54 protein-coding genes are annotated in these 55078 nt (G+C 66.6%); 30 read left to right on the top strand and 24 right to left on the bottom strand.

Annotated elements, in window-relative coordinates; all coding sequences use genetic code 11:
• The 7 genes from AAG816_RS20780 to AAG816_RS20750 form a co-directional block, all read right to left on the bottom strand.
• Positions 1-149: GTP-binding protein (locus AAG816_RS20780; RefSeq protein WP_341990852.1), on the bottom strand; the 149-nt coding region annotated here is incomplete at its 3' end.
• 59 nt (positions 150-208) lie between these two features.
• Positions 209-2284, bottom strand: coding sequence for an elongation factor G (gene fusA / locus AAG816_RS20775; protein ID WP_341991590.1), 2076 nt, complete (start codon positions 2282-2284; stop codon positions 209-211).
• An 18-nt stretch (positions 2285-2302) separates the two neighbouring features.
• Positions 2303-2773 carry a 30S ribosomal protein S7 gene (gene rpsG, locus AAG816_RS20770; RefSeq protein WP_341991589.1) on the bottom strand — a complete coding sequence of 157 codons (471 nt, stop codon included), beginning with the start codon at positions 2771-2773 and terminating at the stop codon, positions 2303-2305.
• 17 nt (positions 2774-2790) lie between these two features.
• Positions 2791-3162, bottom strand: coding sequence for a 30S ribosomal protein S12 (gene rpsL / locus AAG816_RS20765; protein ID WP_012171083.1), 372 nt, complete (start codon positions 3160-3162; stop codon positions 2791-2793).
• A 464-nt stretch (positions 3163-3626) separates the two neighbouring features.
• Positions 3627-4262 (bottom strand): hypothetical protein, encoded by a 636-nt coding sequence (locus AAG816_RS20760; protein ID WP_341991588.1) that lies wholly within the window; start codon positions 4260-4262, stop codon positions 3627-3629.
• Positions 4263-5069, bottom strand: a complete 807-nt coding sequence (locus AAG816_RS20755) for a TPM domain-containing protein (RefSeq protein ID WP_341991587.1) — start codon at positions 5067-5069, stop codon at positions 4263-4265.
• Positions 5070-5128: 59 nt separating this feature from the next.
• The gene (locus AAG816_RS20750) at positions 5129-5710 is read right to left on the bottom strand and encodes a LemA family protein (RefSeq protein ID WP_341991594.1); all 582 of its coding nucleotides are present in this window, start codon (positions 5708-5710) and stop codon (positions 5129-5131) included.
• Positions 5711-5914: 204 nt separating this feature from the next.
• Between AAG816_RS20750 and AAG816_RS20745 the strand changes: the two genes are divergently transcribed.
• Both AAG816_RS20745 and AAG816_RS20740 read left to right on the top strand, forming a co-directional pair.
• Positions 5915-6628, top strand: coding sequence for a class I SAM-dependent methyltransferase (locus AAG816_RS20745; RefSeq protein ID WP_341991593.1), 714 nt, complete (start codon positions 5915-5917; stop codon positions 6626-6628).
• 136 nt (positions 6629-6764) lie between these two features.
• Positions 6765-7094, top strand: coding sequence for a GlpM family protein (locus AAG816_RS20740; RefSeq protein WP_341991586.1), 330 nt, complete (start codon positions 6765-6767; stop codon positions 7092-7094).
• Positions 7095-7104: 10 nt separating this feature from the next.
• On the opposite strand, the gene AAG816_RS20735 is transcribed toward AAG816_RS20740, so the two are convergent.
• Both AAG816_RS20735 and fumC read right to left on the bottom strand, forming a co-directional pair.
• Positions 7105-7731: a ParB-like protein gene (locus AAG816_RS20735; RefSeq protein ID WP_341991585.1), complete on the bottom strand. Its 627-nt coding sequence runs from the start codon at positions 7729-7731 to the stop codon at positions 7105-7107.
• A gap of 165 nt (positions 7732-7896) precedes the next feature.
• A complete protein-coding gene (gene fumC / locus AAG816_RS20730; RefSeq protein ID WP_341991584.1) occupies positions 7897-9288 on the bottom strand; it encodes a class II fumarate hydratase in 1392 nt (463 codons plus the stop codon).
• A gap of 253 nt (positions 9289-9541) precedes the next feature.
• On the opposite strand from fumC, the gene AAG816_RS20725 reads away from it, so the two are divergent.
• The 6 genes from AAG816_RS20725 to AAG816_RS20700 all read left to right on the top strand — a co-directional run bounded on the left by AAG816_RS20725 (position 9542) and on the right by AAG816_RS20700 (position 14213).
• On the top strand, positions 9542-9742 hold the full coding sequence (locus AAG816_RS20725) for a DUF4169 family protein (RefSeq protein ID WP_341991583.1): 201 nt from the start codon (positions 9542-9544) through the stop codon (positions 9740-9742).
• Positions 9739-10017 (top strand): ribbon-helix-helix domain-containing protein, encoded by a 279-nt coding sequence (locus AAG816_RS20720; protein WP_341991582.1) that lies wholly within the window; start codon positions 9739-9741, stop codon positions 10015-10017. Before AAG816_RS20725 ends, AAG816_RS20720 begins: the two co-directional genes overlap by 4 nt.
• A gap of 198 nt (positions 10018-10215) precedes the next feature.
• Entirely contained in the window at positions 10216-11346 is a 1131-nt protein-coding gene (hflK, locus tag AAG816_RS20715) for an FtsH protease activity modulator HflK (protein WP_341991581.1), read from the top strand.
• The gene (hflC, locus tag AAG816_RS20710) at positions 11343-12275 is read left to right on the top strand and encodes a protease modulator HflC (RefSeq protein ID WP_341991580.1); all 933 of its coding nucleotides are present in this window, start codon (positions 11343-11345) and stop codon (positions 12273-12275) included. Before hflK ends, hflC begins: the two co-directional genes overlap by 4 nt.
• Before the next feature lie 13 nt (positions 12276-12288).
• The gene (locus AAG816_RS20705) at positions 12289-12474 is read left to right on the top strand and encodes a DUF2065 domain-containing protein (protein ID WP_341991579.1); all 186 of its coding nucleotides are present in this window, start codon (positions 12289-12291) and stop codon (positions 12472-12474) included.
• Between the two features lie 263 nt (positions 12475-12737).
• Positions 12738-14213, top strand: a complete 1476-nt coding sequence (locus AAG816_RS20700; protein WP_341991578.1) for a DegQ family serine endoprotease — start codon at positions 12738-12740, stop codon at positions 14211-14213.
• A gap of 134 nt (positions 14214-14347) precedes the next feature.
• On the opposite strand, the gene serB is transcribed toward AAG816_RS20700, so the two are convergent.
• A complete protein-coding gene (serB, locus tag AAG816_RS20695) occupies positions 14348-15247 on the bottom strand; it encodes a phosphoserine phosphatase SerB (protein ID WP_341991577.1) in 900 nt (299 codons plus the stop codon).
• Here serB and miaA point away from each other — a divergent pair.
• The gene (gene miaA, locus AAG816_RS20690; protein ID WP_341991592.1) at positions 15239-16183 is read left to right on the top strand and encodes a tRNA (adenosine(37)-N6)-dimethylallyltransferase MiaA; all 945 of its coding nucleotides are present in this window, start codon (positions 15239-15241) and stop codon (positions 16181-16183) included. The two genes, serB and miaA, sit on opposite strands and share 9 nt — an antisense overlap.
• Positions 16184-16207: 24 nt before the next feature.
• On the opposite strand, the gene AAG816_RS20685 is transcribed toward miaA, so the two are convergent.
• Positions 16208-17065, bottom strand: a complete 858-nt coding sequence (locus AAG816_RS20685) for a ferric reductase-like transmembrane domain-containing protein (protein WP_341991576.1) — start codon at positions 17063-17065, stop codon at positions 16208-16210.
• A 108-nt stretch (positions 17066-17173) separates the two neighbouring features.
• Positions 17174-17968 (bottom strand): thymidylate synthase, encoded by a 795-nt coding sequence (locus AAG816_RS20680; RefSeq protein ID WP_341991575.1) that lies wholly within the window; start codon positions 17966-17968, stop codon positions 17174-17176.
• Between the two features lie 248 nt (positions 17969-18216).
• On the opposite strand from AAG816_RS20680, the gene AAG816_RS20675 reads away from it, so the two are divergent.
• On the top strand, positions 18217-18525 hold the full coding sequence (locus tag AAG816_RS20675) for a cupin domain-containing protein (RefSeq protein WP_341991574.1): 309 nt from the start codon (positions 18217-18219) through the stop codon (positions 18523-18525).
• Here the strand turns inward: AAG816_RS20675 and AAG816_RS20670 are convergent.
• From AAG816_RS20670 to AAG816_RS20650, 5 genes are all read right to left on the bottom strand, one after another.
• Complete coding sequence (locus tag AAG816_RS20670; RefSeq protein ID WP_341991573.1) at positions 18522-19832, bottom strand: ABC transporter permease; 1311 nt, start codon at positions 19830-19832, stop codon at positions 18522-18524. The genes AAG816_RS20675 and AAG816_RS20670 overlap by 4 nt on opposite strands.
• A gap of 45 nt (positions 19833-19877) precedes the next feature.
• A complete protein-coding gene (locus AAG816_RS20665) occupies positions 19878-20561 on the bottom strand; it encodes an ATP-binding cassette domain-containing protein (RefSeq protein WP_341991572.1) in 684 nt (227 codons plus the stop codon).
• Position 20562: 1 nt separating this feature from the next.
• The gene (locus AAG816_RS20660) at positions 20563-21027 is read right to left on the bottom strand and encodes a hypothetical protein (RefSeq protein ID WP_341991571.1); all 465 of its coding nucleotides are present in this window, start codon (positions 21025-21027) and stop codon (positions 20563-20565) included.
• 121 nt (positions 21028-21148) lie between these two features.
• Positions 21149-22891, bottom strand: coding sequence for an alkaline phosphatase (locus AAG816_RS20655; protein ID WP_341991570.1), 1743 nt, complete (start codon positions 22889-22891; stop codon positions 21149-21151).
• Between the two features lie 134 nt (positions 22892-23025).
• Positions 23026-23400, bottom strand: coding sequence for a DUF427 domain-containing protein (locus AAG816_RS20650; RefSeq protein ID WP_341991569.1), 375 nt, complete (start codon positions 23398-23400; stop codon positions 23026-23028).
• A gap of 212 nt (positions 23401-23612) precedes the next feature.
• Here AAG816_RS20650 and AAG816_RS20645 point away from each other — a divergent pair, with 212 nt between their 5' ends.
• The 10 genes from AAG816_RS20645 to AAG816_RS20600 all read left to right on the top strand — a co-directional run bounded on the left by AAG816_RS20645 (position 23613) and on the right by AAG816_RS20600 (position 35044).
• Positions 23613-24575, top strand: coding sequence for a LysR family transcriptional regulator (locus AAG816_RS20645; RefSeq protein ID WP_341991568.1), 963 nt, complete (start codon positions 23613-23615; stop codon positions 24573-24575).
• Between the two features lie 118 nt (positions 24576-24693).
• The gene (locus AAG816_RS20640; protein WP_341991567.1) at positions 24694-25500 is read left to right on the top strand and encodes a carbon-nitrogen hydrolase family protein; all 807 of its coding nucleotides are present in this window, start codon (positions 24694-24696) and stop codon (positions 25498-25500) included.
• A 14-nt stretch (positions 25501-25514) separates the two neighbouring features.
• On the top strand, positions 25515-26183 hold the full coding sequence (locus tag AAG816_RS20635; RefSeq protein WP_341991566.1) for an RraA family protein: 669 nt from the start codon (positions 25515-25517) through the stop codon (positions 26181-26183).
• A 49-nt stretch (positions 26184-26232) separates the two neighbouring features.
• Positions 26233-27279 carry an ABC transporter substrate-binding protein gene (locus tag AAG816_RS20630; RefSeq protein ID WP_341991565.1) on the top strand — a complete coding sequence of 349 codons (1047 nt, stop codon included), beginning with the start codon at positions 26233-26235 and terminating at the stop codon, positions 27277-27279.
• An 11-nt stretch (positions 27280-27290) separates the two neighbouring features.
• Positions 27291-28388: an ABC transporter ATP-binding protein gene (locus AAG816_RS20625; RefSeq protein WP_341991564.1), complete on the top strand. Its 1098-nt coding sequence runs from the start codon at positions 27291-27293 to the stop codon at positions 28386-28388.
• A 50-nt stretch (positions 28389-28438) separates the two neighbouring features.
• A complete protein-coding gene (locus AAG816_RS20620; RefSeq protein ID WP_341991591.1) occupies positions 28439-29275 on the top strand; it encodes an ABC transporter permease in 837 nt (278 codons plus the stop codon).
• Between the two features lie 10 nt (positions 29276-29285).
• Entirely contained in the window at positions 29286-30080 is a 795-nt protein-coding gene (locus AAG816_RS20615) for an ABC transporter permease (protein WP_341991563.1), read from the top strand.
• A gap of 188 nt (positions 30081-30268) precedes the next feature.
• Positions 30269-32317 (top strand): hydantoinase/oxoprolinase family protein, encoded by a 2049-nt coding sequence (locus AAG816_RS20610; RefSeq protein ID WP_341991562.1) that lies wholly within the window; start codon positions 30269-30271, stop codon positions 32315-32317.
• 10 nt (positions 32318-32327) lie between these two features.
• Complete coding sequence (locus AAG816_RS20605) at positions 32328-34022, top strand: hydantoinase B/oxoprolinase family protein (RefSeq protein WP_341991561.1); 1695 nt, start codon at positions 32328-32330, stop codon at positions 34020-34022.
• Positions 34019-35044 (top strand): Ldh family oxidoreductase, encoded by a 1026-nt coding sequence (locus AAG816_RS20600; RefSeq protein ID WP_341991560.1) that lies wholly within the window; start codon positions 34019-34021, stop codon positions 35042-35044. The genes AAG816_RS20605 and AAG816_RS20600 overlap by 4 nt, the downstream gene beginning before the upstream one ends.
• Positions 35045-35092: 48 nt before the next feature.
• On the opposite strand, the gene AAG816_RS20595 is transcribed toward AAG816_RS20600, so the two are convergent.
• Positions 35093-35794, bottom strand: coding sequence for an SDR family oxidoreductase (locus AAG816_RS20595; RefSeq protein WP_341991559.1), 702 nt, complete (start codon positions 35792-35794; stop codon positions 35093-35095).
• A gap of 178 nt (positions 35795-35972) precedes the next feature.
• Between AAG816_RS20595 and AAG816_RS20590 the strand changes: the two genes are divergently transcribed.
• Together AAG816_RS20590 and AAG816_RS20585 are read left to right on the top strand one after the other, a co-directional pair.
• Positions 35973-36437, top strand: coding sequence for a carboxymuconolactone decarboxylase family protein (locus AAG816_RS20590; protein ID WP_341991558.1), 465 nt, complete (start codon positions 35973-35975; stop codon positions 36435-36437).
• Complete coding sequence (locus AAG816_RS20585) at positions 36415-37329, top strand: sigma-70 family RNA polymerase sigma factor (RefSeq protein ID WP_341991557.1); 915 nt, start codon at positions 36415-36417, stop codon at positions 37327-37329. Before AAG816_RS20590 ends, AAG816_RS20585 begins: the two co-directional genes overlap by 23 nt.
• A 54-nt stretch (positions 37330-37383) precedes the next feature.
• Here the strand turns inward: AAG816_RS20585 and AAG816_RS20580 are convergent, their stop codons facing one another.
• A complete protein-coding gene (locus tag AAG816_RS20580; protein WP_341991556.1) occupies positions 37384-37728 on the bottom strand; it encodes a RidA family protein in 345 nt (114 codons plus the stop codon).
• Between the two features lie 286 nt (positions 37729-38014).
• Here AAG816_RS20580 and AAG816_RS20575 point away from each other — a divergent pair, with 286 nt between their 5' ends.
• The 6 genes from AAG816_RS20575 to AAG816_RS20550 all read left to right on the top strand — a co-directional run bounded on the left by AAG816_RS20575 (position 38015) and on the right by AAG816_RS20550 (position 47294).
• Positions 38015-38803 carry an SDR family oxidoreductase gene (locus AAG816_RS20575; protein ID WP_341991555.1) on the top strand — a complete coding sequence of 263 codons (789 nt, stop codon included), beginning with the start codon at positions 38015-38017 and terminating at the stop codon, positions 38801-38803.
• Between the two features lie 290 nt (positions 38804-39093).
• Positions 39094-40203 carry a hypothetical protein gene (locus AAG816_RS20570; RefSeq protein WP_341991554.1) on the top strand — a complete coding sequence of 370 codons (1110 nt, stop codon included), beginning with the start codon at positions 39094-39096 and terminating at the stop codon, positions 40201-40203.
• 101 nt (positions 40204-40304) lie between these two features.
• Positions 40305-41147 (top strand): FAD binding domain-containing protein, encoded by an 843-nt coding sequence (locus AAG816_RS20565; RefSeq protein ID WP_341991553.1) that lies wholly within the window; start codon positions 40305-40307, stop codon positions 41145-41147.
• On the top strand, positions 41144-43843 hold the full coding sequence (locus AAG816_RS20560) for a molybdopterin-dependent oxidoreductase (RefSeq protein WP_341991552.1): 2700 nt from the start codon (positions 41144-41146) through the stop codon (positions 43841-43843). Before AAG816_RS20565 ends, AAG816_RS20560 begins: the two co-directional genes overlap by 4 nt.
• On the top strand, positions 43840-44799 hold the full coding sequence (locus AAG816_RS20555) for an antibiotic biosynthesis monooxygenase (RefSeq protein WP_341991551.1): 960 nt from the start codon (positions 43840-43842) through the stop codon (positions 44797-44799). The genes AAG816_RS20560 and AAG816_RS20555 overlap by 4 nt, the downstream gene beginning before the upstream one ends.
• A gap of 353 nt (positions 44800-45152) precedes the next feature.
• A complete protein-coding gene (locus tag AAG816_RS20550) occupies positions 45153-47294 on the top strand; it encodes a methyl-accepting chemotaxis protein (protein ID WP_341991550.1) in 2142 nt (713 codons plus the stop codon).
• Positions 47295-47469: 175 nt separating this feature from the next.
• Here AAG816_RS20550 and AAG816_RS20545 read toward each other — a convergent pair whose 3' ends face one another.
• A complete protein-coding gene (locus AAG816_RS20545; protein ID WP_341991549.1) occupies positions 47470-49425 on the bottom strand; it encodes a methyl-accepting chemotaxis protein in 1956 nt (651 codons plus the stop codon).
• Positions 49426-49966: 541 nt separating this feature from the next.
• On the opposite strand from AAG816_RS20545, the gene hydA reads away from it, so the two are divergent.
• Positions 49967-51397 carry a dihydropyrimidinase gene (gene hydA / locus AAG816_RS20540; RefSeq protein ID WP_341991548.1) on the top strand — a complete coding sequence of 477 codons (1431 nt, stop codon included), beginning with the start codon at positions 49967-49969 and terminating at the stop codon, positions 51395-51397.
• Positions 51394-52071 carry a GntR family transcriptional regulator gene (locus tag AAG816_RS20535; RefSeq protein WP_341991547.1) on the top strand — a complete coding sequence of 226 codons (678 nt, stop codon included), beginning with the start codon at positions 51394-51396 and terminating at the stop codon, positions 52069-52071. The genes hydA and AAG816_RS20535 overlap by 4 nt, the downstream gene beginning before the upstream one ends.
• 9 nt (positions 52072-52080) lie before the next feature.
• On the opposite strand, the gene AAG816_RS20530 is transcribed toward AAG816_RS20535, so the two are convergent.
• The 4 genes from AAG816_RS20530 to AAG816_RS20515 form a co-directional block, all read right to left on the bottom strand.
• Positions 52081-52956, bottom strand: coding sequence for a DMT family transporter (locus AAG816_RS20530; RefSeq protein ID WP_341991546.1), 876 nt, complete (start codon positions 52954-52956; stop codon positions 52081-52083).
• A gap of 2 nt (positions 52957-52958) precedes the next feature.
• Positions 52959-53696, bottom strand: coding sequence for an amino acid ABC transporter ATP-binding protein (locus AAG816_RS20525; protein WP_341991545.1), 738 nt, complete (start codon positions 53694-53696; stop codon positions 52959-52961).
• Positions 53668-54363 (bottom strand): amino acid ABC transporter permease, encoded by a 696-nt coding sequence (locus AAG816_RS20520; RefSeq protein WP_341991544.1) that lies wholly within the window; start codon positions 54361-54363, stop codon positions 53668-53670. Before AAG816_RS20520 ends, AAG816_RS20525 begins: the two co-directional genes overlap by 29 nt.
• A partial coding sequence (locus AAG816_RS20515; RefSeq protein WP_341991543.1) for an amino acid ABC transporter permease occupies positions 54363-55078 on the bottom strand: 716 nt, incomplete at its 5' end. The genes AAG816_RS20520 and AAG816_RS20515, both read right to left, overlap by 1 nt.

Below are 55078 nucleotides of genomic sequence, written 5' to 3'. Positions count from 1 at the left end.
ATCTGGTCGTACGCGGTGAACGTCGCGCCGCCGGCTTCCGCCAGAACCTTGGTGATCGCTGCCGTCAACGACGTCTTGCCGTGGTCGACGTGGCCGATCGTCCCGATGTTGCAGTGCGGCTTGTTACGTTCAAACTTAGCTTTGGCCATGGGACTCTCCGTTGGGTCTCTCTGGCGAAGATTTCTTGGCGACTAGTTCTGGCGAAGGATCAGGCGTATTTCGCCTGAACCTCCTGAGCGACGTTCGACGGCACCTGCTCGTAGTGGTCGAACTGCATGGTGAAGGTCGCGCGGCCCTGGCTGAAGGAGCGCAGGGTGTTCACGTAACCGAACATGTTGGCGAGCGGCACCATGGCGTTCACGACATTGGCGTTGCCGCGCATGTCCTGGCCCTGGATCTGACCGCGCCGGGAATTCAGATCGCCGATGACCGAACCGGTATAATCTTCCGGGGTCACCACTTCGACCTTCATGATCGGCTCGAGCAGCACCGCGCCGCCCTTCTGCAGGGCCTCACGGAAACCGGCGCGAGAGGCGATTTCGAACGCCAGGGCGGACGAATCCACTTCGTGGTAGGCGCCGTCGGTGAGCTGGACCTTCACGTCCACCACCGGGAAGCCCGCCAGAACACCGGCGCCGAGCACGCTTTCGAGGCCCTTCGAGACGCCCGGGATATATTCCTTGGGCACCGCGCCGCCGACGATCACGCTTTCGAACGAGAAGCCCTTGCCGACTTCGTTCGGCTCCACCGTGAACTTCACCCGCGCGAACTGGCCGGTACCACCGGTCTGCTTCTTGTGGGTGTAGTCGATGTCCACCTTCTTGGTGATGGTCTCGCGATAGGCCACCTGGGGGGCGCCGATATTGGCATCCACCTTGTAGGTCCGGCGCAGGATATCGACCTTGATGTCGAGGTGCAGTTCGCCCATCCCCTTGAGGATGGTCTGGCCGCTCTCGAAGTCGGTGGACACGCGGAAGGAGGGATCCTCAGCCGCCAGCTTGGCGAGAGCGATACCGAGCTTTTCCTGGTCCGCTTTGGACTTGGGCTCGATGGCGATCTCGATCACCGGCTCGGGGAATTCCATCTTCTCAAGGATGACCGGATTGACGGTGTCGCACAGGGTATCGCCGGTGCGCACATCCTTCAGGCCGGCGAGGGCGACGATGTCGCCCGCATAGGCTTCCTTGATGTCTTCGCGGTTGTTGGCATGCATCAACAGCATCCGGCCGACGCGCTCACGCTTGTCGCGGGTGGAGTTGATGAGCGCCATGCCGGTCTCGAGCTTGCCCGAGTAGACGCGGCAGAATGTGATGGTGCCGACGAAGGGATCGTCCATGATCTTGAACGCCAGGACCGACAGCGGGTCCTCGTCGTTCGGCATGCGCACGACGTCTTCTTCGGTCTTGAAGTCGATGCCCTTGATCGCGCCGCGATCCACGGGGCTCGGCAGATAGTCCACCACCGCGTCGAGCAAAGGCTGAACGCCCTTGTTCTTGAAGGCGGAGCCGCAGAACACCGGGTTGAACTTGCGGGTGACAACCGCCTTGCGGATCAGGCGCTTGAGGGTCGCTTCGTCCGGCTCGGTGCCGTCCAGGTAAGCGGCCATGGCGTCGTCGTCGAGTTCGACGGCGGCTTCCACCAGCTTGTTGCGATATTCGGCGGCCTTTTCGGCGAGATCCGCGGGGATCTCTTCGTCATGGAACTTCGCGCCGAGGGCTTCGTCTTCCCACACCACCGCCTTCATGCGGATGAGGTCGATGATGCCCTTGAAGTTGTTCTCGGAGCCGATCGGCAGCTGGCAGCAGACAGGGTTACCGGCCACGCGGTCGATGATCATCTCGACGCAGCGGTAGAAGTCGGCGCCAGTCTTGTCCATCTTGTTGACGAACACGACGCGCGGCACGTTGTACTTGTCGGCCTGGCGCCAAACCGTCTCGGTCTGGGGCTCCACGCCCTGGTTGCCGTCGAGCACGCACACCGCGCCGTCGAGCACCCGCAGGGAGCGCTCCACTTCGATGGTGAAGTCGACGTGCCCGGGGGTGTCGATGATGTTCAGGCGCTTGCCGTTCCAGAAAGCGGTGGTCGCAGCAGAGGTGATCGTGATGCCACGCTCCTGCTCCTGCGTCATCCAATCCATGGTGGCAGCGCCATCATGGACTTCACCGATCTTATGGCTCTTGCCCGTGTAGTACAGGATGCGCTCGGTGGTCGTCGTCTTGCCGGCATCAATGTGGGCCATGATGCCGAAATTACGGTAGTCCTCGATGGCGTTAAGGCGCGGCATGACTGAGGTCCTCTCCGATCACCAGCGATAATGCGAGAAGGCGCGGTTGGCTTCCGCCATCCGGTGCGTGTCTTCGCGCTTCTTCACCGCGTTGCCGCGGTTGTTGGCAGCGTCGAGCAGCTCGGCGGAGAGACGCTCCACCATGGTCTTCTCATTGCGGGCACGGGCCGAGGCGATGAGCCAACGGATCGCGAGGGTCTGACGACGCTCGGTGCGCACTTCGACGGGGACCTGGTAGGTCGCACCACCGACGCGGCGGGAGCGGACTTCCACCGCCGGGGCGACGTTTTCCAGGGCCTGGACGAACAGCTCCAGAGGATTGTTCTTGGCCTTGGCCTCGACCACGTCGAGGGCGCCGTAGACGATGCCTTCTGCAACCGACTTCTTACCGTCACGCATGACGGAGTTCATGAAGCGGCTGAGGATGATGTTGCCGTACTTTGCGTCCGGAATGACTTCGCGGCGCTCGGCTTTATGACGACGAGACATAGCTCAAGCTTCCCTTATCACTTCGGCCGCTTCGCGCCGTACTTCGAACGGCGCTGCTTACGGTTCTTCACGCCCTGGGTATCCAGAACGCCGCGCAGGATGTGATAGCGCACGCCGGGAAGATCCTTCACACGGCCGCCGCGGATCATCACCACGGAATGCTCTTGAAGGTTATGGCCTTCACCGGGGATGTACCCGATCACTTCGTAGCTGTTGGTCAGCCGCACCTTGGCAACCTTACGAAGCGCCGAGTTCGGCTTCTTCGGGGTCGTGGTGTAGACACGGGTGCACACACCGCGCTTCTGCGGGCTCGACTGAAGAGCAGGAGCCTTGTCCCGCGCCTTCTGCGCTTCCCGTGGCTTCCGGATCAGCTGGTTGATCGTCGGCATGTAGCCTTCGCCTCGTCCTGACCTGCGGCTTGCGCCGCATTCCCAAGTTCCGCGACCCGGAAGGGCCGCAACGGTTCGGCGACCGAAGTCGCCAACGAAAATTTCGCGCCGCACGGCTTTACGCCATCCGACGGGACCACGACCGATGGAGCGCCGTACACTGTTTGCACAGCGGACGCCCCTCGTTCGCGACAGAGGATCGCGGAGATCAACCCCCTGAAGGATTGTCGCCGAGATCTTGCACCTGAATTTCTCAGTGCTGTAACCTGGCAGCGTTTCGACTGTCTGACCGGGGCCTACCTGATGGATCCCGGAGGTTCCGTCAAGCACTGCCGCTCCGATCGCTTAGACGCCGACGCCTGCCGCGAAAGTGGGTGGCTTCTACCGTCCCCCATGCCGGGCGTCAAGGCCCGCAACGGGTTTGGGACGGAAATTCCCTTACAGAAACAGGCGCCGCGCCCCCTTCAGGCGACGATCACATGGTCGGCCAGTTCGTTGCGATCATGCGGCCGTCGCGGAAACGGGGCCGCAAGCTGTTGGCCGGCAAGACTTACGCCTGTCACAATGCCGCTGGCGAGGTCTCCGGCCCGCCCCTGCCCGGCCACCGCTGCGCAAATCGCAGCACTGGCCTGCGGTCCGAGCGCAGATTGAATGGCGGCGTCCGCCACCACCTCCACCAGCCGGTCCGGCACCGCCACAAGAATCATCAGTCCGGTGCGGGAATCGGTGAGATGGATACCCAAAGTTAAGAATCGGTCGAGCGCTGCGGCCCGCGCCGCCGCCCGGCGCACCTGGACCGGCACCGTGAGTCGGGCCATCGCCGGCAGCGACAACAGTCCGGCCAGCGCCAGGAATACCCCTGCCTGGATCGCCAGCAGGCTCAGCGGCCGGAACGGCATCGCCAGCAGCAGGAGCCACGGCAGCGCCAATGCCGCCGCAGCGGCCCATAGCACCGGATAGAAGGGGTGCTCGATCACCGGGCGGGTGAGTACCACCACGCGAATCTCCGCACTGGTGCCGGATTCGGCCTGCGCCACCGCTTGGGAGATGCGTGCCAGGGCGGCATCGTCGAGAGGGCCTGTTCCGGGATACCGCGCCATCTACCAGCTCCCCGATGATCCGCCGCCGCCGGACGAACCGCCGCCGCCGGAGAATCCCCCGCCCCCACCGCCGCTGCCGCCGCCGGAGCCCCAGCTCCAATTGCTGCCCGCACCGGCGCCGGCCCCATAGGCCATGCTCCGTCCCCGCCGCCCGCCGCCGCCGCGCCCGCCGAAATAGATGAAGGCGATGATGACGACGACCATCACCAGGAAGATGACGAACAGCACCACCTCGTCGTCCCCGGCCCCGGCGGCGGGCTGGGCGGCGCGGCGCCGCGCTTCCTCCGGATCGAGGTTGAGAATCTCCAGCACCGCCTCGGCCCCCTTGAGGATGCCGGCGGGCATGTCGCCGGCGCGGAAGGCGGGCAGGATCACGGTCTGGATGATGGTGCTCGACACCGCGTCGGTGAGGATGCCCTCCAGGCCATAGCCCACCTCGATGCGCACCTTGCGCTCGGCAGGCGCCACCAGCAGCAGCACGCCGTTATTCTTCTTTTCCTGCCCCAGCTTCCAGAACCGGAACAGCCGGTTGGCATAATCCTCGATGGAGGTGCCTTGCAGCGAGGGGATGGTGGCCACCACGAACTGGTCGGTGGCCTTGGCCTCCTGGGCCGCCAATTGGGCATCGAGCTTGGCGCGGGTGGCGGGGTCCAGCACCCGGCCCGCATCTACCACCCGTCCGGTAAGCGCCGGGAAGGTCAGCTCCCCCCATGCGGCCCCGACCCCGGCCAGCGCCAGACAGACGCACACGGCCAGCGCGCTCAGGCGAGGCGCGAGGCGGAAGCGGCGGACGCGCACGGGCGGCATGACGGGAACCCGATCTCAGGACGCGGCGGGAGGGCGATCAACGGGCCGAGGGGCGGCCCTCAGTTGAACTTGACCTTCGGCACCTGCATCTGCTGCTCGGAGATGGTGAAGGTCTCCATGGGCTTGTAGGCGCGATAGAGGGTGGCCGCCCACAGGGCGCCGGGGAAGGTCTTCAGCTCGGTATTATAGACCCGCACCGCCTCGATATAGTCGCGCCGCGCCACGGCGATGCGGTTCTCGGTGCCCTCGATCTGCGACTGCAGGGCCAGGAAGTTCTGGTTCGACTTCAGGTCCGGATAAGCTTCCGACACCGCGATCAGCCGCCCCAGCGCGCCGGAGAGCTGCGATTGCGCATCCTGGAACTGCTTGAACTGGGCCGGATCGGTGATGGTGGAGGCGTCCACCCGGATGGAGGTGGCCTTGGCGCGGGCCTCGATCACCGAGGTCAGCACGTCCTTCTCCTGGGCCGCATAGCCCTTCACCGTCTCCACCAGGTTGGGGATGAGGTCGGAGCGGCGCTGATACTGGTTGAGCACCTCGCTCCAGGCGGCCTTGGCGCGCTCTTCCTCGGTGGGAATAACATTGACGCCACAGCCGGACAGCACCAGCCCCACCAGCAACAGCAAGGCGGGCACGGCCATGCGAGACGAGACGGCGCGCCCATGGGTGCTCGAAGCAAATGACATCCGCATATCTCCCTGGCCGCCCCTGCGGCGCCTTCTTATAGCGTCAACTCCATGACCGCACTACGGCTGCTCCCGCGCATCGGTCGCGCCCCGGCGTTCGATTCGACGGCACACGCGATCCGATCCGGCTGAAACGGGACACGAAGAGAAGGACAAGTGATGGGATCGGACGGCTGGAACGAGTCGGCGCAGGCCTGGATCGATGTGGTCGGCCCGCGGGGCGACTGGGGCCGGCGCTTCGTGCTCGACAGCCCCATGACCGCGCGCGTCACCGACCGCGGGTTTGCCGATGCGCTGGATGTGGGCTGCGGCGAAGGTCGCTTCTGCCGGGCCATGCAGCAGCAGGGCATCCGCACCGTCGGAGTGGATCCCACGCCCGCCCTGATCGCACGGGCGCGGCAGCTGGACCCGAGCGGCGATTATCGCCTCGGTCGCGCCGAAGCGCTGGATGCACCCGATGCCAGCTTCGACCTGGCGGTCTGCTATCTGTCGCTAATCGATATTCCCGACCTGCCGGCCGCCATCGCCGCCATGCACCGCGTGCTGCGTCCGGGCGGCACCTTGCTGATTGCCAATCTGCAAAGCTTCAACACCGCCGGCGACCCGGCCGGCTGGACCCGCGCGCCGGGGGGCGCCCTGCACTTCCCCATCGACCATTATATGACCGAGCGAGCCCGATGGGTGTCCTGGAGCGGCATCCGGGTGCAGAACTGGCATCGGCCCCTGGGCAGCTACATGGCGAGCCTGCTGGAGGCGGGCTTCGCCTTGCGGCACTTTTCCGAGCCCGAGCCGGTGGGCGGCGAGCCGGGGCGCGCCGCGCGCTACCGGCGGGTGCCGTATTTCCTGATCATGGAATGGCAGAAGGCCGGCTGAGCCGGACCTGCGCCGACAGGTCGGCCACCGGCGCCTTGCAGCACGGCCGCGGCCCGCGCATGAGGGGCGATCATGAGGCTGAAGCCTCCGCCGCCCGTCGCCCGGCGGCGCCACGGCACGACAGGGAGTGCAGGGCATGGATCTGATCTGGAAGGGACTGGTGGGCGGCGGGGTGACCATGCTGATCGCCCATCTGTCGAAGAGCGGCGCCACCTGGCCCGGCATCCTGCCGCTGTTTCCCACCTTCTCCATCATCGCCCTGCTGATCATGGGCGCGCGGGGCGACCTGCCGGCCTTGCAGGAGACCTGCCTGGCCAGCGCCAAGACGGTGCCGGCCTATCTGGCCTTTCTCATGGCCTGCTATTTCGCCCTCGGCGTCGCCGACTACCGGCTGGCGATCCTGGTGGGGCTCATGGCCTGGGCCGGTGCGCTGGGGCTGATGTTCCTGGTGCCGAAGCTGATGTGAGCCGGGACGCTCAGTCCTTGGGCTTCGCCCCCATATAGCCGGGCAGGTCCTGCGCCTCGTCCAGCTGGGCCAGCTTGATGGCCAGCTCGCGGGCCAGGTCCAGATCGGTCTCGATCAGGCGCTTGCTCATGAAGGAGCGGAAATACTCGCCCCACATGAATTCCTTGAACGGGGTCTCGTCATCATCCCGGAACGCGGGGCCGCGCACCGAACGGGCCAGCGTGCGCCAGGGATTGTCGGTGAGGTCGCGCACATGGGAGGGGATGCGGGCGAAGGGACGGCGATTGCCGTCCGCATCGATGGGCCAGCAATAGCCCTCCTGCTCCATCACCTCCCAGAAGGCGCGCGCGTCCAGCCGGCTGTGATCGATCATCCGGTCCAGGTCGAGATAGACCTGCTTGTAGCCCGCCACCAAGGCGGCGCGGCAGAGATGGTGATGGTCCACCAGATAGAGCTGCCCGCCCGGCCCCTGCGCACACGGCACCGGCTTGCGGCGGAACAGCGCGTCCACCTCCTGTTCGCCCAGGGCCATCATCTTCTTCGCCCGGCGGGCGACCTCCTGCAGGCCGAGGGTCAATTGGGTGGGATGCAGGTCGTCGATGGCCACCGCGCGCAGGTGGACCGGGAGGCTGGCCATGGAATCGATCCGCATCGAAAAGGGGGGGACGGGGCCGGCGGAAATCCGTGCCGCCAAGCCACACGGTGTCGCAAACGCCGGAGCGCGGGGAACTGATGGGAACAGGATGGGGAACTTCGGAGCGAAACGGGATGCGACACAGCCGCATCCCGCTTTTTGCCGATCTCAGCCGGGGGAGATCATGTTCTCCGGCCGGACCACGGCGTCGAACTCTTCATTGGTGACATAGCCGCCACCCACCGCTTCCTCGCGCAAGGTGGTGCCCTTCTTATGGGCGGTCTTGGCGATTTTGGCCGCGTTGTCATAGCCGATCTTCGGCGCCAGCGCCGTCACCAGCATGAGCGAGCGCTCCAGCCCGGCCTTGATATTGTCCTCGCGCGGCTCGATGCCGACCACGCAATGCTCGGTGAAGCTCACCGCCGCATCGGAGATCAGACGCACCGACTGCAGGAAGTTGTAGGCCATCACCGGGTTGTAGACGTTCAGCTCGAAGTGGCCCTGGCTGCCGGCAAAGGTGAGCGCGGCATTGTTGCCGAACACCTGCACGCAAACCTGGGTCAAAGCTTCGCACTGGGTGGGGTTGACCTTGCCCGGCATGATGGAGGAGCCCGGCTCGTTTTCCGGCAACGCCAGTTCACCCAGTCCCGAGCGCGGTCCCGAGCCCAGGAAGCGGATGTCGTTGGCGATCTTGAACAGCGAGGCCGCCACCGTATTGATGGCCCCGTGCGAGAACACCATGGCATCGTGCGCCGCCAGCGCCTCGAACTTGTTGGGCGCCGAGGTGAAGGCGAGGCCGGTGATGGCGGCGATCTGCTCGGCCACCTTCTCGGCGAATCCCACCGGGGCATTGAGCCCGGTGCCCACCGCGGTGCCGCCCTGCGCCAGTTGCATCAGCGCCGGCAAGGTCGATTCAATGCGGGCGATGCCATTCTCTATCTGCTTGGCATAACCGGAGAATTCCTGGCCCAGGGTGATGGGCGTGGCGTCCTGGGTGTGGGTGCGGCCGATCTTGATGATCGGCTCCCACAGCTTGGCCTTGGCATCCAGCGCCGCATGGAGGGTCTTCAGCGCCGGCAGCAGGCGGTGAACGATCTCCTCCGAGCAGGCGATGTGCATGGCGGTGGGATAGGTGTCGTTGGACGACTGGCTCATATTGACGTGATCGTTGGGATGGACAGGCTTCTTGCTGCCCATCTCCCCGCCGAGCATCTCGATGGCCCGGTTGGAGATCACTTCATTGGCATTCATGTTCGACTGGGTGCCGGACCCGGTCTGCCACACCACCAGCGGAAAATGGTCGTCCAGCTTGCCGTCCATCACCTCCTGGGCAGCGGCCACGATGGCGGCGCTGATCTTGGGATCGAGGCGGCCCAGATGGGCGTTGGTCTCGGCGGCTGCGCGCTTGACGATGCCCAGCGCCCGGACGATGGGCATCGGCTGGCGTTCCCAGCCGATCTTGAAATTGCCATAGGACCGTTGCGCCTGGGCGCCCCAATAGCGGTCAGCGGGCACCTCGATGGGGCCGAAGGTATCTGTCTCGATGCGGGTCGCACTCATGTCCCTGAACTCTCCTTGGGCTGTCCAGCGAGCAGGCTTCTAGCACACGTCATCAGATATCCGTGAGCGCGGCGACGCTTCAAAATAATTGCCTGGAGGTACCTAATGAAGGCCCCCTTGAGGTATTTTCGCCATAGCTTCGCCGTGGATCAGGTGACTTAGTGTCTGTATCTGCTCCATCCGTGCTCCGGCGGAACCCGTTGGGCTCGGAAATGGTTAGAATTCAGCTCGGTTGGGGGACCGCAGCTGCGCAATGAGGAAAACATTGGGCGACGTCGTGAACCTTCATCGGGCCCGCAAATCGCGAGCCCGAACACAGGCGCAAGCCGAAGCTGCGGAGAACCGGGTCCGGTTCGGCCGCACGAAGGCGGAGCGGGGGGCACAGGCTGCGGAAGAGCGGCTGAAGGCTCAGCGCCTTGAAGGTCACGCGCGCACCGAGAGGGAAGACCTATGAAAAGCCCCGTGGTGAAAAGATCTATTGTCATTGCCGGCCACAAGACCAGCGTGAGCCTGGAAGATGCCTTCTGGGACGCGTTGAAGGAGATCGCCGGTCACCGGCGGCTGACGCTGTCCGATCTGGTGGCCACCATCGATTCGGGACGAAACCAGGGCAATTTGTCCTCCGCGATCCGTCTGTTCGTCCTCGATCATTATCGCGGTGCGGCAACGACGGGACGCAGCCAGAATGTTACGGAGCGGGCATCCGCCGGTGGCCTTCCCGTTGCGTAACCACGGACGGGCCCTTATCTGAAGTCTGGGACAGGCGCGCGCCGCGTTGAAACGAGACGCGCGCTTTTCTATAACCTGACCACCGGCGGGGTTCTCTCGCCGCGTCGAGCGGGCGTGCATGCTCTCCCGCAAGACGGTGGCAGAGTGGTAGAGGTGTGGACCGCCGCGATCACGCGGCGCTCCGACGGGAGTCGACGGATGTCGTGGAAGAATCAAGGCGGTGGCCCGTGGGGGAACGGGCCTCGCGGGCCCTGGGGAACGGGGCCGCAGTCGTCGGGACCAACACCACCGGATATTGAAGACCTGATCCGCCGAAGCCAGGACCGCCTGCGCAACCTGCTTCCCGGCTCCATGGGCACCAAGGGCGCGATCCTGCTGGTGGCCCTGGTGGTGGCCGGCTGGATGCTGTCGGGCTTCTATCGGGTGGAACCCGACGAGCAAGGCGTCGTGCTGCGCTTCGGCAAGTTCGTCCAGCTCACGCAGCCGGGCCTGAACTATCATCTGCCCTACCCCATCGAGACCGTGGTGACGCCGAAGGTCACGCGGGTGAACCGCCTCGACATCGGCATGCGCCTCAGCGAGGACACCCGCCGCAACGCAACGGTGATGCGCGACGTTCCCGAAGAGAGCCTCATGCTCACGGGCGACGAGAACATCGTCGACGTGGACTTTGCGGTGTTCTGGGTCATCAACAACGCGGAACACTTCCTGTTCAACGTTCAGAACCCGGAAGGCACCATCAAGGCGGTTGCGGAAAGCGCCATGCGCGAGGTGATCGGCCGCAACAACATCCAGCCGATCCTGACCGGCGCGCGCCAGAACATTGAGCAGGGTGTGCACGAACTGATGCAGAAGACGCTGGATTCCTATGGGGCCGGCGTGCGCATCACCCAGGTGCAGATGCAGAAGGTGGACCCGCCCTCGCAGGTCATCGACGCCTTCCGCGACGTCCAGGCCGCCCGTGCGGACGCTGAGCGCGCCCAGAACGAAGCCCAGACCTACGCCAACCGGGTGCAGCCCGAGGCGCGCGGTGAAGCCGCCCGCATCGAGAATGCCGCCCAGGCCTACAAGGAACGCAGCGTGGTGGAAGCCCGCGGCCAGGCCAGCCGCTTCCTGTCGATCTACGACCAGTATCTGCTGGCCAAGGACGTCACGCGCGAGCGGATGTATTATGAAACCATGGAACGGGTCTTCGGCGGGGTGGAAAAGGTGATCGTTGACCAGAACGCCACCCGCGGCGGGGGCATCGTGCCCGTGCTGCCGCTGAACGAGCCTGCCCGCCGGCCGACCCCGGTCACCGGCCCCCAGACACAGGGACCCGCCCGATGAAAAGTTCATTCTTCGGCGGCGGCCTGCTGGTCGCGTTCCTCGTGGTGGTGGTGGGGCTCTATACGTCCGCCTTCACCGTCACCCAGAATCAGCAGGCGCTGGTTCTGCGCCTCGGGAGCCCCCTGCCCCCGATCACCACCCCGGGACTGCACTGGAAGGTGCCGTTCATCGACAACGTGGTCTATATCGACAAGCGCATCCTGGACCTGGAAAACCCATCTCAGGAAGTCATCGCTGCGGACCAGAAGCGGCTGGTGGTGGATGCGTTCGCCCGCTACCGGATCTCGGACCCGCTGAAGTACTTCCAGTCGGTGGGCACCATCGAAGGCGCCAATTCCCGCCTAGCCACGATCCTCAACTCCTCGTTGCGGCGTGTCCTCGGTGAGAGCACCTTCATCCAGGTGGTGCGCGACGAGCGCGAGGGGCTGATGGCCCGCATCCGCGAGCAGGTGAACCACGAGGCGAGCAACTTCGGCATCACCGTGGTGGATGTGCGCATCCGCCGGGCGGACCTGCCGGAAGCCAACAGCCAGGCTGTGTTCCAGCGCATGCAGACCGAGCGCCAGCGGGAAGCGGCGGAGATCCGCGCGCAAGGCAGCGAAGCCGCACAGCGCACACGGTCCCGTGCGGATCGGGAGGTGACGATCCTGGTGGCGGAAGCCAATTCCCGCGGTGAGAAGCTGCGCGGCGAAGGCGACGCCGAACGCAACCAGATCTTCGCGGCTGCCTTCGGCAAGGACCCCGAGTTCTTCACCTTCTATCGTTCCATGCAGGCCTATGAAGCCTCCATGAAGCAGAGCGATACCAAGCTGGTGCTGAGCCCGGATTCCGACTTCTTCCGCTACTTCAAGGGCCCGTTCGGCGGCGTTCCGCAGCCGGGAGCGACCTCCAGCGCCGCGCCTGCGGGCGCTGTGCCGGCGGCGCGCTGAACCAGACGTGGCCATGCGCGACCTGCTTGCCGCCCTCGGTCTGGTTTTGGTGATCGAGGGCTTGAGCCTCGCGGCGTTTCCCGCCGCGTGGCAACGGGCGATGCGAGCGATCCTCAAGGCGCCGGAGCAGCCCATGCGCATTGCAGGGCTGCTGGCAGGCATTGTCGGGGTGGCCATCGTCTGGCTGGTCCGAAGCTAAAGGGACGCCGCGTGAGAACGCGGCGTTCTTCATGTCAGGGGTTGCGCTTGTCTCCACGGCGCGGGGAGCGCACCTTTGCCACCAGCGGCCCACCGCGCGGCATCGGCCGCCGCGGTGACGACGCAGAGCCGTTTTGGAGGCCGATCACCTGAGAGTGACTCACCCTCAGCGCCGATTTGGTCTCTCATTTGATGGGGCAGAGCCGGATCGCGGTCGCTTATGGCCCGCTCCGGCTCCGTCAACCGCCGCCCGCGAGGAGAGCCATGTTCGCTTTGACCCGTTTCCGCGCAGCCTTCGCGGCCCCCGCCCTGGCCCTGAGCCTCATCCTGGCCGCGCCCGCCCTCGCCGCATCGAGCAAGGGGCCGGACACGGTCGCCGATGTGGCGGAGAAGGTGATGGATGCGGTGGTGAACATCTCCACCTCGCAGAACGTCGCGCCCTCGCGCAGCGTCCCCACCCCGCAATTGCCGCCCGGCTCGCCATTTGAGGATTTCTTCGACGAATTCTTCAAGCGCCGGCAGCAGGAAGACGGCGACCAGGGCCAGGGCCAGCGACCGCGCCGGGTCTCCTCCCTCGGCTCCGGCTTCGTCGTCGATCCCGCCGGCTTCATCGTGACCAACAACCACGTGATCGCCGACGCCGATGAAATTTACGCCAATTTCAACGATGGCACCAAGCTCAAGGCCGAATTGATCGGCCGCGACACCAAGACCGACCTGGCGCTGCTGAAGGTGAAGCCCGAAAAGCCGCTGGTGGCGGTGAAGTTCGGTGATTCCGACAAGATGCGGGTCGGCGACTGGGTGATGGCCATCGGCAATCCGTTCGGCCTGGGCGGAACGGTGACCGTGGGCGTGATTTCCGCCCGCAACCGCGACATCAATTCCGGTCCGTACGACAACTTCCTGCAGACGGACGCCGCCATCAACCGCGGCAATTCCGGCGGCCCGCTGTTCAACATGGAGGGCGACGTGGTCGGGGTGAATACCGCCATCATCTCGCCCTCGGGCGGCTCCATCGGCATCGGGTTCGCCGTGCCGTCCTCCACCGCCTCGGCGGTGATCGCCCAGCTGGAGCAATATAAGGAAGTCCGCCGCGGCTGGATCGGCGTGCGCATCCAGTCGGTGTCCGACGAGATCGCCGAGAGTTTGGGCCTCGGCAAGCCGCGCGGCGCCCTGGTGGGCGGCCTGAATGACGACAACAGCCCCGCCGCCCGTGCCGGCCTGAAGGCTGGCGACGTGGTGGTGAAATTCGACGGCCGGGACGTGAAGGACGTGCGCGATTTGCCGCGCATCGTCGCCGATACCCCGGTGGGCAAGGAAGTGGACGTCACTGTCATCCGCAAGGGCAAGGAGGAGACCTTCAAGCTCCAGGTGGCCCGCGCCCCCGAGGAGGAGAAGACCGCTCCGACCAAAGCCTCGGCGGAAGTGGACAAGCCGGTGGCGAAGAAGGTGCTCGGCCTCGAGGTGTCGTCCATCACCGACGATCTGCGCAAGAAGTACAAGCTGAAGGACACCGTGAAGGGTGTGGTCATCGTCTCCGTCGACCGCAATTCGCCAGCGTCCGACAAGGGCTTGAAGCCCGGTCAGGTCATCGTGGAAGTGGGCCAGGAGCCGGTGATGGCGCCCGCCGATCTGCAGAAGCGGGTGGATGCGCTGAAGAAGGACAATAAGAAGTCCGCTCTTCTGCTGGTCTCCGATGCGGACGGGCAGGTGCAGTTTGCGGCGGTTCCGCTCAACTGATGAGCGGGCCGGCCAGGCTCGCTTCATGTAATGCTTCAAGTGAGATATTAACCATAACCACCTGATAGCATAAACAAAAATGCCCCGGTCTTAACCGGGGCATTTGCATTTCTGGGCCGAGGGCGCCGGATGCGTCAGCCTTCGCGGATCTCTTCCCGGGTGTAGCCCTGGAGATAGAGCAGCGCGGTGAGATCGCCATGATCGATACGGGCATGGGCGGCAGCCGCCACCTTGGGCTTGGCATGGAAGGCGACGCCGAGACCCGCCTCCCCCAGCATGCCCAGGTCGTTGGCGCCGTCTCCCACCGCCAGGGTCTCCGACGGCGACAAATGAAACCGATCGCGCAGTTCGATCAAGGTAGCGGTCTTGGCATCGCGGCCCAGGATCGGCTCGGCCACCGTGCCCGCCAGCAGCCCATCGGCCACATGCAGCACATTGGATCGATCTTCATCAAAGCCGATCATGGCGCCCACCGGCCCGGTGAACAGGGTGAAGCCGCCCGATACCAGCGCCGTATAAGCGCCATTGGCTTTCATGGTGGCCACCAATGCCTTGCCGCCGGGGGTGAGGCGGATGCGTTCGCGCAAGACGTCGTCCACCACGCTCGCGCTCAGCCCTTTCAGCAATCCCACCCGTTCGCGCAACGCCGGCTCGAACTCGATCTCGCCGCGCATGGCCCGCTCGGTGATGGCGGCCACATGCGCCTTGAGGCCCACCATATCCGCCAGTTCGTCGATGCACTCCTGCGCGATCATGGTGGAATCCATGTCCGCCACAAACAGACGCTTGCGCCGGCCGGCGGCAAGTTGCACCACCACATCCACCGGGGCGCCCTGGAGGGCGGCGCGCACGGTGTCTTCAATGCCGTGAATGGAGAAATCCGCCGGCGGATCGAACGGGATTTCGGCAGCAATGTCCCCATCCAAGTGGGCCGCCTCATCCGAACCGGGCAGGATCGCCCGGGCGGCGGAAATCACCTCGCGCGTTAAGGCGCCATGAGCGGGATTTGAGATAAGTGTCGCGACATAGACCATGGCAAATGGGACTCTGAGGGCTTGAAACCATTGGCGGTGCTCATCGCAGGTCCGACGGCCAGCGGCAAGTCAGCGCTCGCCCTGGCGCTCGCCGAGCGCACGGGCGGCGTCATCATCAACGCCGATTCCATGCAGGTCTATGACGGACTGCGCGTCATAACGGCCCGCCCCCCGGATGCGGATCTCGCGCGCGCGCCACATCGGCTCTATGGCCATGTGGACCCCGCCGCCGACTATTCCGTCGGCCGCTGGCTCGCGGACATGACCGCCACGCTGGGGCAGGCCAAGGCCGAGGGTTGCCTGCCCATCGTGGTGGGGGGCACCGGCCTGTATTTTCGCGCGCTCCTCCAGGGATTGGCCCCGATCCCGGACATCCCCGAGCATGTGCGCGCGGCTGTGCGCGATGCGGCGGAGGGCGATTCCACCGTCATCCTGCATGCCCGGCTGGCCACCCGCGACCCGGAGACCGCGGTGCGGCTGCAACCGCGCGACCGCCAGCGCATCCTGCGGGCGCTCGAGGTATTGGAAGCCACCGGGCGGCCTTTGAGTCACTGGCAGCGCGACCCACACTTCGGCCTCCTGGATGCAGTCGCGTGCGTCAAGCTGGTGCTGGAGATGGATCGAGAGACGTTGAACGCCCGCATCGATGCCCGCTTCGACGCCATGATGGCGGAAGGCGCCCTGGCCGAGGTGGAACGCCTGGCGTCCCGCGCGCTCCCGGCGGATCGCCCGCTGCTGAAAGCCCAGGGCGTGCCCGCGCTCCTGCGCCATTTGCGCGGTGACCTGAGCCTTACCCAGGCGGTGGCGGAAGGCCAAAGCGAAAGCCGGCGCTATGCCAAGAGGCAAGTGACCTGGTTCCGCCACCAGATGGACGGCTGGCTTCGCGCCGCCCCACAAGACGCCCCCGCCCTGCTCCAGGACGCGCTTGCCCCATAGGGCGCCGCCGCCTGCGTGCGGGCTTCAGGTGCGCGCCGGCACCCGCGCCTTGGCGAGCTTGGCCGGCGGCAGCAGATGCAGTCGCACCCAGGCCGCCGCCGTCACGGCCAATCCCGCCGCCAGCACATAGGCCGCGGGGCTGATGCCCAGCGCCGGCTGGAAATTGGCTTGGCCCACCAGCCACGGGCTGATGCCGGTCAGGGCGCCATACCAGGCCATCTCCAGCAGCGCGGTGAGAATGGACGCCGCCACCGCCAGCGCCAGCAGGTCACGGAGCCCCACCGCATTGGTCTGGTGGTGCCAGATGCGGTAGCCGAACAGCCAGATCAGGAAGCCGCTCATCAGCACCGCCTGGGTCACGTCCAGCTTGGACTGGATGAAGAAATGGACGCTGGCCAGGATGGCGACGCCATAGACGCTGGCATGGAGGGCATTCCAGCGCTTGGCCCCCATGCGGCGGATGACCCGGTCGAACGACGTGCCCCCCAGCGCCAGGAGCAGCGCCACTGCCACCGCGCCGATGGTGAGATAGAAGCGCAGCACGATTTCCCGCGCCGCCGCCTGGATGTTCCAGCCCTGGTCCATGACAAAAAGCGTCAGATGGAGCGCCGCATAGGCCATGGCCGCCACGCCGAGGATGCGACGGGCCAGAACCAGCTTGGGCCAATGAAAGATCCGCCGGACCGGCGTCACCGCCAAGCTGATGAACAGCAGCCGGATCGCCCACAGCCCGGTGAAGTGGATTGCCGCCGAGACGGGACGTCCGCCGAGATCGCTGCCGATCGCCCAGGCGGCAAGCGCCATCGCGGGCAGGACGCTGCCGATCAAGGCGATGGTCTTCTCAGGGCTGAATTTGCCCGAGCGTTCATGAAACAGCGACATGGCGATCCGTCAGGAAGGGGGGCCGACAGGGATCCTTACGCTCGGCGGCATGGCGCCGTTACGGCGCTGCGCCGCACAAAGCCGTGAGGCGGGTCACAGCCCCGCGCTTCAGACCGCCACCGGCGCCTTGATATGCGGGTGGGACGCGTAGCTCTCCACCGCGATATCCTCGAACCGGAACGCGAAGATGTCCTGCACCTGTGGGTTCAGCACCAGACGGGGCAGGGCCAGCGGCTGGCGGGAGAGCTGCTCGCGGGCCTGATCCAGATGGTTCACATAGAGATGCGTATCGCCCAAAGTGTGGACGAAATCGCCAAGGCCGAGGCCCGTCACCTGCGCCACCATCTGCGTCAGCAGGGCATAAGAGGCGATGTTGAACGGAACGCCGAGGAACACATCCGCCGAGCGCTGATAGAGCTGGCAGGAGAGCTTGCCGTTGGCCACGTAGAACTGGAACAGGAGATGGCAGGGCGGCAGCGCCATCTTGGGCACGTCCGCCGGGTTCCAGGCGGTGACGATGAGGCGGCGGGAATCCGGATTGCGCCGGATGTCGGACACCACCTGGGCGATCTGGTCGATCACCCCGCCTTCCGGGGTCGGCCAGGAGCGCCACTGATGGCCATAGACCGGCCCCAGTTCGCCCTGCGCATCCGCCCAATCATCCCAGATGGAGACGCCATTTTCCTTCAGATAGCGGATGTTGGTGTCGCCAGCGAGGAACCACAGCAATTCATGGACAATGGACTTGATGTGCAATTTCTTGGTGGTGACCAAGGGGAAGCCATCGGCCAGATCAAAGCGCATCTGATGGCCGAACACCGACAGGGTGCCGGTGCCGGTGCGGTCGTCCTTGCGCACGCCCTCATCGAGAATGCGCTGGAGAAGCTGGTGGTAGGCGCGCATGGGCGGGTCCGTCGGCCGAGTCGAGAGTGGCGGCTAATGTAGTGAGGATCGCCCAGGCATGCCAGTTGCCGCCGAGCGCCGTCCCGTGCTGTGCCACCCTCACGCGCGCCGCGCCTTCCGGGCCACGTGTCATTTTGGCGTTGGTCGGACGCTGGTGCCAGAGGCTAATTTGGGACGAGTCGCGAACCTGTCGCTCGACGATCCTCCCGCAGGATCATCCGCGCGGCCCGTAAACCTTGGAGCTCCCCGTGGCGTTCACCTGCACCATTCCCGCCGTTCCCACCGTTCAGCAGGACGATGATGTGGTCCGCATCACCCGCTGGGATTTCGCCCCCGGCGCAGTCACCGGCTGGCACCGGCACGGCTGGTCCTATTTCGTGGTGATGCTCACCGACGGCGTGTTGCGCATCCACAACGGCACCGATGTCACGGAGACGGCGCTCACCGCCGGCCAGTCCTACGGGCGCAAGCCGGGGGTGGAGCACGATGTGATGAACGGCTCCGATCATCCCATCGCCTTCGTGGAGATCGAGCTCAAGCAGCCGGACCGCCTCTAGCCGCGCAGCGCGCTCGCCGGAGACTGGCGATAGGCCAGCGCCGCCGGAATCAGGGCGACGGCGGCGCCGATCACCAGCAGCGTGACCAGCACGCCGGCATCCGCGGGGGCGAATGCCACCGGAAGCACAAGGCCGCTGGCCGCGGCCAGCCGGTCAGCGATGATCCGGGCGACCGCGAAGCCGATGGCGAACCCCGCCAGCAAGCCCACGCCCAGAATGGCGAACACCTCCAGCCAGACGATGGCGCACACTACCACCCGCGGCGCACCGAAGGCGCGCAAGGCGCCGATCTGGCGCCGCCGCTGCACCACATGCACCAGCACCACCAGCAGAATGGCCGCCGCCACCAGCCCCTGCGCGCCCATGGCCACCAGGGCAATGATCTGGCGGGCATCGCCCAGGGTGGCATAAAGGCGGGTGAGCACTTCACCGGGAAACACCGCCAGCGTGCGCTCGGTGCGCAATTCCTGCCGGAGCTTGTAGGCATCGGCAATGGTGCGCGGCTTCACGACGATGGCCGGCACGCCGGGCGCCCGGGAATCCGCCAGCACCTCGGGATGGATCGGGCCTTCCAGGCCATTGGAGGTCGGCGGCTTGCGGGCGGTGGCCGATCCGCTGTCGGGCGCGCCGTCGCTGGCGTGGTCGTCGTCGTCACCGGGGCCGTCGTCTTCGGCATGGTGATGCGCATCGGCGTCGATCCCCAGCGGCGCGCGGCTATGCACCCGCCACACCGCCTCGATGGGGACGAGGACCGCGCGGTCCCACGGCGTGCCCGTGGCGGCCAGACGCCCCACCACCTGATAGCTGACCTCGCCATGGGCGTGCCCGCTGCCGCCGACCTGACCGTGCATGGGATGGAAGGTCGTGCCGACCGCCATGGGCACCTGGGCGCCGACCACGGCATCGGCTAAGGCCTGAAAGCCGCGGCCGGCGGCCAGATGGCCGATGCCGTCCACCAAGGCCTGGGTGGTGCCGACAATGGGATGATCGTCGATGAAATCGCCGAAGCCGATGGGGGCGGCATAAGCCACGCGGGGATCGCTCAGCAGCCCGGCGAGAACCGAGCCCGGCAGCAAGCTCAGGGGCGCCGGTTGCAGGAAGACCGCGGACAGCACCAATTGCGTCTCACTGCCCGGCGCGCCGACGATGATGTCGAACGGCGCTGCCGCCCGCGCGCTGCCCAGGCGCAAGGCCCGCTCCTGGAGCGTCACCACCACGCCCAGTGCCGTGGCCAAGGCGACGATCAGCGTGATGGCGAGCACGCCGATCCACTGCCGTCTGAGATCCGCCGCGATGAACCGGAACATGCCCCTCGTGCTCTCCTGTGCGGCGACCCGCGTCGCCGCGATTTCCTAGCGATCGACCAGCCGGCCATCCTCCAGCCGCAGCACCCGGCCCAGGCGCCCGACCAGTCGAACATCATGGCTGGCGACGATGAGCGTGGCGCCGGCCTCACCTGCCAGTTCCACCAGAAGGTCGGCCACCACGGCGCCGGCTTCGCCATCGAGACTGGCGGTGGGCTCGTCGGCCACCAGGATGCGGGGCCGCGCCACCAGGGCCCGCGCCACCGCCACCCGCTGCATCTGGCCGCGGGACATGGTCTCAATAGGCTGTTCCGGCGCGGCGATGCCCACCCGCTCCAGAAGCCGCTGCGCTTCGCCCTTCACGGAGGCCGGAAGCCGGACATGGGAAAGCCGCTGCGGCAGCACCACATTGTCGAAGGCGGACAGGCCCGGAAACAGATGAAAATCCTGCATCACCAGCCCCACATTCTGGGCGCGCCAGCGATCCCGAGCGCCTTCCCCAAGTCGGGCGAGGTCGACCCCCTGCCAGACCACCGCGCCATGGCGGATGCGCTCCAGGCCGGTGAGAATGTTCAACAAGGTGGTCTTGCCGCATCCGGACGGACCCGTCACCGCCACCTGGGCGCCCGCTGCCAAGTCCAGCGCGGCAATGGCGAGGGCGGGATGCTCCAGGCCGGGAAAGCGCACCTCAAGATCGTGGATGGTCAGTCCGGACGGCGAGGTTCCGGTCATATCAGGCCTTGCGGAAGCTGGCGCTGCGCAACCGCAGCAGGCTGACGAAGCCGGTGGTCGGGTCGGTCCAGGAGCCCACCTCCAGCCGCCCGCGCACCTCGATCAGGGCATTGGCCTGCTCGAAGGTTTGCGCGCGATCCAGATAGATCACCACGATATTGTCCGGCCAGTCCGCGTCGGAGGCGCAGAACGGGCAGATGGACATGGGAATTTCGGTGAGGACGAAGAAGTCCGCCTCCGCCTTCAGCGGCGGCGCCATGAAGCCGCGCATGGCCACGTCCTGGCCGTTCAGCCCCTTCACCTTATCGGAAAAGGTGAGCCCAAGGACCGTGACCTTGCCGTAGAGTTCCTCAAAGCCGAGCCGTGTCGCAGCGGCAGCCGCCGGTCGGCCCAGCACCGGCAGGGCAAGGATGGCCGCCGCGCCTCGGCGCAGGATGTCACGACGGGCGTAAGGTCCCGATCCCATTTCCCAATCCGTTCCGCTCCCAGGATGCAGTCCGCCGAGGATACCGCCCAGGTTTTCTGTGTGCGGCAGCCCACCGGATGGCGGGCTGCCGCATGACGTCTATTCCAACCAGGCGGCGGGCTTATTTCGGCGCGGGTGCCAAAGCCATGGCGTCCACGAGGACGCGATAGACATCGCTCTCTTCCAGATAGCCCTTGAAGCCCTCAGCGCCGGGGCCGGTCGCCTGCAGCACCACGTCATCCACCGCATGCACCGCGCTGTCGGAAGACTTCGGGATATTGCCCTGCCGGAACACGGCGCCGGGCATGTCCTTATAGGCCTCGTTGGCCACGTACTCCTTCTTCTCGTTCAGAACCACCGGCTCGAACGGTCCGTCCATCTTGGGACGGAAGGTCTCGTAATAGTCGGGATAGTTCGACGAGAACACCGCCAGCCGGCGGGACACGTCCACCCGGTCGGGATAGCCGTCGCCATTCTTGTCTTCGTAATTGGGGAAGCCGGCGCTGGCGTACACGCCCACCTTCTCCCGCATCTCGGTGCCGGGCTTGTTGTCGTCGATGGTGCCGATGATGGACACGCCATGGGTATGGTCGCCGGTAACGACGATCAGCGTATCGGGATGGGTCTTCAAGAACTCGATCCCGACGCCGATGGCCTTGTCGAACTCGATGGTGTCCACCAGCGCCCGCTCCCAATCCATGGGATGGGACATCTTGTCGATGGAGGCGCCTTCCACCATCAGGAAGAAGCCGTCCTGGTTCTTGGACAGCTGCCCGAGGGCGACCTTGGTCATTTCCACCAGGCCGGGCTGGTTCGGGAACTTGGCCACCGTGCCCTTCTTCAGGAACTCGCGGTCCAGGGTGACATCCATGTTGGCCGGATGGAACAGACCGAGGATCTTGCCGGTATTGGTGCCGGTGGCGGTGGCCAGTTCGCTCTTGTCGGTCGCAAGCGTGTAGCCCGCGTCCTTGAACAGCTGGATATAGTCCTTGTCATCCTTGCGCTTGGAGCCGGGAGTGGTCTTGGGCAGGAAGTAAGCCGAGCCGCCGCCCAGCAGCACATCCGGCTTCACGTCGAACAGCATGCCGACGATCTCCGGCTTGTCGGCGCGGGCGCGGGTATGGGCGACCACGGCGGCCGGCGTGGCATCCTCCACCTCGGCGGTGGTGACAATGCCCACCGACTTCTTGCTCAGGCGGCGCACCGCTTCGGCGATGGTCTCCACCTTCGGGTCGTCCAGCGTGTCCTTGGTGCGGTCCACATAGACGCCGAGGGCGTTCACCGCCGTCTTATGCCCGGTCATGTAGGCGGACATGGTGTTGGCGCTGTCGGTGGCGACGGCATTGGTGGACGAGGTGCCGATGAAGGCCATCCGGTCCAGGTCGTCCATGTTGAGACGGCCGTTCGCCTTGCCCTCGGTCATGCCCTTGGACATGATCCGCGCGCCGGTGCGGTGGGCGACCGACATACCGTCGCCGAGGAAGAAGATGACGTTTTTCGCCTTGGCGGTGGCCGGTGTCGCATAGACGTCCCAGGTGACGGTCTTGGTCTCGTCGCCGGCCTTGGCTTCCACCTTGTAGCTGCCGGGCTTGCCGATGCTGGCGGCGCGCAAGAGCACGGCGGAGGCGTTGACGCCCTCTTCCTTCTCGATGAAGGCGGGCTTCTTGCCGAGCAGCTTTTCCGCCGGCTCGCCATTGATGGTGACCTGGACGTCCTCGCCCTTCACCACCTTGTCGAATTCCACCTTCAGATCGAAGGGGGAGCCCATCAGCATCGTCGCCCGGTCGAGCGGGTAAATGGTGGCGGCATTGGCCGCCGGAACAAGACATGTGGTCAGTGCAAGAGCCGCAAGAAGCCGGCGCATGGCAATCTCTCCCCTCAAGAATCCCCAGCGTCCCCCTAGTGACTTTCGATGTCACACAGATGACCGCGCCGCCGCCGACGGGGCGGCGGCGGGTGGACTCAGGCCGTGGGCGGATGCGCCAGCCGAACATGGGATCAGGGCAGTTGGGTGATCTCCACCCGGTCCGGATAGAAGGCCAAATATTCCTTGATGGCCGCCACCGAGGCATAGGGGGCCTCATAGGTCCATACCGCATTCACCGATCGTTCGCCGCCCATGGGGATGCTGTAATAAGCGCACTCGCCTTTATAGGGGCAGTAGGTGGCGCGATCGGTCCGTTCGAGCAGCGTCATGTCCACGTCCTGGCGTGGGATATATTGCACCGGTGGGTAGCTTGCCTCTCGCAAGGTGAGTGCATCCCCGGTGTCGGCGATCACCTGCCCACCCACCTTGACCACGACCCTGCCGCCGGTGGGCGTGAGGGTGATGGGATGGTCCGGTCCTGGAAGCTTGACGGTTCTCTGTTGCATGGTCGCGCCTTGCGGTGATGCCGGCGGCGAACCGCCGGCCGTGTGGCTGTGCAGCATATGAGGTGGACGGAGGCAGACCAGAAGGCCCCCTGCCCTCTATCTGTCAGGGGATGCTCCGAGGCTGCGGCTGGCCGCGCATTGCGATCAGAGGCCGCGAAGGCCATGATCCCGCGGACCATGTCTCTCCGCCTACCGACCGGTCTTTCTCGCCAATGAACATCAGGTTTCTGGAAACCTTCGTCTGGGTTGCCCGGCTGCGCAGTTTCTCCAGCGCCGCCGACAAGCTCTGCACCACCCAGGCCGCCGTTTCCAACCGCATCGCCACCCTGGAGCGCGACCTGGGCGTACGGCTGTTCGAGCGGGACCTGCGCAATGTCAGCCTCACCCCCCAGGGGGAGCGCGCCTTGCCACAGGCGGAGACCATCGTTCGCCTGACAGAGGAATTGCGCCTGACCGTCACCGACGCGAACCACCTGCGTGGTCGGATCGCCATCGGGACCATCGATTCCATCGTCTACGCCTGGCTACCGCAACTGATCGAGGCTGTGAAAAGGACCTATCCCGACGTCGATCTCGACCTGACGGTGGATAACAGCCTGAACGTCTCCCGCCAGTTGCTGGATGGGCAGCTCAATCTGGCGCTGATCGCCGGGCCGGTGCTGGCGCCCGAGTGCCGCAACATCGATCTGTGCACCTATGAGTGCCATTGGTTTGCCGCGCCGCACCTCGGCCTCCATGGCCGCAAGTTGACGCTTCTGGACGTGGTGGCCAACCCGATCTTCGCCTTTTCCAAGGGGTCGCAGCCGCATCAGAACGTGCTCCGCCTGCTGGAGGCCGCTGGACTCGATGCCAATCTGAATCTGGTGCGCATCCTCAATTCCAATTCCCTCGCCACGATCACGCGCCTCGCCCGCGATGGCATGGGTGTCGCCGTTCTCCCCACCGGGGTTGCGCGCGAAATGGTGGAGCGGGGCGAACTGGCGCAGCTCGACGTGGACGCGGAGCTCCCTCCGCTCCACCTGCATGCGGTCTATCGCGAGGAGCCGGGGAGCACGTTGCCGGGTCTTATCGCCCGCATGGCCGCCAAAGTGGCGGCGGCGGAAGCCCAGGGGACACGTCGGCGCCTGTCCCCAACGGACGCCACGCCCGCCCGTGCTGCAACGCACAATAAATAGGCGAACCGTGCTTATGCCGTCGTCATAAGCAATTCTTGTTAAGGCGGACAATTATTTCGCGTTTGTCCGCCGTGAATAGGTCTGGTCTGCTGCCGGGAACCAGAGGCAGGAGACCGACGTGAAGGTATCGCTCGTCCAGATGAATTCCCAAGGGGACAAGGCCGCCAATCTGGCAACGGCCGCCGCCCTGATCGAACAGGCCGTCGCCCAGGAAAAGCCGGACCTGGTGGTGCTGCCGGAATATTACAACTTCCTCGGTGACACCGCCGCCGAGATGCAGGCGCAGGCCGAGACATTTCCTGATGGTGAATCCTACCAGTTGATGGCGGGCCTGGCGAAGAAGCTGAAGGTGGCCATCCATGCCGGCAGCGTCGCCGAGAAGGAAGGCAACTGCTTCTACAACACCACCGTGGTGTTCGGCCCCGACGGCACCGAGCTGGCCCGCTATCGCAAGATCCATCTGTTCGACGTGGAGATCACCGGCGGCACGGTCTATCGCGAGAGCGACACCGTCTCCCGCGGCCAGGATGTGGTCACCTACAAGCTGGGCGACGCCACCGTCGGCTGCGCCATCTGCTACGACATCCGCTTCCCCGAACTGTTCCGCAAGCTGCGTGACAAGGGCGCCGACATCATCATCCTGCCCGCCGCCTTCACCCTGATGACCGGCAAGGATCATTGGGAAGTGCTGGCGCGCGCCCGCGCCATCGAGACCCAGACCTGGTTCCTGGCCATCGGCCAGACCGGCGCCCATGCGGGCGGCAAGAAATGGTGCTGGGGCCATTCCATGGTCATCGACCCCTGGGGGCACATCACCGCCCAATGCTCGGACGGCGTCGGCATTACCACCGGGACCCTCGATTTTGCCTACAGCGCCAAGGCCCGTGCGAACGTGCCGGTCGCCAATCATCACGTCCTCGCCTGAACGGAATCCCGCTTATGTTCATCGTCAAGCCCATGCCTGAGCAGATTTCTCCCGAGCTCGTCGCCGAGCTTGAGAAATGCGAAGTGGCCACCATCGGCCATGTCCTGCATTCCGGCTTCGTGGATCGTGAGATCCGCGCCGTCCTGCCCTCCAAGCGCGTCGCCGGCACCGCGGTCACGCTGCGCATTCCGCACGCGGATTCCACCCTGCTGCACTATCTCACCGCTTATGTGCGCCCCGGCGACATCGTGGTGATCGAGCGCTGCGGCGACGACAAGCACGCCTGCTGGGGCGGCGTCATCACCAACGCCATGAAGAGCGCCGGTGTGAAGGCCGGCGTCATCGACGGCCCGGCCACCGACTTCTCTGAAATCGTCAAGGTGGACATGCCCATGTGGTGCCGTGGCCCCTCGCCCATCACCACCAAGCTCCTGGGCCTGGAAGGCGCCATGAACGTGCCGGTGAACGTGGGCGGCCAGACCATCGAGCCCGGCGACGCCGTGCTGTGCGATGAAAGCGGCGTGGTGGTTCTCAAGCCCGCCCAGGCCCCCGCCGTGGCCGCCCGCGCCATCCAGATGCAGGAAAACGAGATCAAGCTGCTGGCGCGCCTCGCCGCCGGTGAGAAACTGCCGGACATTACCGGTGCCCGCGCCATGGTGGAAGCCAAGCTCGCAGAAGCTTGAGGCGCAGCCGGACTCCGGCCCTTCCACACCTTCCAGAGGGACAGACACCATGAAGACTGCCGTCAAGACCGGGGCGCTCGCAGCCCTTGCCATCAGCCTGCTGTCGCAGGTGGCCGCCGCCGAAACCACCGTCACCGTCATGGCCTATTCCGGCCTGTTCCAGGAACGCTACACCAAGGCGGTGGTGGAGCCGTTCATGAAGGCGCATCCGGACATCAAGATCACCTATTTCCCGGTGAACAGCTCGGCCGCCATGCTGGGCAATGTGCGCGCCCAGAAGGCCGCTCCGCAGGCGGATGTGGTGATCATGGACGTGTCGGTGTCGAAGGCCGGCACCGATGAGGGCCTGTTCACCAAGATCGACGAAGCCAACGTTCCCAACGTCAAGGATCTCTATCCCAACGCCCGCATCCCGGACGTGGCCGGGGTGGCGGTCACCTTCGACAATCTGGTGATGATCTACAATTCCGAAGCCGTGAAAGAGGCGCCCAAGTCCTGGATGGCCATGGCCGACAAGAGCTATGCGGGCAAGGTGGTCATTCCCGGCATGCCGGACATCCAGGGCCTGTCGCTGGTGTTGATCCTCAACAAGGCCAACGGCGGCACCGACTATCTCAAGGACGTCAGCAAGGGCATCGCCGCCATGGTGGAGATCGCCCCCAACATCCAGACCTGGGAGCCCAAGCCGGAGGTGTATGCGCCCATCGTCACCGGGCAGGCCTCGCTCGGCGCCGGGTGGAATGCCCGCGCGCAGGTCAATAGCGAGGCCTCGGGCGGCAAGCTCAAGGCCACCATCCCGCAGGAAGGCACGGTGTTCCAGATCAACACCATCAACCTGGTCGCCAACGGCCCCTCCGCCGAAGCCGCCAAGACCTTCGTGAACTATGCGCTCAGCGCCGAGGCCCAAAAGACCTTCACCGAGAGCATGTTCTACGCCCCCACCAATGCCAAGGCGCAGGTCTCGGAAGCGGCGCTCAACCGCACCGCGATGAAGTCGCTGGACAAGGTGATCCCGGTGGACTGGATCGCTTTGGCCAAGGTGCGCGATGCCATCGGCGAACAGTGGCGCCGCCGCGTCGTCCCGGCGAGCCGCTGAAGGCCCGTCGCATGATCCACACCGGACCCCACGAGATGTCCGGCCTGGCGCAGGGGGAGGGTTTCCTCTCCCTGCGAGGCCTCACCCGCACCTACGGCACCTTCACCGCCGTGGACAACCTCACCCTGGACGTGCCGAAGGGCGAGTTGGTTGCCTTCCTCGGCCCCTCCGGCTGCGGCAAGACCACCTCGCTGCGCATGATCGCCGGCCTGGTGCCGTCCAGTTCGGGCCATATCGTGGTGAACGGGCAGGACATTACCGCCGTGCCGCCCTATCGCCGCGACATGGGGCTGGTGTTCCAGAGCTACGCTTTGTTCCCGCACATGGACGTGGCGCGCAATGTCGCGTTCGGCTTGGAAATGCGCAAGGTGCCCAAGGCCGAGGTGGAACAACGCGTGCGCGCCGCCATCGCCATGGTGCATCTGACCGGCAAGGAAAATCACCGCCCGGCCCAGATGTCCGGCGGCCAGCAGCAGCGGGTGGCACTGGCCCGCGCCTTGGTGGTGCAGCCCTCCATTCTGCTGCTGGACGAGCCGCTGTCCAACCTCGACGCCAAGCTGCGCGACGAGATGCGCAACGAGATCCGCGATATTCAGAAGCGGCTCGGCATCACCGCCATCTTCGTCACCCACGACCAGATGGAAGCCCTGACCATTTGCGACAAGGTGGTGGTGATGAACCACGGCCGCCTGGAACAGATGGGCACGCCGCTGGAGATCTACGAGCATCCCAAGACCGCCTTCGTGGCCGGCTTCGTGGGCCGCATCAATCGCATGGCCGGCACCGCCGCCGGCGGCCTGGTGCCGATCGGCGGCATCCAGATCGCCGCGCAGGGCTTCCATGGCCCGGTGGAAGTGATGGTGCGCCCCCATCGCCTGGCCCTGACCGTCGGCGACGTGCCGGCCGCAGCCGGCCATTATGCCCTCGGCGGCACGGTGGCGCGCACCACCTTTGCCGGCGACATCCTGGAATATGAAGTGGATGCGGGCGGCATGCGCCTGACCACCGAGGCCGCCACCCGCGGCGGCGAGACCGTGCTCGCGCCCGGCACCGCCGTCACCTTGTCCTGGCGCCCCCAGGATACCTACATCTATCCGGCCGCCCCATGAGCGCCGCGCCCGCCCTCCCCGCCGCACCGGCGCGCCTCGACAGCGGCGCCATGAGCGGCACCCGCGTCGCCATGCTGCTGCTGGTTCCCATCGCTCTGGTGAATGCGGTGGGCTTCCTGTGGCCGGTGGTCAATCTGCTGAAGATGTCCTTCCGGGAATCCCAGGCCACCGGCGCGCTGTTGGACACCTATAGCCTCGCCACCTGGAGCGCGGTGCTCCAGGACAGCTTCAACCTGGAGCTGATCACGAACAGTGTCGGCGTCAGCCTGTTCATCACCTTGCTGACGCTGCTGGCCTCCTACCCCATCGCGCTTTATCTGCATCGCTCCTCCGGCCTGTGGAAAACCATCCTGCTGGTGTTGGTGATCGCGCCGCTGCTGACCTCCGCCGTGGTGCGCACCTATGGCTGGATCGCCATCCTCTCCAGCCGCGGGCTGGTGGCCAATGCCTTGATGTTCTTCGGCATGGCCAACCCACCGCGGCTGATGTTCAACCTCACCGGCGTGGTGATCGGCCTCACCGAAATCCTCATGCCCTACATGATCCTGGCCTTGCTCTCGGGCTTCGGCCGCCTCGATCCCAAGTTCGAGGAAGCCGCCCTGACGCTGGGCGCCACGCCCATGAAGACCTTCTGGCGGGTCGTGGTTCCCCTCACCTTGCCCGGCATGGCGCTGGGATGCCTGCTGTGCTTCGTGCTGGCGATCTCCTCCTTCGTCACGCCGAAGCTGCTCAGCGGCGGGCGGGTCTTCCTGCTGGCCACCGAGATCTACGACCAGGCCATCGTGACCCTGAACTGGCCGCTGGCGGCAACGCTGTCCATGATCGTCCTGGTGCTGTTCGGCATCGCCCTCGTCATCTACACGCGCGCTTTGCGCGCCATCGTCTGAGGGGCCGGCCATGGACGAACGCCCCATCTCTCCGGCCCTGAAGTTGCTGGCCGGCCTCATGTTCGTGTTTCTGCTGGCGCCGCTGCTGGTGGTGGTGCCGATCTCGTTCAGCGGCGATGCCTATATGGCCTTCCCGCCGTCGAGTTGGAGCGTGAAGTGGTACGGTGCCATCTTCGCCGATGCGAAGATGACCGCCGCCTTCTCCATCAGCCTGCTCTTGGCCCTGGTGGTGACCCTGCTCTCCTTGCTGCTCGGATTGCCCGCCGCCTATGCGCTGGTGCGGCTGAAGCCGCCCGGCGCGGAAGCCATCGGCAGCCTGTTCACCGCGCCGCTGCTGCTGCCCACCATCGTGCTGGGCCTCGCCATCCTGCTGGTGTTCGCACCGCTCGGGCTGTTGGGCACCTTCCAGGGGCTGGTGATCGCCCATCTCATCGTCACCTTGCCCTATGCGGTGCGGGTGCTGAGCACCGCGCTCGCCACCTTGCCGATCCCGGTGGAAGAGGCGGCCTCCACCCTCGGCGCGCCGCCGCTGACGGTGTTCTTCCGGGTGACGCTGCCGATGATGCGCTCGGGCATGATCTCCACCGCGGCGCTCTGCTTCCTGGTCTCGTTCGACGAAGTGGTGCTGTCGCTGTTCATGACCGGGCCGCGCATCTCCACCTTGCCGGTGGCCATGTATCACCATGTGGAGCAGCAGGCCGACCCCATGGTGGCGGCCTTGTCCGTGCTGCTGGTGGTGCTGACCCTGGTGGTGGTGGTGGTGGTGGACCGCACCGCCGGCCTTGCCAAGACCTTCGTCAAATGACCGCCTTCGTCAAATGACCGCCGCCGCGAAGGGAATTCCATGATCCCAGCTGCCCCCGAGCGCTGAGCGGCCCCCGCCGCCGCTGATTGCCTTTGTCTTCCAAGAGCCTGCCCCACCTGCGCCTCCGCGCGGGATCGGGGAAGGCTTGCCCTGAACCCGCACATCTTCCCATCCGTGAGGCCGCCCCCATGACCGCCACAGGCATCCGCATCGCCGTCGATATCGGCGGCACCTTCACCGACATCGAGATCCTCGACGCGGCGACCGGCCAGATCCACCAGATGAAGACGCCGAGCACCCCGTCCGATCCCTCCATCGGCCTGATCACCGGTATCCAGGAGGCCAGCCGGCGCTTCGGCTTCTCGCTGGATCAGGTGCAATATCTGCTGCACGGCACCACCATCGCCACCAACGCCGTGCTGGAGCGCAAGCTGCCCTTGGGCGCGGTGGTCACCACCGCCGGGTTTGAGGACGTGATGCAGATCGGCCGCCATGGCCGCACCGACGTCTATGCCATCACCGCCTCGCCCGCCGCGCCCCTGGTGAAGCGCCGCCTGTGCTTCGGCCTGCCCGAGCGCATCGGTGCCGATGGCCGCATCATCACCGCGCTGGACGATCGCGCCGTCGCCTTCCTCGCCGGCAAGCTGCGTGAGTCGGGTGTGAAGTCGGTGGCGGTGTGCTTCCTCAATGCCTATGCCAACGCCTGCCATGAGCGCCGCACCGGCGAGATCCTGCGCGAGTTGCTGCCGGGCGTCGCCATCTCGCTGTCCAGCGACATCTCGCCGGAGCTGCGCGAATATGAGCGCATGTCCACCACGGTGCTGAACGCCCTGCTGGTGCCGGTGGTGCAGACCTATACCGACCGCCTCGCCGCCAAGCTCAACAGCGAGGTGCCTCAGACCCAGGTCTATCTGGTGCAGTCCAATGGCGGCGTCTGCGGCCTGACCAAGGCCGGGCGCGAGCCGGCGCGCTTGCTGCTCTCCGGGCCGAGCGGCGGCGCCGCCGCTGCCAAGCGCCTCTCCGCCGAACTGGACGAGCCCAATCTGGTGGCCGTGGACATGGGCGGCACCAGCTTCGACGTCTCCGTGGTCCATGACGGCAGCGTCTCCATGGTCAATGAGGGCGAGGTGGACGGCTTGCCCGTGCGCCTGCCCATGATCGAGATGCGCACCATCGGTGCCGGCGGCGGCTCCATCGCCTGGGTGGATGACGGTGGCCGGCTGCGCATCGGCCCCCACAGCGCCGGTGCCGAGCCCGGTCCGGCCTGCTACGGACGCGGCGGTCAGCGCCTCACCGTCACCGATGCCAATCTGCTGCTGGGCCGCCTGGACGGCTCCAGCTTCATGGGCGGCGAAATGGGCCTCGACCGTGCCGCCGCCGCCCGTGCCGCCGAGGACGTGGCCGGCAAGCTGGGCCTCTCCGTGGACCAGACCGCGGCCGGCGTCATCGCCGTCACCAATTCGAGCCTCGCCACCGCCATCCGTCTCAGCCTGTTCGAAAAGGGCATGGATCCTGAGGACTTCGCTTTGCTCTCGTTCGGCGGCGCTGGCGGGGTGCATGCCTGCGAAGTGGCGGAAGAGCTGGGCATGGGCAAGGTAATCTTCCCCGCCCACGCCTCCACCCTGTCCGCCTGGGGTATCCTGTGGTCGGACATCACCCACGATCTGTCCGCCACCCAGATCGGCCTGTTCGCGGATCTGGCGCCGCAGATGGCGCAGCGGGCGCAGAACCTCGCCGCCGAGGCCAACCGGCTGCTGGCGGAAGACGGCGTCCGGCCCCAGGACTGCGCCTTCGCATGGGCGGTGGACCTGCGCTATGCCGGCCAGGCCTTCGACCTGCGGGTGCCGCTGGACTGGGCGGACTTCTCCCCGGCGGGGGTGGCCAACGCCACCGCTGCCTTCCACGCCTTGCACCGCCAGCGTTTCTCCTATGACGAGCCCAGCGTTCTGGTGGAGGTGGTGGCCCTGCGCCTCACTGCCATCGGCCGCCTCGCCAAACCGGCGCCCGCCCCCGGCGATGCGGCCACCCCTGGCGCCGCCCCGCACACCCGCCCGGTGCATGGGCGCGGCGGCGCGGTGGACACGCCCATCTGGTCGCGCGAGGCCATCGGCGCCGCCCCGGTACCCGGACCGGCGGTGATCGAGGAAACCTATACCGCCACGTATCTTCCCGCCGGCTGGACCATCAGCGCGCACGCCTCCGGCGCGCTGATCGCCACCCGCGCCGCCACCCATTGAGGACCATCCCATGAGCGACTTTGATCCCGTCCGCCTCGAAGTGATCCGCAATGCGCTGGTCGCCGCCGCCGAGGAAATGAGCATCACCATCTGGCGCACCAGCCGGTCCACCGTGGTGCGGGAGATCCTGGATTTCTCCACCGCCGTGTTCGACGCCCAGGGCCGCAACATCGCCCAGTCTGCGCGCATTCCGGTGCATCTGAACTCCATGTCGGACTGCCTGAAAACGGTGCTGGAGCGCCATATCCCGCTGGAGAGCTGGAACGATGGTGACGTCATCGTCACCAATGATCCTTATGCCGGTGGTCAGCATCTCCCGGATATCCAGACATTCCGCCCAGTGTTCGTGAATGGCGAGCGGGTGGCTATTGTCGGCACGCTTTGCCATCATGTGGACGTGGGCGGAGGCGCGGCCGGTTCTTACTATGCAGCGGCCACCGAGATCTTCCATGAAGGCATCCGCATCCCGCCGCTGCGCTTGGTGGACAAGGGCGTACTGAACACCGGCGTGTTCGAGATGCTGCTCTACAATGTGCGCCAGCCGGACGAGACCCGGGGCGATCTCAATGCCCAGATCGCGGCCCTCGGCATCGGCGCGCGGGCGGTGTCCCGGGTGGCGCAGAAGTATGGCAACGCCCCTCTGGCGGGCGCCATGGCGGCCATTCTGGACGGCTCCGAGAAGATGATGCGGGCGGCCATCGCCGCCCTTCCGGACGGCACCGCCACCTTCGTCGAGACGGTGGATGACGACGGCCAGTCGGAGGCGCCGATCCGGCTGGAAATCACCATCACCAAGGCCGGCGACACCATCGCGCTGGACTTCAATGGCTCCAGCCCGCAGGTGCGCGGGCCGGTGAACAACACCCCGGCCATGACCTGTTCGGCCGTGTATTACGCATTGTTGGCGGCGCTTGGCTCCGAAATTCCGGCCAATTCCGGATGTTATAGACCTGTAACTGTGACACTTCCCGTCGGAAGTGTCGTAAACGCCCAGTTCCCGGCCCCGGTGGCGGGGCGGATGGTGGTCAACCACCGCATCGCCACCTGCGTCTTCGGCGCCTTGGCGCAGATCGCCCCGGAGCGGATCCCCGCGGCCTATTACGCCATCTCTTATGTCTATGCTTTGTCCATCGTCCGGCCCAATGCCCGGCGGCAAGTCTATTTCGACATCGAGGTCGGCGGCTGGGGCGGCCATGCGGGCGGCGACGGCGCCAGCGCCCTATCCTGCGGCCTGCACAACAACACCAATGCCCCCATCGAGATGGTGGAGGCCAAGTATCCGGTTGTGTTCACCCGCTACGGCCTGCTGCCGGACAGCGGCGGGGCGGGCGAACATCGCGGCGGGCTGGGGCTGGTGCGCGAGTTCCGGCTGGAGGCGGCGGAAGGCTCGCTCTCCACCAATTTCGAGCGCTTTCGCTTTGCCCCCTACGGTATCAAGGGCGGCCAGCCCGGTTCGCTCAGCAGCACCACCGTCACCCATGCGGACGGCCGCGCGGAGAGCCTGCGCTCTAAGGTCTCCGGCATTCCGTTGGCGGCGGGTGACACCGTGACCATCAAGACCTCCGGCGGCGGCGGCTTCGGCAATCCGGCGGATCGCGATCCCGCCCGCCTCGCCGAGGATCTGGCCGAAGGGCTGGTGACGCCCCAGGCGGCCCGCACCCTCTATGGCGCGGGGGCGGTTGCGGGCGAAGGGGTGGCGGCATGAGCGCCCCGACTTCCACCCCCATGGTGGCCCTTACCCTGGCGGAGGTGGACGACCTCACCTTCCGCGCCCTCACCGCCAGCGGCGTGAACACCGCCAATGCCCGCTCCGTCACCACCTCGGTGGTGGCGGCGGAGGCGGAGGGCGTGCACAGCCACGGCCTTGCCCGCCTTCCCATTTATTGCGCCCATGCCAAGGTGGGCAAGATCGACGGGGCGGCAACGCCCACCCTCACCCACCCGCGCCCGGCGCTGGTGCGGGTGGATGCGGCGGACGGATTCGCCCATCCCGCCATCGATCTCGGCCTGCCGGCCTTGTTCGAGGCGGCGCGCAGCCAGGGTCTGGCCGCGCTGGCGGTGACCAATTCCTATAATTGCGGCGTGGTCGGCTATCACGTGGAGCGGATCGCGGCGGCAGGCTTTCTGGCGCTGGGGTTCGTGAATGCCCCGGCCTCCATCGCCCCGGTGGGCGGGACGCGGCCGGTGTTCGGCACCAATCCTATCGCCCTGGCGGTCCCCCGTGCCGGCGAGGCACCCTTGGTGCTGGATCAGTCCTCCAGCGTGGTGGCTAAAAGCGAGATCGTGGTCCACGACCAGCGCGGCGAAGCCATCCCGCTGGGCTGGGCGCTGGACCAGGACGGCGCCCCCACGACCGATCCCAAGGCGGCCCTCAACGGCGGCACCATGGTCCCCTCCGGCGGCCACAAGGGCGCCGGCCTCGCGCTACTGGTGGAACTCCTCGCCGCGTGGCTGACGGGGGCGAGCCTCTCCATCGACGCCTCGTCCTTCGCCGACAATGCCGGCGGCTCGCCGCGGACGGGGCAGTTCTTCGTCGCCATCGATCCCGGCCCGCTGGCGGGACCGGATGCGGCGGGGCGCCTCGCCCATCTGTTCGCCGCCATCACCGAACAGGAGGGCGCCCGCCTGCCCGGCCAACGCCGCGCCTTGGCGCGGGTGCGCACCGCAGCGGAGGGGGTGCGCATTCCCGCCACCCTCGCCGACAAGCTGAACGCCATCGCCGGCTGAGACCGATCTCCCGGCACCCCAAGGTGCCGGGAGCTTCACCCAAGAGCGTCACACCGAGCGGGTGATGCCGCCATCCACGCGAATGTTCTGGCCGGTGATGTATCCGCCGCGCGCGGTGGCCAGCAGCGCGATCACCTCGGCCACCTCCTCCACAGTGCCGTAACGCCCCATGGGGATGCGCTCGCGGAACTGGGGCTTTTCCGGCAGGCTGTCGATAAAGCCGGGCAGCACGTTGTTCATGCGGATATTGTCCGCCGCATAGCGGTCGGAGAACAGCTTGGTGTAAGCGGCGAGGCCGGCGCGGAACACGCCCGAGGTGGGAAACACCGGGTCCGGCTCGAAGGCGGCGAAGGTCGAGATATTGACGATCGAGCCGGATTTCTGCGCCTGCATGATCGGCGTCACCAGCCGGGTGGGGCGCACCACATTGAGAAAATACACATCCATGCCGCGATGCCAGTCCTCGTCCGTGAGGTCGAGCAGCGGCGCGCGCGGGCCATGGCCGGCGCTGTTCACCAGGGCATCAATGCGGCCCCAGAGTTCCATGGTGGCATCCACCAGCCGCTGGAGGTCGTCATTGGACTGGTTCGATCCGGTGACGCCGATGCCGCCAAGCTCCTGGGCCAGCGCCTCGCCCTTGCCGGAGGACGACAGGATGGCGACCTTGAAGCCCTCCTCGGCCAATTTGCGCGCCGCGCCGGCGCCCATGCCGCTGCCGCCAGCGGTGATGATTGCAACTTTCTCGACCATTGACGCACCACTCTGATGATCGGTGGCCCTGCCACCCCGGCGTCATCTGATCGACCCCGCGCCCGCCGGTCAACGGGCGCCCCCACGCAAAAAATCCCGCCCCGCGCCGGGCGATGTCACAATCGCCGGGGGCTGGCTCGTCTTGGGTTTGCGTGCATGCTGCACGGAGGAGATCCCGATGACCCCGCGCGTGAAAGCCCCCTTCACCCTTGCCCCCGAGAGCATCAAGGCCATGACGGCCCTGGAGGCCAGCCTTGCCGCCAGCACCCTGGAACCCGCCTTGCGGGAACTGGTGAAGATGCGCGCCTCGCAGATCAATGCCTGCGCCTTCTGCCTGCATATGCACGCCACCAAGGCCCGCGCCGATGGGGAAAGCGAGATGCGCATCTACCTGCTCAATGCCTGGCGCGAATCCCCGCTCTATTCCCCCCGCGAACGCGCCGCCTTGGCCTGGACCGAAGCTCTGACCCTGGTGGCCACCACCGGGGCGCCCGATGCGGATTATGAGGGCATCAAAGAAGTCTTCAGCGAGACCGAGCAGGTGCAATTGACCTTGCTGATCGGCGCCATCAACAGCTGGAACCGGCTCCAGGTGGGCTTCCGGGTCGCCCATCCGGTGGATGCGGCGCGTGTCGCGGCCTGACACCGCCACGGCCATCTTCCAGACGCACCGGCCCCGGCTGGTGCGTCTGGCCTATCGCATGCTCGGCTCGCTCAGCGAGGCCGAGGATGTGGTGCAGGATGCCTGGTTGCGCTGGCGGGAGGTGGACCTCGCCGGCATCCAAGCGCCTAGCCCGTTCCTCTCCCGCATCGTCACCCGGCTGTGCCTGGACGTGATGAAGTCCGCCCGCGTGCAGCGGGAAAGCTATGTGGGCTCCTGGCTGCCGGAGCCGCTGGTGGAAACCGCGCCCGAGCCGGACCCGGACGACCTCACTTTGACCTTGATGCTGGCGCTGGAACGCCTGTCGCCACTGGAGCGCGCGGCCTTCCTGCTGCATGACGTGTTCGGCGTCGCTTTGGAAGAGGTCGCCACCACATTGGAGCGCGAACCGGCGGCGGTGCGGCAACTGGCGGTGCGGGCGCGCCAGCATGTCCAGGCGGCCCGGCCCCGTTATCCCGTGGCGCCTGAGGACGGGGACCGCATGGCGCGGGCGTTCTTTGCCGCCTCGCACAGCGGCGACACCACGGCGCTGCGGGATCTCCTGGCGGAAAACGTGGTGCTGCGGGCGGATGGCGGCGGCAAGGTGCTGGCCTTCCTCAACCCCATCCGCGGGCTGGAGCGGGTGCTGCGGCTGTTCGCGCGCCTGAGTGCCAAGAACGCCATCACCCTGGAAAACCCGGTGCAAGTGATGTGGATCGACGGCCTGCCCGGCTTTGCCAGCATCGAGCGCGGCGCCATCCTGCAGACCACGGCGCTGGAGATTGTCGATGGTCGGATCAGCGCCATCTACATTACCCGCAACCCGGACAAATTGCGCCATGTGGCGCAGACGCTGGACTGGGGCGTGGGCTCGGCCGGGGATGGCGCCATCTAGTGCCGCAAGAGCGGTCGGGCCGGGCCTCTCAGCGCCGGCCCGACCGCCCGGCGATCACGGACGGGCCGCGACGACGATGATCTCGACCAGATACTTCGGGGCCGCGAGGCGGCCTTCGCTGGTGGCGCGGGCGGGGGGATTGTCCTTGTCGACCCAGGCATCCCACACTGCGTTCATGGCTGCGAAATTGGCGATGTCCGACAGCCAGATGGTGGCGGAGAGGATGTTGGCCTTGCTGGTGCCGGCGCGCTCCAGCAGCGCATCGATGGAGGCGAGCACGTCGCGGGTCTGGGCGGCGACGTCGGCGCCGTCACCCACCTGGCCGGCCAGATAGACGGTGTTGCCGTGGATCACGGCTTCGCTCATGCGGGCGCCCTTGTCGAGGCGGACGATGGTCATGGGGGCATTCCTGAAGTTGCGGGCGTGACGCCACGGGGTGGGAGATAAGGACCGGCGCCGCAATCAGCGCCTGCCGCTGCCGCGCATATAGCATCCGCGGCGGCGCTTGGCGTGGTCCACCATTCGGACCTGTGGATGGCACTTGCCCGGCGCGCGCACCGGCCTGAGGCAGCCGTGACGGCGGCCACCCCAGCAGCTACCTTGTGTCGTGACGGTCCAAGGGGCTTTCGCTCGCCCGTCGGATCAGGTCCAGAGGCTCAGCCTCGTATAAACAGGAAACGCGCCAATGACCCCCTCGCCCGACAAGGTCGCCCTCGTCACCGGAGCCGCCCGCGGCATCGGCCTTGCCGTCGCCACGCGCTTTCTGGCCGAAGGCTGGCGGGTGGCGCTGCTGGATATCGAAGGCGAAGTCCTCGCCCAGGCTGCAGCCGCCCTTGGCCAGCCGGACAAGGTGCTGGCGATTACCTGCGACGTCTCCGAGCCTGAGGCGGTCGCCGCCGCCATGGCCGCCATCACCGATCGCTTCGGCCGGCTCGATGCGCTGGTGAACAATGCCGGCGTCGCCGTGTTCAAGGCGCTGATGGACACCACCGAGGATGAGTGGGCGCGCATTCTGGCGGTGAACCTCACCGGCCCGTTCCTGTGCACCAAGGCGGCGGTGCCGGTGATGCGCGAGCATGGCGGCGGGGCGGTGGTCAACATCACCTCCATCTCCGGCCTGCGCGCCTCAACCCTGCGCACCGCCTACGGCACCAGCAAGGCGGGCCTTGCCCACCTCACCAAGCAGATGGCGGTGGAACTGGGCGGCCTGGGCATCCGCGTGAATGCCGTGGCGCCGGGGCCGGTGGACACCGCCATGGCCAAGGCGGTGCATTCCAAGGAAATCCGCGCCGATTATCACGACGCCATCCCGCTCAACCGCTACGGCCTGGAGACGGAACTTGCGGAAGCCATCTTCTTCCTGTGCAGCGACAAGGCCAGCTACATCACCGGCCAGGTGCTGGCGGTGGACGGCGGGTTCGACGCCGCCGGCATCGGCCTGCCCACCCTGCGCGGCGAGCGCCGCAACGGCTGACCGCTCGCGCGCGGGCACCGCATCTTCGCCCGGGCGAGGCGGTGCCCCTCCGGCAGCCAGCCATCATCGCGGAGCGCATCGTCTTGCCGCTCCGTGATCGTCCCAAAGCACCGGCGATGGGACAGAATGATTAATGGTAACTCTATGCCGCAGAATTGAAATTGCCCGCAGTTTCGATTTAGACCATTGCAAATTCTGTCCCGACTGATGAATATCGCTTCATCTTTGCGCGATCCTTTGCGGATCAGGATCGCCGCAAGGTTCGAATTGTTGGTGGGGCGGCTATACAAATGAAGACGTGTAGACATCTGTTCGGCGCGCTTGCGCTTGCGTGCGGCGCACTTACCGCCGCCGGGGCCGGCAGCGCCCTGCGCGCGGCCGACGCGCCGCCTTATATGAACATCATCGTCGGCGGCGCGGTGCCGAGCGCGGCCGAGACCGCCAAGCAGGATGTTCTGGCGCTCAACACCGCCATGTTCGCGCTCTATGCCGACTCCGGCAAGATCATCGCCCAGAACATCCAGGCCCAGCACCCCATCATCCTGGCGCTGTTCTCCGGCTCCGGCGGCCGCCTGCTGCTGTACCGGCCCGGACATCCCCGCCTGGAGGCGCCTTCGGTGCCGGAGGTCTACCAGCTGCTGAAATCCATCGGCCACAGCACCATGGTGCTGTCGGTGCTGGCGGGGCCGCATGTGGACAAGCCCACTGATGCCAGCTGGATCGCCCCCATGCAGGCATTCCGGGCGGAAATGCAGGCGGCGCTCGACGGCCTGTCCAAGACCTCCATGCCGGCGGATTGGCAGCCCAACAATATCGCCATCCTCAAAGACAATATCGCCTTCATGGATGACAGCCTGGCCAAGAAGGTGATCACCTTCGACGCTCTGGCCGCCTTCGCCGCCAAGCAGGGGCCGCAGCTCAAGAAGAGCATCGCCTGGGCGGCGGAAACCCAGGTCAAGCACTGGATGGGCGTGCTGGCCGAGTGGAAGACCATGCTGGGCGCGGATTGGGACAAGACCTACGGCGCCAGCAACACCATCTATGTAGCCCGGCAGAACAATATTCTCTACAGCGTCCTGGCGCAGTTCTTCGGGGCTGACGCCATCAACACCCGGCTGATGCTGATCGAGACCGTGTCCTTCACCACCACCCCCGAGGACATGCTGGGCTCGCTGACCCGCATCATCGCCGACCGCACCGTGGGCGGCCTGTTCTTCGGCAACACGGCGGTGATGGACTATGAGCTGATGGGCGGCGATGCCCGCGCCGCCATCATAGCCGATGCCACCAAGCGCGGCATGACGCCGTTCCTGCCGCCGCTGGTGCCGTTCGGCTCCAAGCAATGGCCGACGCTGATCACGCCGGGGCCCGGTCCCGCCACCTTGTCGCAACTCCCGTGAGACCCTCGCCCGTCTGCCCGCGGGGGACAGACGGGCGCCTTGTGCATTACCATTGGCGACGCCCGCGCGGTCCCGCGTGAGGGCGGCATGCGGGGACAAGCATGGACATCAACACCATCCGCCATATCGAGCGGCCGTCGTCGGCCGCGCAGGTCACGCAGTGGCGCGACGGGCTGGCCTGGCTGAATGGCGGCACCTGGCTGTTTTCCGAGCCGCAGCCGGCGCTCGATACGCTGATCGACCTGCGGGCCTTCCACTGGCCGGCGTTCGAGATCACGCCCGAGGGCCTGACCATCGCCGCCACCGCCCGCATCGGTGAGCTGGACACGCTGGCCTATCCCAGCACCTGGACCGCCGGGCCGCTCTTGTCCGAGTGCTGCCGGGCGCTGCTGATGTCGTTCAAGATCGCCCATGAGGCCAGCATCGGCGGCAATATCTGCATGTCGCTGCCGGCGGGGGCGATGATCTCGCTGACCGTGGCGCTGGAAGCCACCTACACCTTGTGGCCGCGCGATGGCGAACCCCGCACGGTGGCGGCGACCGACTTCGTCACCGGCAACCATGCCAATGTGCTGGCGCCGGGCGAATTGCTGCGCAGCATTCACATTCCGCTCCATGCGCTGGAAAAGCGCTATGCCTTCCGCCGCTCCTCCCTCACCCATCTGGGCCGCTCGGCGGCGCTGTTGGTGGGGACGGCGGGGCCGGATGGTGATCTGCTGCTCACCATCACCGCCGCCACCTTCACCCCGGTGCAGTTGCGGTTCGCTCCGAAGCCCGATGCCACCACCGTGCGCCGCGCCATCGATGCTGCCATCCCCCAGGACGGCTATTATGACGACGTCAACGGCCTGCCCGCCTATCGGCGCCATCTGACCTATCATTTCGCAGAAGAGATCCGCGCCGAACTGGCCGGTGAGTTGGCCGGGCTGGGAGCGGGCGCATGAATTTCTCAATCGACGGCCACGCCTTCTCCGCCGAGCCGCGCGCCGGCCAGTGCCTGCGCACGTTCTTGCGCGAGCGCGGCGACTTCGGGGTCAAGAAGGGCTGTGACCAGGGCGATTGCGGCGCCTGCACCGTGTGGGTGGACGGCAAGCCGATCCATTCCTGCCTGATGCCCGCCTTCCGCGCCGCCGGCTGCGAGGTCACCACCATCCAGGGCCTCGCCACCGGCGACGATCTGCACCCGGTGCAGCAGGCGTTCCTGGATGCCCAGGCGTTCCAATGCGGCTTCTGCTCCGCCGGCATGATCATGACCGTCGCCTCCCTGGATGAGGCGCAATTGCAGGATCTGCCGCGCCATCTGAAGGGCAATCTCTGCCGCTGCACCGGCTATCGCTCCATCGGCGACGCCATCAACGGCGTGGTCAACATCTCCGATGACACCGCCGGCACCGCCTGCGGCGCCAGCCTGCCCAATCCGTTCGGCCCCGGCATCGTCACCGGCCACGCCCGCTACACCATGGATCTGGATGTGGCGAACCTCGCCCATCTGAAAGTGCTGCGCTCGCCCCACGCCCATGCCCGCATCGTCAGCATCGACCGGGCTGCCGCCATGGCCGTGCCCGGCGTGCTGGAGGTGTTCACCTGGGAGGACGTGCCGCGCAAGCTCTACAGCACCGCCACCCATGAGGATCATCTGGTCGATCCCGACGACACCTATATGCTCGACGACGTCATGCGCTTCGTCGGCCAGCGGGTGGCCGCCGTGGTGGCCGAGACCGAAGCTGCCGCCGAGGCCGGCTGTCGGGCGCTGAAGGTCATTTACGACGTCCTGCCCGCCGTGTTCGATCCCGAGCTGGCCATGGCCCCCGAGGCGCCGGTGCTGCACCACAAGGGCGGCGAGGCCCATGGCAATGTGTTCGCCGAGATCCATGGCGAAGTGGGCAGCGTGGCCGACGGCTTCGCCGCCGCCGAGGCGATCCATGAGCACACCTACACCACGTCGCGGGTGCAGCATGTGCATCTGGAGACCCTGGGCTCCATCGCCTGGACGACCGAGGACGGGCGCATCCATGTGCGCACCAGTTCGCAGGCGCCGTTCATCGCCCATGAGAAGCTCTGCTATCTGTTCGACATGGTGCCGAGCACGTTGCACGTGTTCACCGAGCGGGTGGGCGGCGGCTTCGGCGGCAAGCAGGAGGTGCTGACCGAGGATCTCTGCGTCCTCGCCATGCGGAAGCTCAACCGGCCGGTGAAGTGGGAATATACCCGCGAGGAGCAGTTCATCGGCGCCAGCACCCGCCACCAGATGACCACCCATGTGAAGATGGGCGCCAAGAAGGACGGCACCCTCACCGCCATCCAGATCCGCGTGGTCTCCAACACCGGCGCCTATGGCGGCCATTCCAGCGAGACCTTGGCGGCGGCCTTGTCGAGCCCCATGGCCATGTATCGCTGCGCCAACAAGAAAGCGGACGGGTTCGCGGTCTACACCAACATGGTGCCCGGCGGCGGCTTTCGCGGCTATGGCTCCTCGCAGACCACCTTCGCTCTTGAGTGCGCCATGGACGATCTGGCCAAGCTGCTGAAGCTGGATCCGTTCGCCATCCGCCGCCTGAACATGGTGCGGCAGGACGACTGGATCGAGGCGATCTGGAGCGGGCCGTCGGACGTGGAGTTCGGCAGCTACGGCCTCGACCAGTGCATGGACCTGGTGGAGGCGGAACTGGCCAGCGGCGAGCGCAAGCCCAAGCCCGCGGGCGACGCCTGGGTGGAGGGGACGGGCATCGCGCTCGCCATGCTGGAATCCGGCCCACCCACGGAGCATCGCTCCGCCGCGGTGATGGAATTGCGCGCCGATGGCCGCTTCCATCTGGCGGTGGGATCCACGGAAATGGGCAATGGCTCCGTCACCTCCCATCGTCAGCTTGCCGCCGGTGTGCTGGGCGGGCGGGCCAGCGACATCGACATCATCAATGCCGACACCGACAAGGCGCCGTTCGATACCGGCACCTTCGCCAGCACCGGCACGGTGGTGGCGGGACAGGCCGTGGTCCTCACCGCCACCGCCCTGCGCCAGAACATCATCGCTTATGCCGCCCGTTCCACCGGCACCGCCATGGAGGATTGGACCATCGCCGCCGGCGCGGTGGTCAGCGCCCGCACCCGCATCCCCTTGAGCGTGCTCTACGCCACCGGCACCGCGGCGGGCCATCGCTTCCAGGCCAAGCGCAAGGCCTATCTCTCGCCGCGCACCATGGCGTTCAACGTCCAGGGCATTCGCCTGGCGGTGCACACCATCACCGGCGACATCGAGATCCTGCAGAGCGTGCATGCGGCCGATATCGGCCGGCTGATCAATCCCATGCAGTGCCGGGGCCAGATCGACGGCTCCATCGGCATGGGCCTGGGCTGGGCGCTGACCGAGCACATGGATTATGATGACAGCGGCCATCTGAAGAATGCGGCCCTGCGCAATTATCGCATTCCCAGCTTCGCCGACGTGCCGCGCACCAACGTGATGTTCGCCGACACCTACGACACCATCGGCCCGCTGGGGGCCAAGGCCCAGGGCGAGTGCGCCATCAATCCGGTGGCGCCCGCCATCTCCAACGCCCTGTTCAACGCCACCGGGGTGCGGTTCGCATCCCTGCCCTTTACCCCCGACCGCATTTTCGACCGTTTGCAGGAGACCCCGTGAGCGCCCCCGCGCCGGACGGCGCCGTCACGGTGGTGACGCAGACCCAGGTGCTGCCGGGGTTCGAGGAATCGTTCGCGGTGTGGCAGGAGCAGACCAGCGCCGCCATCGCCGGCCTGCCCGGCTTTCTCGGCCAGACGGTGATGCGCCCCAGCCCGCCCGCCCAGGTGGACTGGGTGATCCTGCAACGGTTCGACAGCAGCGCGGCGGCAGTGGCGTGGCTCAACTCGCCACTGCGATTGGCCCGCGTCACCGGCGCCCAATCCATGCTGGTGGGCCGGGACGATATCCATATCGTGCCGGACGGGCAGTCCGGCGTGCTGCCGGCGCCGGTGTCGGCGGTGATCTCCACCCGCATCAAGCCCGGCCAGGAGGCGGCCTATCGCACCTGGGAGCAGCGCATCGCCTCGGCCCAGAGCAAGGCGCCGGGCTTCCAGGGCTATCGGTTCGAGGCGCCCATCCCCGGCGTACAGGAGGATTGGCTGTCCATCCTGCGGTTCGACAGCGAGGACAACCTCCAGCGCTGGCTGGCATCCCCCGAGCGCAAGACGCTCCTGGCGGAGGCCGAACCCTTCACCGAAGAGTTCCACGCCCGCATCGCCCGCGCCGGCTTCGACCAATGGTTCGCCCAGCCCGCCAAGGGCCAGCCATCGCAAGCGGCCTGGAAGCAGAACATGGTCGTTCTGATGCTGCTCTATCCGGTGGTGTTTCTGTTCGGACTGGCGGTGCAGGGGCCGCTGCTGATGGGGAAATGGGGTATCGCCTTTCCCATCGCCCTGTTCATCGGCAATGTGGTCAGCATCTGCCTGTTGAATTATCTGGTGCCCTGGACCAGCCAGCGCTTTTCCTGGTGGCTCAGCCCCGCCCGCCCCTCCGGCGCCCTGGATCTGCGCGGGACGGTGCTGATTCTGGCCATTTATGCGGTGCTGATCGCGGCGTTTACGCTCCTGCCGCACTGAGGAACCGGGGATCGCGGACCGCCCGCGACGGCCGCGCCCGCGCGCTGCGGTACCCGTGTCCGGCATCGCCTGCACTCTCGGGATTCAGGGGCGATTTTTGCCGGCCCGAGCGCGTTTGCCGGGCAAATTATGATCCTGCGCAAAGCGCCGGACCGCCGTTGCGTCAAATTCGCTCACAACGAAGGATGACGCGCGAGACTGCCATGCGTTCAGCACCGCCAGGACCTGTTCGCGGCCTCCCCTCCCCGGGCCACCCAGGCTTTTTCCGCGACCCGAATTGATCCGACAGGGTCCCATCCGGCAGCACCGCCGGTGGGGCGCCGCGCACGCTCAACGTATTGCTCGGAGTTCCCATGCGTATTGCTGATTTCCCCATTCGGACCAAGCTCGTCGGGTTTGCCGGCGCCCTGTTCGGTGTTGGCCTCATGGTGGTGGGCGCCATCGGCCTCTACACCATGACCACCGCGGTGCAGAATGACGCGGAACGGCGCGGCGAAGCGCTGGCCAAGGATTCCGCCCGCTCCCTGGGCAGCGATGTGGACCAGGCGGCACTCACCGCCCGCACCGCCGCCACCGCCATCGCCGGCTTCATCGCCGACGGCCGCGTGGATCGCGACCAGCTGGCGGCGGTGATGCGGGCCCTGGTGGAGGAAACCCCCGGCCTCCTCGGCATGAGCCTCGCCTTCGAGCCCGACGCGCTGGATGCCCGCGACCGGGACTTCATCGGGCATGCGTTGTCCGACAGCGCCGGTCGGCTCCGGGCGCGGGTGCTGCGCAAGGCGGACGGCGGCATCGGAATCGAAAAGCTCGATCTCGCCCAGCAGCCCGGCGCCGCCCTCTGGTACAACAAGCCGCTGCGTGACAACCGCTCCACCATTACCCCGCCTTATGCCGCCCAGATCGAGGGCCGCAGCGTGCCGCTGGTGACCGTGGCCGTGGTGGTCCGCCGCAAGGGCACCCCGGTCGGGGTGGTCACCGCGGATCTGGCCTTGGACAAGTTGGGCGCTCTGGTGGGCGCGCTGAAGCCGTTCGGCACCGGCCAGGCGGCGCTGGTGAGCGCCAATGGCCTGTGGCTCGCCAGCCCCGAGGCCGGTCGCGCCGGCCAGCCGGTCACCGATGCCACCACCAAGTCCCTGGTGAGCGAAGCCGCCGCCGGCAAGCCGGTCCAGCGGGTGATCTATACGGACGACGGCACCACCAGCTGCGCCGTGTGCGTCAGCGCCATGCGCCTGATCGGCACCCTGATGGGCTCCTATGACAGCGCCACCGCTTATGCCTTTGCCAGCGAAGTGCGCATCTCCGGTGTGGACGAGCGCTGGACCCTCATCCTTACCGTGCCGAAGGCCGATGCGCTGCAGACCGTCACCGACGCCCGCAACATGATGGCCGGCATCGCCGCCATCGTCATGGTGCTGGTGCTGGTGCTGGTGTGGGTGGGCGCCCGGCTGCTGACCCAGCCCATCAGCGACATCACCGACAAGATGCGCGCCTTGGCCGGGGACGACACCTCCATCGAACTGGACGGCCTCGACCGCCAGGACGAGATCGGCGCCATGGCCCGGGCGGTGGACGTGTTCCGCGCCAATGCCATCGAGCGCCACGCCTTGGAGGCGAGCCAGCGGGAGACCCAGGCCGCCCAGCAGGCCCGCCAGGCCTCCATCGACCTGCTGATCTCCCGGTTCCGGGATGCGGCGGCGGCGATGATCGGCGAGGCCAGCAGCGCCTCCACCGATCTGGAGGCGGTGTCCTCGGAACTGTCCCATTCCGCCAACGAGAGCAAGACCCGGGCCTATTCCGCCAGCGAAGCCTCCGCGCGCACCTCCGCCGACATGCAGTCGGTGGCGGCGGCAGCCGAGCAGATGGCCAGTTCCATCGGCGAAATCTCCCGCCAGGTGGCCAATACCTCGGAGATGATCGGCCATGCGGCCGCGGATGCCCGCTCCACCAATGACAAGATCGCCAGCCTCGCCGCCGCCGCCAACCGCATCGGCGACGTGGTGAGCCTGATCGAGGCCATCGCCGGCCAGACCAATCTGCTGGCGCTCAATGCCACCATCGAGGCCGCCCGTGCCGGCGACGCCGGTCGCGGCTTCGCGGTGGTGGCGTCCGAGGTGAAGCAACTGGCGGCGCAGACCTCCCAGGCGACCAATGAGATCGTCTCCCAGGTCAGCGCCATCCAGACCGAGACCCAGCACGCGGTGCTGGCGATCCGCACCATCTCGCAGACCATCGAGAATGTGGACAGCTTCGCCAGTTCCATTGCCGCGGCGGTGGAGCAGCAGAGCGCCACCACCAACCAGATCGGCTCCAATATCGACAGCGCCGCCAGCGGCACCGGCGCCGTGGCCGCGGATATCCAGCAGTTGAACTCCGCGGTGCTCGGCACCGATGCCTCGGCCTCGCGGGTGCTGAATGCCTCCCAGTCGGTCCGCACGGTGACCAACCGGCTGGAGAAGGAGATCGAAGGCTTCCTGCGCTCTGTCGCCGCCGCCTGAGATCCACCGGCGCCGCCCGCACAGCGCCACGCAAACAGAAGGCCCCGGTTCGTGATGAACCGGGGCCTTTTGCTGTCATCGTCTTGCGGCGTCGTCTTGCGGCATCGACTCGCGGCATCGACTCGCGGTCAAGGTCCGGCGCCGCAGCGGCCGTCCGGCCGGATGCTGCGCGCCCTCACGCGGCGCGGATGGCCTCGAAGAAGCGCTCCACCTTCTGCCGCAGCGTGCCGGCCTCGTGGGACAGGCGGGAGGCCGCATCCAGCACCCGGGTGGCATTGGCGCCGGTGGCGGAGGCGCCGGCGGTGACATCGCCCACATTGGCCGAGACCTGATGGGTGCCGGAGGCCGCCTGATGCACGCTCTGGGCGATCTCCTTGGTGGCGTCCCCCTGCTGGGTCACCGCCACCGAGATTTCCGAGGAGATGGCGTTGATCTCGTCGATCACGTCGCCAATGCCCTGGATGGCGGTGACCGCCTCGCCGCACACGCTCTGGATCGCGGCGATCTGGCCGGTGATGTCCTGGGTGGCCTGGGCGGTCTGGTTGGCCAGGGTCTTCACTTCCGCCGCCACCACCGCGAAGCCCTTGCCGGATTCGCCCGCCCGCGCCGCCTCGATGGTGGCATTCAGCGCCAGCAGATTGGTCTGATTGGCGATGGCATTGATGAGGCCGACGATCTGGCTGATGCGCTCGCTGGCGGTGAGCAGGCTGCGCACCGTGCCGTCGGTCTGCTGCGCGGCAACGGCGGCCCGCTCCGCCACCTGGCGGGAGGTGTTCACCCGCTGGGAAATCTCGGCGATGGAGGCCGCCAGCTCTTCCGAGGCCGCAGCCACGTTGCGCACATTGGACGAGGCCTGCTCGGCCGCCGTGGCGGCGCCCTGCGCATTGGCGGCGCTGGCTTCCGCGGTGGCGCTCAGGGACCGCGCCGTTTCCTCCAGCGACCCGGACGAGGTGGTCACCGTATCGAGCACCCCGGCCATTTCGCCGGTGAAGCCGTTGATCAGGCTCTCCACCGCCTCGGCGCGGCGACGGCGCTCCTCGCTCTCCAGATGCTGCGCCGCCTCCAGCTGCGCGCGCTCCACCGCATGCAGCTTGAACACTTCCATGGCCGCGGCCATGGCGCCAATCTCATCGCGCCGTTCCACGTCGGGAATGGTCACGTCCAGCTTGCCGGTGGCCAGAGCGTTCATGGCCGCCGTCATGCGCCCCAGCGGCCGCGACACCGCCCGGTGCAGCAATTGCGCCAGCAGCAGCACGGTCACCAGCGCGATCAGCAGGATGGCGATCCCCGCCGTGACGCGGAACGCCTGCAGCGGGGCGAACGCCTTGTCGGTATCGATGGCGAGGCCCAGATACCATTTCACCGACGGCAGCCCGGCCAGCGGCACGAAGGTCACCATCATCGCCCGGTCGCCGGCGGTGGCGTCGGCGACGGCGCTGGTGACCGCCGGCGCGGTGGCGCCGAAGATGTCGCTGAGCTTCTTGTTCACCAGCGCCGCGTTGGGATGCACCAGGATGGTGCCGTCCGCATTGACCAGGAACGCCTGGCCCAGGCCGCCGAAGGTGATGCCCGAGATCATCTGCACCAGGCTGGCAAGGGTGAAGTCCCCGCCCACCACGCCGGCCAGTTTGCCCTCCGCGACCACCGGGACGGCGGCGGTGATGACCAATCCGCCGGTGCTGGCGTCGATGTAAGGCGCGGTGAGGACCGGCCCCTGCGCCCGCTCGGCCGCCTGATACCACGGGCGCTTGCGCGGATCGTAGCCGGCCGGCATGGGCTTGGACGGGGCATTGGCATGCACCCCGTCCGCATTGCCGAAATAGGTGGATTGGAACTGCCGCATCAGCACCGCATTGTCGAGCACGCGGCGGGCGCCGGTGGTGTCGCGGGAGATGGCGTCGGCCACCTCCTCGGTGAGCAGCACCCGCCCGGCGAACCAGTTGCTGATGCTACCGGAGGCCAGATCGCCGGCGGTCTGCAAGTTGCGGGTAATGTCGGCGGTGACCATGTCGCGCTGGCGCAGGTCGATCAGCGCTGAGAAGCCGACAAACGAGGCGATGACCGCGCATGCGGTAACGGCGATGATCCGGCGCATCAATTTCCGGCGCGGCGGCGGGCTCGTGACTGGCATCAGGGTCTCCATGGCGACATCCAGGATTGTCCGCGACGTGATCACACCGTGAAACCGCAGCAGATCAGTCGCCGGCAAACAAATTTCTATTTCGGCAATACATGCACAATTTTACAGTCCCAGCACATCGCCACCGAACGCATTGCTTGGCAACAGGATTCCACTCCATTTTGCTTGTCATATCTGCATTACTATTTTCTTTTATAATCTTTTTCTGACGAGACTCTGCTCTCTGAAGGCGTGACCAAGATACCGCCGAAAGAACTCTTTAGCGGTCTTGGGCATGCGCAGCGCGGCGGGGGCGCATAAGAGCGGCACCACCGGCCTCCGCGGCCCCGATTCTGTCTTGGCTCTGGCACCGGCCTTCCGCCAGATCTATGCTGACATCGCCGTTGGTGGCACGCCGCAGCGTCCGCGCCCCCGCACCGGATGGCACGCGGCCGGATAGCAGAGCTTCCCGCAGCGCTCTTGTTTTCAATTTGCACGCAAGCTGTATACGATGACGCCATCCAACGCCCATCTGCGAGCTCCAGACCGGCCCATGCGCACTTTCGACACCATCATCACCGGCGGCACCGTCGTCACCGCCGCCGACCGCATCACTTGCGACGTGGGCATCAAGGATGGCCGCATCGTCGCGCTCGGCACCGGCTTTACCGACGCCGACGAGATCATCGACGCCACCGGCAAGCTGGTGCTGCCGGGCGGCATCGATGCCCATGTGCATATCGCCCAGCCGTCCGGCGAGGGCATCGTGATGGCGGACGATTTCGAGAGCGGCACCCGCTCGGCGGCGCTGGGCGGTACCACCACGGTGATGCCGTTCTGCCTCCAGGAAAAGGGCCAGAGCCTGCGGGCGGCGCTCACCGCCTACCACGCCAAGGCGGCGGGCGAATGCCATGTGGACGTGAGCTTCCACCTCATCATCTCCGACCCCACCGACCAGGTGCTGGGCCAGGAACTCCCCGCTTTGGTGGAAGACGGCTACACCTCGTTCAAGATCTTCATGACCTATGAGGGGCTGGCGCTGAACGACCGCGAGATCCTCGACGTCATGTCGGTGGCCCGCGAGACCGGCGCGCTGGTAATGGTGCATGCGGAGAATTACGACGCCATCCGCTTCATGACCGAGCAGTTGGAGAAGGCCGGCCGCACCGCGCCGCGCTTCCACGCCACCTCGCGACCCATCGCCGTGGAGCGCGAAGCCACCCACCGCGCCATCTCGCTGGCGGAACTGGTGGATGTGCCGGTGATGATCGTCCATGTCTCCAACCGGGAGGCCATGGAGCAGATCCGCTGGGCGCAACAGAAGGGCCTCACCGTGCTGGGCGAGACCTGCACCCAATATCTGGTGCTGACCGAGAACGATCTCGACGGCCTCGGCATGGAGGGCGCCAAATATGTCTGCTCGCCCCCGCCGCGCGATGTCGCCAGCCAGGAAGCGTGCTGGGAGGGCCTGCGCACCGGCGTGTTCACGGTGTTCTCGTCCGATCACTGCCCGTTCCGCTATGATGACGAGCAGGGCAAGCTGACGCCCAAGGGCCGCTCGTCGTTCCGCTGGGTGCCCAACGGCATTCCCGGCGTCGCCGCCCGGCTGCCGATCCTGTTCTCCGAGGGGGTGATGAAGGGGCGCATCGATCTGGAGCGCTTCGTGGCCGTCACCGCCACCAACCCGGCCAAGACCTACGGCCTCTATCCCCGCAAGGGCACCATCGCCATCGGCTCCGACGCCGACGTGACCATCTGGGATCCCACCTGCACCAAGACCCTCACCTACACCCTGCTGGGCGATGGCGCCGACTATACCCCGTATGAGGGCATGGAGATCACCGGCTGGCCGGTGCTGACCATGGTGCGCGGCCGCACCGTGGTGCGCGATGGCTGGGTGGTGGGCGCCAAGGGCCATGGCGAGCATCTGGCCCGCGCCAAGTCGCCCTTCGCCAAGGCCCCCGGCCCGGTCAGCTTCGCATGAGCGAGGCCGATTCCCCGGAGGGCCTCGTTCCAGACACCGGCCGCATCGGCGGCTTGAATCTCTCGAACCTGGCCTACAATTCCGTCTCGGAGATGATCCGCCGCCGCCGTTTGCGCGGCGGCGAGGTCATCGTCGAGGCGCGTCTGGCCGAGACCCTGGGCATCTCGCGCACCCCGTTGCGCGAGGCGCTCCAGCGCCTGGAAGGCGAAGGGCTGGTGGTCAAGGGCACCGCGCGCTCCTATGTGGTGCGCCACGTGGACCTGGGCGAATATCTGCAAAGCCTCAAGGTCCGCGAGATATTGGAGCCCGAGGCCGCAGCCCTGGCCGCCGGCCATATTCCCCGCGGCGAACTGGCCAGCGTGCGGGCGGAGATCAACGAGCAGCGCAATGCGGTGCCCTATCACACCGACGCCCATTGGCGCTCCGACGACAATCTGCACGAACTGTTCGCCCGCCACTGCGGCAATGAGGTGCTCACCGGCATGATCCGCAGTCTGCGGGTGACCACCCGCCTGTTCGAGATCGCTCGCCTCGCCGACCGGCTGGAAGCGGATTCCACCGAGCATCTGGCCATCGTGGAAGCTTTGGAGCAGGACGACGCGAAGGCGGCGCGGCGCGCGGTGCAGAACCATATCCGCAGCCTGGGCAAATGCGCTTTGGATACGGTGCGCTGACCGTTTGCCTCAGGCCCGGCGCGCGAACCGCACCACGCCGATGCCGCTGAGCGCCACGATCACCGCGCCCACGGCGGCACTGGGCGTGGGCACCTCGTGGAACACCAGATAGCCCACCAGCATGGCCCAGACGATCTGGGTATAGAGCAGCGGGGAGACCACGGCGGTGGGCGCGCGGCGGAAGGCGGCGGCCATCAGCAACTGGCCGCCCGTGCCCACCAGACTGCCGGCCCCCAGGATCAGCCAGGACGACAGCGGCATGGGCGCATATCCCAGCAGGCCCAGAACGCTGAGGATCAGCGCCCACAGCCCCGCCCAGAACACCAGGGCGATGGCGCCTTCCGTGCGGCCGCCGAAGCGGGTCAGCACATAGAAGGTGGCGTTGGCGCTGGCCATGGCGAGGGGAAACAGCAGCGCCAGCGACAAGGCGCCGGCCGGATCGAGGGCGATCAGCACCCCGCCGAACCCCGCCACCAGACACACCCATTGCAACGGGCGGGGATGTTCGCCGAGGGCGAAGAATGCCAGCAGGGTGGCGAGCAGCGGGGCGGAGAAGGTCAGCGCATAGGTCTGCGCCATGGGCAGATGGTGCAGCGACAGGGTCATGAACACCGTGGTCGCCACCAGGCAGATGCCGCGCGCCAGATGCAGCCCGAGCCTCTTGGTCCGCAGGGCCTGCGGCGCGAACGCCCGCGCCACGCCGGCCAGCACCATCACCTGAACCAGGTTGCGCCCGAACACCAGTGGCCCGATGGGATGCAGCGCGGCCAGATACTTCAAGGTGGTGTCCATGGCCGTGAAGCACAGCATGGCCCCCAGCATCAGCGCCACCGCCACAACGGAGGCCGCGACCGGTGCGGTCTCCGCCGACGGGGCCTCAGCCACGGTCAATGCCGCAGGATCTTGGAGACGAAATCCCGGGTGCGTTGGTGCTGCGGGGCATCGAAAATCTGCGCCGGCGGTCCCGTTTCAACAATCTTGCCCCCGGCCATGAACACCACCCGCGAGGCCACCTCGCGGATGAACGCCATCTCATGGGAGACGATGAGCATGGTCATCCCCTCCTTGGCAAGCAGGCCGATGGTGTCCAGCACCTCGGACACCAGTTCGGGATCGAGCGCGGCGGTGACTTCGTCCAGCAGGAGGATTTCCGGATGCAGTGCCAAAGCGCGCACGATGGCGACGCGCTGCTGCTGGCCGCCGGAGAGTTCGTCGGGATAGCGCGACAGCTTGTCGCCCAGGCCCACCTTGGCCAGCAAGGCGCGCGCCTCCTCCTCCACCTCGCGGCGGGGCCGCTTCTTGATCTTCACCGGCGCGATGCAGACGTTTTCCAGCACGGTCATGTTCTGGAACAGATTGTATTGCTGGAACACGATGGCGATGCGATCGCGCAGCCGGCGCACCTGCGCGGCCTCGGCATAAGTCACCGCTTCCCCGTCCAGCTTCACCGTGCCGCCCACGGGGGCCAGCAGGCCCATGAGCACGCGCAGGATGGTGCTCTTGCCGGAGCCGGAGGGGCCGATCAGGCCGATCACATCGGCCCGCCCCACGGTGAGATCGATGCCGGAGAGCACGGTGTGCTCCCCATAGCGGGCCTCAAGGCCGGCGATGTCGAGATGATGCAAGACGAACCTCCAGCAGCGCGCCGAGCCGCGCCAGGGGATAGGAGATGAGGAAATAGACCACCAGGATGGCGCCGAAGCTCAGCGCCGCCGAGAAGCCCTTGTTGTTGAGCACCTTGCCCACATAGGTCAGCTCGATGACCCCGATCTGCGAGGCCAGCGCCGTATCCTTGATGAACATGACGAAATAGCCGAAGGCCGGCGGCAGCACGAGCCGCCACGCCTGCGGCAGCACCACGAAGCGGATGGTCTCCAGCAGCGAGAAGTTCATCGCCGCCGCCGCTTCCCACTGGTTCTGATGCACCGATTTGAGGCCGCCGCGGATGATCTCGCTCAGGAACGCCCCGGCGATCACCGTCACCGATACCGCCGCCATGACGAACAAAGGAATGTCATAACCGGTGGACTGGAAGGCGAAGAAGCACAGCATCAAGGTGACCAAAAACGGCACCCGGCGGAACACTTCGGTGAAGCCGATGGCCACCACCCGCACCGGCAGCAGCCAGCGGCTGGTGGTGATGCGCGTCACCGCCAGCACGAGGCCGATGATCGAGCCCAGCACGCAGCCCAGCGCGGAGAGCGCCACCGTGGTCCCCGCCGCCTTGGCGATGAAGATGAAATTGTAATAGGTGGCGAAGCGCGGCCACTCTTCGACGATCTGGCTCCACATCACACCAGCTCCGTGCGCACGCGGAAGGCATAGCGGCCGATGAGCGCCAGCAGCACCGAGGCGGCCAGCGTCAGCACCACATAGATGCCGGCGGTCACCGAGAAGATCTCGATGGAGCGGAAGGTCTGGGCATTGATGTTGAAGGTCTCGCCGGTGAGTTCCTCCACCCCGAACACGGCGGCCATGGAGGTGCCCAGCGTGACGATGATGAAGTGGTTGGACAGAGGCGGAAACAGCACCTTGGCCACATGGGGCAGGATCACGTAGCGGATCTGCTGCAGGCGGGAGAAGCCCAGCACCTGCGCCGCCTCCATCTCCGAGGCGCGGCGGCTCTCAAAGCCCGCGCGCTGGATCTCGGTGAGATAGGCACCCGCATTCAGCGTCATGCCGATCACCACGGCGGCGAAGGACGACAGCAGGATGCCCATGTCCGGCAAGGCGAAATAGAGGAAATAGATCTGCACCAATTGCGGGGTGTTGGTGAAGAACACCACATAGACGCCGACCAGGCGCGCCAGCCAGCGCGGGCCGAACGACTTGATGGCCGCGCAGGTGGTGCCGATCAGCAGCCCGCCGGAAAAGGCCAGGATGGCGATCTGCAACGACACCAGGGCGCCCTGGAGCAGGCGCGGAAGGAAGGGCCAGATCTGGCCGAACTGCATGGTGTAGGACATGACGCCAGACTGTGAGCGAAGATGCGAATGGGTGAGGCGCG

This window comes from Azorhizobium sp. AG788 (assembly GCF_943371865.1).
In the GTDB taxonomy this organism is placed as follows: domain Bacteria; phylum Pseudomonadota; class Alphaproteobacteria; order Rhizobiales; family Xanthobacteraceae; genus Azorhizobium.
This window is presented reverse-complemented; position numbering and strand designations above follow the sequence as displayed.

Excerpts from the sequence above, each read along its gene's own strand:
- fusA (WP_341991590.1), bottom strand. The coding sequence starts at position 2,284 with ATGCCGCGCCTTAACGCCATCGAGGACTACCGTAATTTCGGCATCATG.
- rpsG (WP_341991589.1), bottom strand. The coding sequence starts at position 2,773 with ATGTCTCGTCGTCATAAAGCCGAGCGCCGCGAAGTCATTCCGGACGCA.
- rpsL (WP_012171083.1), bottom strand. The coding sequence starts at position 3,162 with ATGCCGACGATCAACCAGCTGATCCGGAAGCCACGGGAAGCGCAGAAG.
- AAG816_RS20760 (WP_341991588.1), bottom strand. The coding sequence starts at position 4,262 with ATGGCGCGGTATCCCGGAACAGGCCCTCTCGACGATGCCGCCCTGGCA.
- AAG816_RS20755 (WP_341991587.1), bottom strand. The coding sequence starts at position 5,069 with ATGCCGCCCGTGCGCGTCCGCCGCTTCCGCCTCGCGCCTCGCCTGAGC.
- AAG816_RS20750 (WP_341991594.1), bottom strand. The coding sequence starts at position 5,710 with ATGGCCGTGCCCGCCTTGCTGTTGCTGGTGGGGCTGGTGCTGTCCGGC.
- AAG816_RS20745 (WP_341991593.1), top strand. The coding sequence starts at position 5,915 with ATGGGATCGGACGGCTGGAACGAGTCGGCGCAGGCCTGGATCGATGTG.
- AAG816_RS20740 (WP_341991586.1), top strand. The coding sequence starts at position 6,765 with ATGGATCTGATCTGGAAGGGACTGGTGGGCGGCGGGGTGACCATGCTG.
- AAG816_RS20735 (WP_341991585.1), bottom strand. The coding sequence starts at position 7,731 with ATGGCCAGCCTCCCGGTCCACCTGCGCGCGGTGGCCATCGACGACCTG.
- fumC (WP_341991584.1), bottom strand. The coding sequence starts at position 9,288 with ATGAGTGCGACCCGCATCGAGACAGATACCTTCGGCCCCATCGAGGTG.
- AAG816_RS20725 (WP_341991583.1), top strand. The coding sequence starts at position 9,542 with ATGAGGAAAACATTGGGCGACGTCGTGAACCTTCATCGGGCCCGCAAA.
- AAG816_RS20720 (WP_341991582.1), top strand. The coding sequence starts at position 9,739 with ATGAAAAGCCCCGTGGTGAAAAGATCTATTGTCATTGCCGGCCACAAG.
- hflK (WP_341991581.1), top strand. The coding sequence starts at position 10,216 with ATGTCGTGGAAGAATCAAGGCGGTGGCCCGTGGGGGAACGGGCCTCGC.
- hflC (WP_341991580.1), top strand. The coding sequence starts at position 11,343 with ATGAAAAGTTCATTCTTCGGCGGCGGCCTGCTGGTCGCGTTCCTCGTG.
- AAG816_RS20705 (WP_341991579.1), top strand. The coding sequence starts at position 12,289 with ATGCGCGACCTGCTTGCCGCCCTCGGTCTGGTTTTGGTGATCGAGGGC.
- AAG816_RS20700 (WP_341991578.1), top strand. The coding sequence starts at position 12,738 with ATGTTCGCTTTGACCCGTTTCCGCGCAGCCTTCGCGGCCCCCGCCCTG.
- serB (WP_341991577.1), bottom strand. The coding sequence starts at position 15,247 with ATGGTCTATGTCGCGACACTTATCTCAAATCCCGCTCATGGCGCCTTA.
- AAG816_RS20685 (WP_341991576.1), bottom strand. The coding sequence starts at position 17,065 with ATGTCGCTGTTTCATGAACGCTCGGGCAAATTCAGCCCTGAGAAGACC.
- AAG816_RS20680 (WP_341991575.1), bottom strand. The coding sequence starts at position 17,968 with ATGCGCGCCTACCACCAGCTTCTCCAGCGCATTCTCGATGAGGGCGTG.
- AAG816_RS20670 (WP_341991573.1), bottom strand. The coding sequence starts at position 19,832 with ATGTTCCGGTTCATCGCGGCGGATCTCAGACGGCAGTGGATCGGCGTG.
- AAG816_RS20665 (WP_341991572.1), bottom strand. The coding sequence starts at position 20,561 with ATGACCGGAACCTCGCCGTCCGGACTGACCATCCACGATCTTGAGGTG.
- AAG816_RS20660 (WP_341991571.1), bottom strand. The coding sequence starts at position 21,027 with ATGGGATCGGGACCTTACGCCCGTCGTGACATCCTGCGCCGAGGCGCG.
- AAG816_RS20655 (WP_341991570.1), bottom strand. The coding sequence starts at position 22,891 with ATGCGCCGGCTTCTTGCGGCTCTTGCACTGACCACATGTCTTGTTCCG.
- AAG816_RS20650 (WP_341991569.1), bottom strand. The coding sequence starts at position 23,400 with ATGCAACAGAGAACCGTCAAGCTTCCAGGACCGGACCATCCCATCACC.
- AAG816_RS20645 (WP_341991568.1), top strand. The coding sequence starts at position 23,613 with ATGAACATCAGGTTTCTGGAAACCTTCGTCTGGGTTGCCCGGCTGCGC.
- AAG816_RS20635 (WP_341991566.1), top strand. The coding sequence starts at position 25,515 with ATGTTCATCGTCAAGCCCATGCCTGAGCAGATTTCTCCCGAGCTCGTC.
- AAG816_RS20630 (WP_341991565.1), top strand. The coding sequence starts at position 26,233 with ATGAAGACTGCCGTCAAGACCGGGGCGCTCGCAGCCCTTGCCATCAGC.
- AAG816_RS20625 (WP_341991564.1), top strand. The coding sequence starts at position 27,291 with ATGATCCACACCGGACCCCACGAGATGTCCGGCCTGGCGCAGGGGGAG.
- AAG816_RS20620 (WP_341991591.1), top strand. The coding sequence starts at position 28,439 with ATGAGCGGCACCCGCGTCGCCATGCTGCTGCTGGTTCCCATCGCTCTG.
- AAG816_RS20615 (WP_341991563.1), top strand. The coding sequence starts at position 29,286 with ATGGACGAACGCCCCATCTCTCCGGCCCTGAAGTTGCTGGCCGGCCTC.
- AAG816_RS20610 (WP_341991562.1), top strand. The coding sequence starts at position 30,269 with ATGACCGCCACAGGCATCCGCATCGCCGTCGATATCGGCGGCACCTTC.
- AAG816_RS20605 (WP_341991561.1), top strand. The coding sequence starts at position 32,328 with ATGAGCGACTTTGATCCCGTCCGCCTCGAAGTGATCCGCAATGCGCTG.
- AAG816_RS20600 (WP_341991560.1), top strand. The coding sequence starts at position 34,019 with ATGAGCGCCCCGACTTCCACCCCCATGGTGGCCCTTACCCTGGCGGAG.
- AAG816_RS20595 (WP_341991559.1), bottom strand. The coding sequence starts at position 35,794 with ATGGTCGAGAAAGTTGCAATCATCACCGCTGGCGGCAGCGGCATGGGC.
- AAG816_RS20590 (WP_341991558.1), top strand. The coding sequence starts at position 35,973 with ATGACCCCGCGCGTGAAAGCCCCCTTCACCCTTGCCCCCGAGAGCATC.
- AAG816_RS20585 (WP_341991557.1), top strand. The coding sequence starts at position 36,415 with ATGCGGCGCGTGTCGCGGCCTGACACCGCCACGGCCATCTTCCAGACG.
- AAG816_RS20580 (WP_341991556.1), bottom strand. The coding sequence starts at position 37,728 with ATGACCATCGTCCGCCTCGACAAGGGCGCCCGCATGAGCGAAGCCGTG.
- AAG816_RS20575 (WP_341991555.1), top strand. The coding sequence starts at position 38,015 with ATGACCCCCTCGCCCGACAAGGTCGCCCTCGTCACCGGAGCCGCCCGC.
- AAG816_RS20570 (WP_341991554.1), top strand. The coding sequence starts at position 39,094 with ATGAAGACGTGTAGACATCTGTTCGGCGCGCTTGCGCTTGCGTGCGGC.
- AAG816_RS20565 (WP_341991553.1), top strand. The coding sequence starts at position 40,305 with ATGGACATCAACACCATCCGCCATATCGAGCGGCCGTCGTCGGCCGCG.
- AAG816_RS20560 (WP_341991552.1), top strand. The coding sequence starts at position 41,144 with ATGAATTTCTCAATCGACGGCCACGCCTTCTCCGCCGAGCCGCGCGCC.
- AAG816_RS20550 (WP_341991550.1), top strand. The coding sequence starts at position 45,153 with ATGCGTATTGCTGATTTCCCCATTCGGACCAAGCTCGTCGGGTTTGCC.
- AAG816_RS20545 (WP_341991549.1), bottom strand. The coding sequence starts at position 49,425 with ATGCCAGTCACGAGCCCGCCGCCGCGCCGGAAATTGATGCGCCGGATC.
- hydA (WP_341991548.1), top strand. The coding sequence starts at position 49,967 with ATGCGCACTTTCGACACCATCATCACCGGCGGCACCGTCGTCACCGCC.
- AAG816_RS20535 (WP_341991547.1), top strand. The coding sequence starts at position 51,394 with ATGAGCGAGGCCGATTCCCCGGAGGGCCTCGTTCCAGACACCGGCCGC.
- AAG816_RS20520 (WP_341991544.1), bottom strand. The coding sequence starts at position 54,363 with ATGTGGAGCCAGATCGTCGAAGAGTGGCCGCGCTTCGCCACCTATTAC.